Genomic DNA, 47,645 nt, shown 5'->3' on the forward strand with positions numbered 1-47,645 from the left:
CTCACCCGGGAGCTCATCCCGAACAACGGGTACGTGACGCCCGACGGCGCGTGGAAGGAGACGTTCCTGAACCTGCCCGCCGCCTACGCGTGGGCGATCCGGGTCGTGCTGATCTACGCCTACGCGTTCGTGTGGATGGTGTGGCTCTGGCGCGGCTACGAGATCTTCCGGGAGCACTACCGCTACGCCGACTGGACGCCCCGCGACGACATGGTCGACCGGGTCAGAGGTCACCGGTGGGGCCAGTTCGGCGCTGTCATCGTGTTCGCGTTCGTCGTGATGGCGATGTTCGCGCCCGCGCTCGGGCCGACGACCGTCGAGCGGACCATCTCGAACCCCTACTCCCACTACATCGAGTACTACAACGACCAGGGCCAGCTCGAGAACATCACGGTCGGGGCGGCCAACCTCGGGGCGCGCTCGCAGGGGACCCCCGACCAGAACGTCGGCCCGATGCAGTACGACCAGTACGGCCGGTGGCACCCGTTCGGGACGCTGCCCAGCGGGAAGGACATGTTCACCTTCATGGCGGCCGGGGCGAGGATATCGCTGTTCATCGGCCTGACCTCCATCGTGGTCAGCGGGTTCATCGCGGTCGCGTTCGCGCTGCTGACCGCCTACTACAAGGGGCTGGTCGACCTCCTGGTGGTCATCCTCGGCGACTCCATCATGTCGCTGCCGAGCCTGCTGTTCGTGATGCTGCTGTCGGTGGTGCTCGGCGGGACGTGGTTGGCCGAGATATACAGCGGCGGCTTCCTGCTCGCGGTCATCTTCGCCGTGACCGGGTGGCCGTTCCTCTGGCGGTCGATCCGCGGTCCGGCGATGCAGATCGCCGAGCAGGAGTGGATCGACGCCGCCAAGAGCTTCGGCCAGCGCCCCCGGGTGACGATGCAGAAGCACATGGCGCCGTACATCCTGGGCTACCTGCTGGTGTACGCCTCGATGCGGCTGGGCGGCATCATCATCGCGGTCGCGGGCCTGTCGTTCCTCGGGCTGGGCATCAACCCGCCCACGCCCGAGTGGGGCCGGGCCGTCAACATCGGCCAGGGGTACGTCACCACCGCGTCGTGGCACATCTCGTTCATCCCCGGCGTGCTCATCGTGCTGGTCGTGACCGCGTTCAACGCGCTGGGCGACGGCATCCGCGACGCCATCGACCCGCAGAGCGAGGGCAGCGAAGGCGAGGGCGCTGAAGCCGCCGCGGCCGGCGGAGGTGGTGCCTGATGGCCCAGCGCGAGACCGCGGCGACCCGCGGCGAGGAGCGACCGCTGCTGTCGGTCGAGAACCTCCAGACCGCGTTCTTCACCGACAAGGAGGTCATCCGGGCGGTCGACGGCGTGAGCTTCGACATCCGGCGGGGCGAGACCGTCGGCATCGTCGGCGAGTCCGGGTCGGGCAAGAGCGTCACCGCCCGCTCGATCATGGGACTGGTCGACTCGCCCGGCCGGGTGCTCGACGGCAGTAGCATCGAGTTCGACGGCGAGGAGCTGACCGAGAAGTCCGAGCGGCAGTACCGGGACATCCGCGGCGGCGACATCGCGATGGTGTTCCAGGACCCGCTGACCTCGCTCAATCCCGTCTACACGGTGGGCAACCAGATCAAGGAGGCGCTCCGGCTCCACCAGGACCTGCGGGGCGCGGCCGCCACCGAGGAGGCCATCGACCTGCTGGAGGCGGTCGGCATCCCCGACGCCGCCCGGCGGGTCAGGGAGTACCCCCACGAGTTCTCGGGCGGGATGCGCCAGCGCGCGGTCATCGCGATGGCGCTGGCCTGCGATCCCGAGCTGCTCATCTGCGACGAGCCGACCACGGCGCTCGACGTCACCATCCAGGCCCAGATCCTGGAGCTGCTCGACGAGCTCCAGGAGGAGCGGGACCTCGCCATCATGTTCATCACCCACGACATGGGCGTCATCGCGGAGGTCTCGGACCGCGTGAACGTGATGTACGCCGGCGAGATCGTCGAGAGCGCCCCGGTCGAGGAGCTGTTCGAGAACCCCCGGCACCCCTACACCCGGGGGCTGCTCCAGTCGATCCCGGGCAACCAGCCCGGCGCCGAGCGGCTCCAGACCATCGAGGGCGACGTGCCCACGCCGAACGAGCCCGCGAGCTACTGCCGGTTCGAGCCGCGGTGCCCCGAGGCGTTCGAGGACTGCACCAGGGTCCACCCGGCGTCGGTCGAGGTGAACGACGACGCCGAGGACCACACCGCGGCCTGCCTGCTGTACCCCGAGGACGTCACCCGGCGGGAGGCGGTGGAGCTGCACGAACAGCGCGAGAGCCAGCGCGAGGTGAGCGAACGATGAGCGAGCAAGTCCAACAGGAGTCGGTCAGCGTCGCCACGGGCGAGACGCTCGTGGAGGTCAACGACCTCAGGACCTACTACGACGAGGGCGGTATCGTCGACTCGAACCCCGTGAAGGCGGTCGACGGGGTCGACTTCGAGATCAAGCGCGGCGAGACCCTCGGGCTGGTCGGCGAGTCCGGCTGCGGCAAGACCACGCTGGGCCGGACGCTCATCCAGTTGGAGAACGCGACGTCGGGCGAGGTGCTGTTCGACGGCACCGACATCACCGAGCTCTCGGGCAGGGAGCTCAAGGAGTGGCGCCGGAACAGCCAGATGGTGTTCCAGGACCCCGAGTCGAGCCTCAACGACCGGATGACCATCGGCGAGATCGTCCGCGAGCCGCTGGACGTCCACGACTGGAACGAGCCGGCCGACCGCCGCGAGCGCGTCCGGGAGCTGCTCGACGTGGTCGGGCTCCAGCCCGAGCACTACTACCGGTACCCCCACCAGTTCTCGGGCGGCCAGCGCCAGCGCATCGGCATCGCCCGGGCGCTGGCGCTCGAACCCGAGTTCGTCGTGCTCGACGAGCCGGTGTCGGCGCTGGACGTCTCGGTCCAGGCCCAGATTCTCAACCTGCTGGAGGACCTCCAGGACGAGTTCGGGCTGACCTACCTGTTCATCGCCCACGACCTCAGCGTCGTCCGGCACATCTGCGACCGGGTCGCCGTGATGTACCTGGGCAACATCATGGAGCTGGGCGAGACCGAGGAGCTGTTCGAGAACCCGAAGAACCCCTACACCCACTCGCTGCTGTCGGCGATCCCCGAGCCCGACCCCACCGTCGAGCGCGAGCGCATCACGCTGCGGGGGACGCCGCCGAGCCCGCGGGACCCGCCGAAGGGGTGTCCGTTCACCACCCGGTGTCCGATGAAGATCCGGCCCGACGAGTACCAGGACATGGACGCCGACACGTGGGTCGCCATCGAGGTGTTCCGCGAGGTGCTCCGCGAGCGGGCCCGGGCCGAGAAGTCGCTGACCGAGCGGGCCAAGGAGCTGCTCGGGATGGAGACGCGGTTCTCCGACATCGACGAGATCCGGAGGGAGCTGTTCGGCGACCTCGACCTCTCGCCCGAGGTCGAGCGCCACGTCGACGAGGCGGCCGGGTACGTGGCCGACAACGAGGAGGCGAAGGCCCGTCAGGTGCTCCGCGAGGAGTTCGGCAGCGTCTGCGACGCCGAGGACCCCGAGAACTACGTCGTCAGCGACACCGGTCGGGTCAGCCACTGCCACCGCCACGAGGCGGAGTACACCGAGCCCGACGAGTTCGTCCCGTACACCGAACGATAGATGTGGCAGGCGCTCCACCGACCGATAGATGTCGTCAACTGAGCGGCCCCCGACGTCGGCGGCCTCCCGGCGCGCCCGACAGGCGGTCGACGCCGCGGTCTACTCGCTCGCGGTCGCCGCGACGGTGTTCGTCGTCGGCGCCCTGGCGGGGCTGGTGCTCGGCGGCGGCCTGGTGACCGCCAAGTACGTGATGTTCGTCGTCGGCCTGCTCGCGTTCGGCTACGGCACGCTCCAGCTCCGGCCGGACCCGCCGTGGAAGACCGAGGAGGGCGAGGAGGGCGAGATCAAGATCGTCAGGGAGGAGCGGCCGTCCGGCACCGTCGTCAACAGCCGGGAGGAGACCGCGTTCCAGGCGGCGGTCCAGCGGATCCCGCCGCTGCCGTGGTTCTCGCTCCCGCCGGACGAGCGCGTCTCGGTGGCGCTCAAGATCTTCCTGGCCGGGCTGGCGACGCTCGCCTGGTCGTTCGCGATGGAGGCCGTGTTCGGCGTCGCCGCGGCGGGCGCCGCGTGACGGTCGGCCCGACGTGAGCGTGCCGCCCGGTTCTGCTGTTCTGGCCGGCGCTTCCGTTCCGCCAGGTTCCCGTGCTGCCAACGTCCTCGCTCGCCCGACGCTTTCGTTCCGGCGAACTCAGCGCCCGCCGTCCGCCCAAACAACAGGCTTTACCATCAGAAGACCGTCAGACCGACACATGCCAGAGACTGGGGCCGGGGACGACGAACCCGACTACGCCGAGCAGATCGCAGGCAGCGCCGACGTCCACAAGGGCGCCTGGCAGCGCACCCTCGACGACATGCAGGCGATGGAGGCCGACATGGAGGAGGAAGGGTGGGACGTCGTGGCCATCGGCGCGGGCCACACCGCGCCGACGAACCCCGACGCGGGCGAGACCGACCGGTGGGGGTTCGTCCACGTCGTGCCCGACAACAAGGCCGAGCCGTTCGAGGCGGCGGTCGAGACCGGCGCGTTCCCGCAGTACCGGGTGTTCCGCAACGAGATGCAGGGCCGGGTCTTCGTGCTGACACAGCTGCTCGACCCCGACTCGGAGACAGCCATCCTCATCGCGGGCAACTTCGAGATGCGCCACGCGCCCGGCCTGGTCAAGACCGCGCTGAAGGAGGACCAGATGTACACCCACGTCCAGACGCTCGACGGCACCCACCTCGGGTCGTTCCGCCACGACGACGTCGAGAAGTTCTTCCCCGACCCGCACAAGTACACGGGCTACGAGGTCGAGTTCGACGGCGTGCTCGACGACGAGGAGTAGGTCGGCGACCGCCCGGGCGTCGGACCGCGACCGCCCGGACGTCGGACCGCGCTGATTCTCTCTTCGACGACGCGGCGCGAACGCTCGGAGCCCCGACCGGCCGAATCGGGCGCCGCGGGAACGTTCGGTTCGTAGACTACAAGGCGCCCCGCCCCGTATCGCGCGAACATGAAAGTCGGCGAAGCCATGACGCCCCGCTCGGAGGTCGTCACCGTGGAGCTTCCGGGCACCCGCGACGACGTGCTAGAGTACCTGCAGGAGCGGTCGTTCTCGTCCGTTCCCGTGGTCAAGAACAGCGGCGGGTCCGAGGAGTTCCGCGGGCTCATCTCCCGGGACGACCTCATCGAGAACCCCGACGAGGACCAGCTCGCGATGCTGATGCGGGACGTCCCGACCACCACGCAGGACACCACCGTCGAGGAGGTCGCCGAGCTGATGGTCGCGGAGGGCGCCCGCCGGGTGCCGGTCGTCGACGGCCAGCTCGAGGGCATCGTCACCGTCACCGACGTGGTGCGGGCCATCGCCGACGGCGACGCCGACGGGAGCGAGTCGGTCGCCGACATCGCCTCGCGGGACGTCAACACCACCTACGTCGAGACGCCGCTGACGGTCGCCGAGCGCGAGCTCTACTACGCCAACCTGCCGTACGCCGTGGTGCTCGACGAGGAGGGCGAGATGGGCGGCGTGCTGACCGAGGTCGACATCATCGAGGTCGCCCGCGTGGTCGAGGGCGAGGACGACACCGGCGACTCCATCGCCGACGAGGACGACGACTGGAAGTGGGAGTCGATCAAGGCGGTCGGCAAGCGCTACCTGCCGACCCGGAACGTCGAGATCCCGGCCGCGCCGGTCCGGGACTTCATGACCGCCGACGTGGTGACCGTCTCGGGCGAGAAGACCGCCAAGGAGGCCGCACAGACCATGCTCAGCAACGACATCGAGCAGATCCCGCTGGTGCAGGGCGACGAGCTGGTGGGCATCGTCCGGGACATCAACCTGCTGGAGGCGATACAGTGACCCGGAACGATCTTGTGGAGCTGGCCAAGCGGCGGGGCTACTTCTTCCAGTCGGCCGGCGCCTACGGCGGCGTCTCGGGCTTCTACACCTACGGCCCGCAGGGCGCGACGCTCAAGCAGAACGTCGAGAACACCTGGCGCGAGCGGTTCCAGGTCCGGGAGGGCCACCGCGAGATCGACGCCCCGACCGTGATGCCCGAGCCGGTCTTCGAGGCGTCGGGCCACCTCGACACCTTCGACGACATGCTGGTCGAGTGCCCCGAGTGCGGCGCCAGCCACCGGGCCGACCACCTCATCGAGGACAACACCGACATCGAGGAGGCCGAGAGCATCCCGATCCCGGAGGTCGAGGAGCTCATCCGCGAGCACGACCTGGAGTGCCCGAGCTGCGGCGCCGCGCTGGCCGGCGAGCCGGTCGAGGAGTTCAACCTGATGTTCGAGACCAACATCGGCCCGGGCAGCTCCTCGCCGGGCTACCTCCGGCCCGAGACCGCCCAGGGCATCTTCGTGGAGTTCCCCCAGCTCGCCGAGTACGCCCGCAACCAGCTCCCGTTCGGCATCACCCAGATCGGCAAGGCCTACCGGAACGAGATCAGCCCCCGGAAGTCGATCGTCCGGGTCCGGGAGTTCACCCAGGCCGAGCTCGAGCACTTCATCGACCCCGAGGAGGACGAGCCCGAGCTCGACCGCGTCGCGGACGTCGAGCTCAAGCTCTACCCCGCCGAGGAGCAGGAGAAGGACGACGGCGAGTACGTCCGCAAGACCGTCGCGGAGGCGGTCGAGGAGGGCATCGTCCACGAGTGGGTCGCCTACTACCTCGGCGTCGGCAAGCAGTGGTACGAGTCCATCGGCGTCGACATGGACCGGTTCCGGTTCCGCCAGCACCTCGGCGGCGAGCTCGCCCACTACGCCGCGGACTGCTGGGACGCAGAGGCCGAGGTGGACGGCGACTGGATCGAGATCACCGGCTACGCCTACCGGAGCGACTACGACCTCAGCAAGCACGACGAGTACTCCGACGACGACTTCACCGTCTTCAAGCAGTACGACGAGCCGAAGGTCGTCGAGCGTGCGACGGTCGATCCCGACATGAGCTACCTCGGGCCGGAGTTCGGCGGCGACGCGGCCGACGTGGCCGCCGAGCTCGAACTGCTGGCCGAGCGCGACCGGGCGGCGTTCGAGGGCGAGGAGGTCACCGTCGAGGTCGACGGCGAGGAGTACGCCGTCCCGACCGAGAAGACCGGCTTCGCCGTCGAGGAGGTCAAGGAGAACGGCGAGCACGTCATGCCCCACGTGGTCGAACCCTCCATCGGCATCGACCGGGTCATCTACACCGTGCTCGACCACGCCTACCGGGAGGACGAGATCGAGGGCGAGACCCGGAGCTACCTCGCGCTCGAACCCGAGGTCGCGCCCACGTTCGTCGGCGTCTTCCCGCTGGTGAGCAAGGAGGGCATGGACGACCGCGCCCGCGAGATCGCCGACGACCTCCGGGCGGCGGGCTTCGACGTGACCTACGACGACTCGGGCTCGATCGGCCGGCGCTACCGCCGCCAGGACGAGGTCGGCACGCCGTTCTGCGTCACGGTCGACGACGAGACCGACGACACCGTGACCCTGCGAGAACGGGACTCGACCGACCAGGTCCGGGTGCCCATCGACGACCTGCCGGAGCTGCTGGCGGAACTCCGCGAGGGCGAGACCACCTTCGCGGACCTCGACGCGCCCGCGCCCGAACAGTAACCGTGCCGCTCCACAGCGAGGTCAAGCGCCGGCTGGTCCACGTCTCCGGGACGGGGTATCCGGCGCTGTACCTGCTCGACCTCGCGTCCTACGAACAGTTGCGGCTGCTGCTGGTGGCGAGTTCGGCGGGCGCCATCGTGCTCGAGGCGGTCCGGCTGTTCGTCGGGCTCGACTGGCGGATCTTCGACGAGCTCACCCGGGAGTACGAGCAGGACAACCTCGCGGGCTACGCCCTCTACATGTTCGGGATGACCGCGGCGGTGCTGGCGTTCGAGCCCCGGATCGCGATCCCCGCCATGCTGATGCTCACCATCGCCGACCCCGTCAGCGGGCTGGCGGGGTCGGGCGAGCTCGGCGTGAAGGCGACCCACACCCTGCTGCTGACGTTCGGGGTCTGCCTGCTCATCACCAGCCTGTCGGGGCTGCCGCTGGTGACCGCGGCGCTGGGCGCGCTGGCGGCGACGCTGGCCGACGGGATGAAGCCCATCGTCGCGGGCTACGTCATCGACGACAACCTCACCATCCCGGTCGGGTCGGCGGTCGTGATGTACCTCGCGCTCCGGTACCTGCCGACCGCGGCGGCGTGAGCTGTTTCTCCGGGAAAAGCGGAGGGAGCGGACGGACCCGACCGACGGCGGTCAGGCCATCGGGAACAGCGTCGAGAGGACGGGCACCGTCAGCAGGCCCGCAGTCGGAAGGGCCCCGCCCTCGTGCGATTGGCCGAATTTTCTTTGGCGACGGAGCCCCTTACGCGCAGACATGAATCGGGACCGGGACGAGGTGACCGAACGGAGGGCGGACGGCTCCCCCGACGGGTCCCGGCGAACGCTGGGGCGGGTCCACGAGTGGGTGTTCCTGACCGGCAACCGGTGGGTGCTCGCCGGGGGCCTGCTCGTCGGCTTCCTCGTCGTCCTCGGCGCCATCGAACTCCGGATGGGGCTGGCGACCCAGCAGCTCGTGCCGCTGTTCTACGCGACCAGCGCGGTCATCGGCGGCAACTTCACGCTGCTGACAATCGTCATCTCCATCAGCCAGCTCGTCATCTCCCAGCAGCTGAGCGCGCCCGGCGAGCTCCGGGCCCAGATCGAGGACACGACGGCGTACCGGGAGACCTCGACCGAGTCGGTCGGCAGGGAGGTCGCGCCCGCGACGCCGGCCGCGTTCCTCGAAGTGCTGCTCGAGGGAGTCCTCGACGCCGTCCGCAGCCTCGAGTCCCACCGGGACGAGCTGACCCAGAACGGCGCCGCGGACGCCGTCGACGAGGTGCTCGACCCACTCGAGGCGCAGCTCGAGCGTTCGGTCCGCGAGCTCCGGCGGGGCGGGACGACCATCTTCGAGGCGCTGGTGGTCACGCTCGACACCAACTACTCCCGGGAGATCTACCAGATCTGGCGGCTGCAGACGGTGTACGAGGAGGACATCTCGCCGGACGCCAAGGAGTGTCTGGGAGACGTCGTCGAGCGACTCAAGCAGATCGACGTCGCCCGCCAGTACATCAAGACGGTGTACATCCAAGAGGAGCTCGCGCGGCTGTCCCGCGACCTGCTGTACGTGGGGGTTCCCATCATCTTCGCCGGGCTCGCGCTGATGGTGACGTTCGTCAGCACCGACCGGCCGATGCTCTCGCCCCGGCAGCTCTCGATCATCACGCCGGTGTTCGCGGCGGTCGGCGCGGCGCCGCTGGCGCTGCTGTTCGCGTACGTCCTGCGGCTCTCGGTGGTCTCGGAACGCACCGTGGCCATCACGCCGTTCACCACGCCGACCCAGGAGTCGACGCCGCTGGAGACGGTCGCCGACGACGCCGACGACTGAGCGACGACGGCCCGACAACGGGCGGCCGAACTCCATTTCCGACCGGACGACCGATGGTCGGACATGGGCGAGCGCCGGGCGCCGGAACCGGAGGAGCTCGAAGCGGACGACAGCACCACCGGGGCGGGCCGGACGCTGGCCGGGCTCCACGAGTGGGTGTTCCTGACCGGCAACCGGTGGGTGATCGCCGGAGGTCTGCTCGTCGGCTTGCTCGCCGTCCTCGCCGCCATCGAGTACCGGGTCGGGTCGTCTACCCAGCAGCTGGTCCCGCTGTTCTACATGTCGAGCGCGATCATCGGCGGCAACTTCACGCTGATCACCATCGTCATCTCCATCAGCCAGCTCGTCATCTCGCGCCAGCTGAGCGCGCCCGGCGAGCTCCGGGCCCAGATCGAGAACACGACGTCCTACCGCGAGGCGTCGCTCGAACTGGTCGAGCGGGACGTGCCGCCGGCCACCCCGGCCGCGTTCCTCGAAGTGCTGCTCCGCGGCGTCGAGGACGCGGTCGAGGCGCTCAACGGGCACACGTCGGAGATCGCGAGCGACGACGCCGTCGACGCCATCGACGACGTCCTCTCGCCGCTGGAGGACCAGATCGAGCGCTCGATCCGACAGATCGAGCGCCAGGACACGAGCATCCTGGAGGCGCTGGTGGTCACGCTCAACACCAACTACTCCGAGGACATCCACCAGATCTGGCGGCTGGAGACGACGTACCACGACCACATCACGCCCGACGCCAAGGACAGCCTCGAGACGCTTGTGACGCGGCTCAAGCAGATCGACGTCGCCCGCCAGTACCTCAAGACGGTGTACATCCAGGAGGAGCTCTCGCGGCTGTCCCGCGACCTGCTGTACGTGGGGGTTCCGGTCATCTTCGCCGGGCTCGCGCTGATGGTGACGTTCGTCAGCACCTCGGCGCCGGCGCTCACGTCGCGGCAGCTCTCGGTCATCACGCCGGTGTTCGCGGCGGTCGGTGCGGCGCCGCTGGCGCTGCTGTTCGCGTACGTCCTGCGGCTCTCGGTGGTCTCGGAGCGCACCGCCGCCATCACGCCGTTCACCACGCCGACACAGGAGTCGACGCCGCTGGCGGCGGTGACCGACGACGCCGACGACTGAGCTTCACTTTCACCCCGATTGCCGAACCCTTTAATCGGAGGACGACCAACCGGGACCCGAATGGCGACGACCGGGGACCAGCAGTACGTGGACCACGAACTCCTCGTCCCGGAGTTCATCGAGCGGCGGATGTACCAGCTCCAGCTCGCGGGGTCGGCCAAGGACCGCAACACCCTGGTCTGCCTGCCGACCGGGCTGGGGAAGACGACCGTGAGCCTGCTGGTCACCGCCGAGCGGCTGGCGGACGTCGGCGGCAAGAGCCTGCTGCTCGCGCCGACCAAGCCGCTGGTCAACCAGCACGCCGACTTCTACCGGGAGGCCCTCCGGATCGACGACGAGGACATCGTGGTGTTCACCGGGGAGGTCCGGCCCGACGAGCGCACCGAGCTCTGGCGGAGCGCGCGGGTCGTCATCGCCACCCCGCAGGTCGTCGAGAACGACCTGGTCGGCAGCCGCATCGACCTGGCGCCGGTCACCCACGTCACCTTCGACGAGTGCCACCGCGCGACCGGCGACTACGCCTACAACTACATCGCCGAGCGCTACCACCAGGACGCCGACAACCCCCTCGTCACCGGGATGAGCGCCTCGCCCGGCGGCGACGAGGAGGAGATCCTGGAGGTCTGCGAGAACCTCGGCATCGAGAACGTCGAGGTGATGACCGAGGAGGACTCGGACGTCGACGAGTTCACCCACGACACCGACGTCGAGTGGGAGCGGGTCGAGCTCCCCGACGAGGTCCTCGAGATCCGGGACGCGCTCAACGACGTCGTGGAGGACCGCCTCGAGAAGCTCAAGGAGCTGGGCATCACCCGCAAGACCAGCGCCGACCTCTCGGAGACCGACATCAAGAAGATGCGGGCCGAGCTCCAGCAGCTCATCGACAACGACCAGTCGGAGGGGTACAAGGGGATGTCGGCGCTGGCCGAGATCCGGAAGCTCCGGACCGCGGTCACCTACGTCGAGACCCAGAGCGTCGAGGCGCTCCGGCGGTACTTCGAGCGCCAGCGCAACGCCGCCCGGAGCTCGGGCGCCTCGAAGGCCAGCCAGCGGTTCGTCAGCGAGCCCAAGGTCCAGGAGGCGATGCGCCGGGCCGAGGAGTACGACGGGCTCCACCCGAAGTACTCCCGTGCCCGGATGCGGATCGCCGAGACGCTGGGCATCGAGGGCGGCCAGCGGGTCATCGTGTTCACCGAGTCGCGCGACACCGCCGAGGCGCTCACTGAGTTCCTGGGCCAGCACTTCGACGCCCAGCGGTTCGTCGGTCAGGGCGACAAGGACGGCAGCGACGGGATGACCCAGAAGGAGCAACAGGAGGTGTTAGACCGGTTCCGGGCCGGCGAGTTCGAGGTGCTGGTCTCGACCTCGGTCGCCGAGGAGGGGCTGGACGTCCCCGAGGTCGACCTCGTGCTGTTCTACGAGCCGGTGCCGACCGCCATCCGGTCGATCCAGCGCAAGGGCCGGACCGGCCGGCAGGCGAAGGGCCGGGTCGCGGTCCTGCTCGCCGAGGACACCCGCGACGAGGCGTACTTCTGGATCTCGAAGCGCCGCGAGAACGAGATGGAGGACGAGCTCCGGAAGCTCAAGGGCGTCGCCGACGAGGTCGAGGAGGAGCTCGACGACTCCCAGCGGCAGCTCGGGGACTTCGGGACGCCGGGGAGCTCGGACGGCGACGATTCGAGGACCGACGTCGAACCCGGACTGCAGTCGTTCGACGCCGTCGAGGGAGACGGGGACGAGCAAGCGGACGGGGAGTCGGTCGCCGGCGAAGACGGCGGGGACGCCGGTAACGACGGGTCCGGAGCGGAGTCCACCGACGGAAACGGGAGCGACGAGCAACTCGACGGGACCGCGGACGCCCAGACCGCCGGGGAAACCGCGGACGCCGAGACCACCGCCGACGCTGCCGAGGCCGACGGGCCCGAGGAGGGCGTGGTCGCGACCGCCGACCCGAGCGGCGAGGCGGTCGAGATCGTGGCCGACCAGCGCGAGCTCGACTCGACCATCGCGCGGGACCTCTCGACCCGCGAGGGCGTCGAGACCCGGCTGGAGACCCTCTCGGTCGGCGACTACGTGCTGAGCGACCGCGTGGTGGTCGAGCGCAAGTCGGTCAGCGACTTCCTCGACACCCTGACCGGGGGCGACCGCTCGCTGTTCGAGCAGCTGGGCGACGCGACCCGCCACTACGCCCGGCCGGTGCTGGTGCTGGAGGGCGAGGGGCTCTACGAGGAGCGCAACGTCCACCCCAACGCGGTCCGGGGCGCCCTGGCGTCGCTGGCGGTCGACTTCGGCGCCAGCGTGCTCCGGACGACCGACGAGGCCGACACCGCCGACCTGCTGGAGGTGATCGCGACCCGCGAGCAGGAGAAGGACGACCGCGAGGTGTCGGTCCACGGCGAGAAGCAGAGCAAGACGCTGGCCGAGCAGCAGGAGTACGTCGTCTCCTCGATCGCCGACATCGGGCCGGTGACCGCCCGGTCGCTGCTGGAGGAGTTCAGGACCGTCGAGGCCGTGATGACGGCTCGCGAGGACGATCTGCTCGAGGTTCAAGGCGTGGGTGAAGTGACCGCAGAGCGCATCCGCGAGGTCGTCGGCAGCGAGTACGACCGGTAGCGCGACGTTCCCTCGCTGAACGGTCGTGAACTCCCGACGGAATCTCCGGTTTCCGCCGGGCGTTTTCTCGGTTACGGCGTGCGAAACAGTGGCTTACCCTCGGGTATGCTGCATTTAACGCCGCGTTTTCGGGCGAAACTGTCCAGAACAGCCGCGGCGACTTAAGCCTGCTGGGCGACTCGGTTAGGTACAGAGTAAATGAGATACGAACGCCCTTCCACCGAGCGTCGTGCGGTACGCGCGGAGTCGACGCGGACCGACTCCGAGACCGACGGGGTACGCGACGAGCGAGAGCTGTACGGCGAGCCCCGTCACGAGGTCGAGCGCGACCGCGACGAGCAGACGCTGTACGGTGAGCCCCAGCACGAGACCCGGGACGGCGACCGGGACCTCGACCTCGACCTCCTGTTCGTCCGGTTTCGGACCGAGGCGGCCAGGCCGAGGGCGCTCCCCGGGCGCTCGGAGCGCTCGGAGCCGCCGGCGGCGAGCGCTACGGAACGATAGTCACCGGTACCGCCTCTTCTTCGACGACCGTGTGCGCGGCGCTCCCGAGGATCGCCCGGTCGATGGTCCCGCTGCCGTGGTGGCCCATGACGACGTGGTCGTAGCCCCGCTCCTCGACGAGTTCGAGGATGTCCTCGCCGATGCGGTCGCCGGGCCGGAACGACAGTTCCACGTCGGTCGACACCTCGGGCTCGCAGTCGACATCGGACTCCCGGAGTCGTTCGCGGGCGCGGTCGAGGATGTCGTCGGTGGCGTCGGTCTCGCTGTCGGTGAAGTGGACGACGCTGAGCGTCGCCTCGAACCGGCGGGCGAACTCGATGGCGAAGTCGAGCGCCCGGAAGCTGCACTCCGAGCCGTCGATGGGAACCAGTACCTCCATGGTCGGTGATAGGGGGGCGGCGGGTTAACAGTTCTCCCGGTCAGCGGTTCGCCCGGTCGAGCGCGGCGAGCGCCTCGGCGGCCTCGCGGGTGGCCGCGAGCAGGTCGCGGGCGCGGGCGACGTCGTCGGTCTGCTCGGCCTGGCGCGCGAGCGCCGAGAGCTTCCTGACCAGCGACTCCCGGGCGGCCGCGAGGTCGTCGGCGCCGGCCGGGGTCGCACCCGTCGGGGCAGTCGTGTGGCCGTCCGAGGCGGACGCGTGGTCGTGGCCGTGTCCGCGGTCGCGGCCGGCGCCGGTCCAGGTCGCGCGGTCGCGGCCGGAGCGCTCGGACCCGCGACCGGCCCGGTCGTCGGTCGCTCGCCCCCGGACGGACTCGCGGCGGCCGCGCGCCGGGTCGCGGTCGGCGTCGGTCTGGGACGGCGGCCGGCGCACGTTCGACCGGTCGACGTGCCGGTCGGCGACCCGGACCCCGTCGATCTCGACGCGGGGTTCGTCGCCGGCGTCGTCCGGCCGCGAATCGTCTGCGGCGTCCGCGGCCGACTCGTCGGCCGCGTCGCCCGGTTCGCCGTCGTCGGTGGGGGCGGTGTCGACCTCGGTCCCGGTCGGCGCCGCGCCTTCGGCGGGCGCGTCGGGCCGGTCCCCGGGCTGGCCGTCCGGCCCGGCCTCGGCGTCGGACTGGACCTGCTCGCCGGTCTGGCCGTTCTGCTGCTGAGCTTGCGCCTCGGCCTCGTGCTGGCAGGTCGGGCAGAACTCCCGGCCGTCGTAGCGGAAGATGGGGTCGCCGCACTGATCGCAGTGCTTGCCCGTCATGGTCGCGCCCTGGAGCAGGAGCTCGCTCATCCGGCGCGTGTTCTCGCGGTCCTTCCGGTCCCGCTCGTACTTCTCCCGGAGTTTCTCGCGCTCGGCCTCCTTGTCGAAGCCGGAGTCGTCGCTGCTCATGTGCGTTGGAAGGCGTTCCGGCCCGAAAAGTCTCCGGTCTCGCGACCCGGGTCGCCCGGGCGACCGCGAACGCGGCGGATTCCGCCCCGTTTTCGACTGTCGTCGAACTACCGAAACGTCGAGCGACGTCTTACGGGGTCGGTATTCGGCGGTTCCGAAGCGCTTAACCGAATAGCGGGAGGGGTTTTACGTGGTATGACGAAAATCAGCGTGGTCGGCGCGGCCGGTACGGTCGGGGCCGCGGCGGCGTACAACATCGCGCTTCGGGACATCGCCGACGAACTGGTGCTCGTCGACATCCCGGACAAGGAGGAGGACACCGTCGGCCAGGCCGCCGACGTGAACCACGGCGCGGCGTACGACGCCAACACGGTGGTCCGACAGGGCGGCTACGAGGCCACCGAGGGGTCGGACGTGGTCGTCATCACCGCCGGCATCCCGCGCCAGCCCGGCCAGACCCGCATCGACCTGGCGGGCGACAACGCGCCCATCATGGAGGACATCGGCTCCTCGATCGCGGAGTACAACGACGACTTCGTCACCGTCACGACCTCCAACCCGGTCGACCTGCTCAACCGCCACCTCTACGAGACCGGCGACCGCGCCCGCGAGAAGGTCATCGGCTTCGGCGGCCGGCTCGACTCCGCCCGGTTCCGCTACGTCCTCAGCCAGCGCTTCGACGAGCCCGTCCGGAACGTCGAGGCGACCATCCTGGGCGAGCACGGCGACGCCCAGGTGCCGGTGTTCTCGAAGGTCCGCGCCAACGGCAAGGACCCCGAGTTCAGCGACGACGAGAAGGAGGAGATCTTAGAGGAGCTCCAGCAGAGCGCGATGAACGTCATCGAGAAGAAGGGCGCGACCGAGTGGGGTCCCGCCACCGGCGTCGGCCACATGGTCGAGGCCGTGGTCCGGGACACCGGCGAGGTCGTCCCGGGCTCCATCAAGCTCGAGGGCGAGTACGGCCACGACGACGTCGCGCTGGGCGTCCCGCTGAAGCTCGGCGAGGGCGGCGTCCAGGAGGTCGTCGAGTGGGACCTGACCGAGTTCGAGCGCGAACAGCTCGGCGAGGCCGCCGACAAGCTCTCCGAGCAGTACGACGAGATCGCGTAACGACGACACGGCTCAAGCGTCGGCCCGCGTCGCGGACTCCGAATCGGGCTTTTTCTGTGCGACCACGGCCGGGGGCTCGACTGTTGACTACTCAACCGACACGACCTGGGCTGCGCTTAGGGGCCAATCCACCGGCGGCGGGACTGAAAGGGGCCGCCCGGTCGCGGTCACGCTCGCTTCGCTCGCGTGACCGCGGAAGTCGCAGCCCGCGCAACGAAGTGAGCAGGAACGTCTTCCGGCGAGCGAAGCGAGCCGAAGACATGTCGGTCAGCGACCGCGACCGGGCGGGGGCTTTCGAGGCAATCTCGATAGCATTTCTGACGGGAGGTAGAGCGATTACAAAATCACGAGTCGACGCCCCGACCCGACAGTTTAAACCAGAAGACGCGCCAAGGGCGGAGTAATGACTACTTTCGTCTCCGGCCGGAGGTGGTCGGCGTGACCGTCGCCGTCGACGACGTCCCCGACCTGCCAGACGGCGTGGTCGAGCACTTCCGCGAGCAGGGCATCGAGGAGCTGTACCCGCCTCAGGGCGAGGCCGTCGAGGCCGGCGTCGCCGAGGGCGAGAGCGTGGTCGCAAGCGTCCCGACCGCCAGCGGCAAGACCCTCATCGCCGAGCTGGCGATGCTGTCCAGCGTCGCCCGCGGCGGGAAGGCCCTCTACATCGTCCCGCTCCGGGCGCTGGCCAGCGAGAAGAAGGCCGAGTTCGAGGAGTTCGAGCAGTACGGGATCGAGGTGGGGGTCTCGACCGGAAACTACGACAGCGACGGCGACTGGCTGGCCCAGAAGGACATCATCGTCGCGACCAGCGAGAAGGTCGACTCGCTGGTCCGGAACGGCGCCCAGTGGGTCGACGACCTGACCTGCGTGGTCGCCGACGAGGTCCACCTGGTCGACTCGAAGAACCGGGGGCCGACCCTGGAGGTCACCCTCGCGAAGCTCCGGAAGCTCAACGAGAACCTCCAGACGGTCGCGCTCTCGGCGACGGTCGGCAACGCCGGGGAGATCGCCGAGTGGCTCGACGCCACCCTGATCGATTCGACCTGGCGGCCCATCGACCTCCAGAAGGGCGTCCTCTACGGCCAGGCGCTCCACCTCGACGACGGCTCGAAGAAGCAGATCTCGCGGGGCAACGAGAAGGCGACCGCGGCGCTGGTCGAGGACACCCTCTCGGACGAGGGCTCCTCGCTGGTGTTCGTCAACTCCCGGCGCAACGCCGAGGCCGCGGCGCGGCGGCTGGGCGACGTGACCCGCGACTACCTCACCGACGAGGAGCGCGAGCGACTCCGGGACATCGCCGCCGAGATCCGCGACGCAAGCGACACCCAGACCAGCGACGACCTGGCCGACGCCGTCGAGAAGGGCGCGGCGTTCCACCACGCCGGGCTCTCCTCGCGTAGCCGCGAACTCGTCGAGGACGCCTTCCGCGACCGGCTCGTGAAGGTCATCTCGGCGACGCCGACCCTGGCGGCGGGGGTCAACACGCCCTCCCGTCGGGTCATCGTCCGGGACTGGCGGCGCTACGACGGCGACGTCGGCGGGATGCAGCCCCTCGACGTGCTGGAGGTCCACCAGATGTTCGGCCGGGCGGGCCGGCCGGGGCTCGACCCCTACGGCGAGGCGGTGCTCATCGCCAACAGCCACGACGAGCTCGACGAGCTGTTCGACCGGTACGTCTGGGCCGACCCCGAGCCGGTCCGGTCGAAGCTCGCGGCCGAGCCCGCGCTCCGGACCCACATCCTGGCGACGGTCGCCTCCGGGTTCGCCGACTCCGAGGACGAACTGGTGTCGTTCCTCGAACGCACCCTCTACGCGACCCAGACCGACGAGACCGGCCGACTCGAGACCGTGACCCAGAACGTGCTGGAGTACCTCGAGCGCAACGAGTTCCTCGAGCGCGAAAACGGGGGACTGCGCGCCACCGGCCTCGGTCACCGGGTCTCCCAGCTGTACGTCGACCCGATGAGCGCCGCCGAGATCATCGACGGGCTGCGGGCGGCCGACGACCGACCCACCGCGTTCGGCCTGTTCCACCTGGTCGCGCGCACCCCCGACATGTACGAGCTGTACCTCCGGTCGGGCGACCGCGAGGAGTACACCGAGCTGGCCTACGAGCGCGAGTCGGAGTTCCTCGGCTCGATGCCCTCGGAGTTCGAGGACCACGCCTTCGAGGACTGGCTGTCGGCGCTCAAGACCGCCCGGCTGCTCGAGGACTGGGCCTCCGAGCTCGACGAGGACGAGATCACCGAGCGGTACGGCGTCGGGCCGGGCGACATCCGCGGCAAGGTCGAGACCGCCGAGTGGCTGCTCAACGCGGCCGAGCGGCTCGCGGGCGAGCTCGGGCTGGACTCCGGGCCGGCGATCCGGGAGGCCAAGAAGCGCGTCGAGTACGGCGTCGAGGAGGAGCTGCTCGACCTCGCCGGGGTCCGGAACGTCGGCCGCAAGCGCGCCCGCCGGCTCTACGAGGCCGGCATCGAGTCCCGGGCCGACCTCCGCGAGGCCGACAAGTCGGTCGTGCTCGGGGCGCTCCGGGGCCGCCGGAAGACCGCCGAGTCCATCCTCGAGAACGTCGGCCGGAAGGACCCCGACCTGACAGGCGTGGAGGTCGACGGCGAGGCCGACGCGGAGGCCGCGAGCGACGACGGCGGTAGCGGCCAGCAGAGCCTCGGTGACTTCGAATGAGGCGCAGCTCCGGCGCCCGAGGGAGGAACCGATGAGGCTCGTCCACGGACGCACCGACGTCGAGGACCTCGACGCCTTCCTCGACGAGCTCGGCGCGATCGGCGAGGAGTTCGGCTGCGCGGTGCAGGCGTTCGACGCCGACTACGTGGTCGGTCGCGAGCACCTCCGGGCGGCGGTCGAGCGCGCCGACCGCGCCTTCGACCGGGGCGAGAACGTCGCCCGCGACCGCGCGGTCGAGATCCTGCTGTACGCCGCCGGCCGGCGCCAGATCAACCGGGCGCTCCGGATGGGCGTCTCGGAGGGCGAGGCGGACGTGGTCGTCGTCGTCCACTCGCCCGCGGGAGACCCAGAGGCCGAGCGAGACGCCGCGGAGCAGGTCCGGGGCCTGCTCGGGTCGGGGGCCGCCCCGGAGGGGTCGGCGTCACCGCCGTCGGATGCGGGCGTCGACCCGGACCCGCTGGCGGCCGACCGCATCGACCGCGAGGCGGTCCTGGCGTTCTTCAACGTGAGCGAGGCCGAGCTGGCGGCGACGGACGCGACGCTGGCCGATTTGGTGCGCGAGCGGGTGGCCCTGCTCGACGTGGAGAAGTAGAAGTAGCCCGAGGGCGGTAAGCGGAGACGGGCGGCGAGCGAAGCGCCCGAGGGCGCGACAGCCAGCAGGGTTACGGGCGTCAGGACCGAACCCGCGGACATGAGCGACGACCCAGACCCCGAGACCGAGCAGCGACACGCCCGCGAGCGCCAGCGCGAGCGCACCGAGCGCGTCGAGGACATGCTCGGCGAGGCCGGCGAGATGCTGGGCGAGCACAAGTACCCCGCGACCAGCGAGGAGCTGGCGACCGAGTACGGCGACCAGCCCCTCGACCTCCAGAACGAGACCGAGAGCCTCGGCAGCGTCTTCGACCGGCTCGTCGACGAGCGGTTCGAGTCGGCCGACGAGGCCCGCGAGGCGGTGTACGACGAGATAACCGGGGAGGCCGCCGGCATGGAGGAGTACAACGACGAGCGCGACTTGGCGGAGCTCGACGCGGACGCAGTCGACGAGGAGTCGGACGTGAACTCGAACTGAGCGCGGCCGCGCCCGCGACGGCCTCCACCCGAAACGAAGGGGTTAAATGGCGAGACGGCGGCGTGGCTCTCGGAGGAATTTAAGTTACCCGGTTCGGGCCGAGCGACTCGCCTCGTCGTTTCGCAGGTCGGACCTTTGTTCTTCCGGTCCTGAATCGGTCGCTCGGTCGGGTAGTCGGTGGCTACCGACCGACGGCGCGGGAGCGAGGAGACACGCTCGGCGGGCGGCCTGCCTTGGCAACCCGTCCGTTCATCCTCATCTGGGCCCTACGGTGCGATGCTTCGTGAGTGCGGAAAGACGACACGCTCACACTGATCGAACCATGGCAAGTGAATCCGATATCCAGCAGTTGACCGAGTTCGAGGAGAACGACGACATCGAGGACCTGGCCGACCGGTCGCCCGACGACGCGGTGGAGTTCGACCTCTACTACGACGGCCGAGTCGTCAACCCGTGGTCGAAGGGACCGAACGAGCTGGTGCGGCTGTACTTCAACGACGACGCGGACGACGACGTCTACGTCCCCATCGACTTCGCCGAGCGGATCGAGGAGGACGTCCGCTCGACGCCCATCGGCCGACCGATGGCGGACGACGATGACGACCAGAGCCGGGACGACCCCGCGTCGTGGGACGACCTGAGCGCCGACTACCGGGTGGAGCAGGACGCCGTGATCGGCGACCACCGGTTCGACCTGCTCTGGCGCGGCGAGGGCGACGACGAGAGCGTGGTGGTCGCGGCGGAGTTCGACGGGGAGACCGCGTGAACCGGTCGTAGAACCCGTTCCCGTGACTCTCATGCGGTGAAACGTTCGGATTCGGCGTGAAACGGTCGCAACGGTACGGGGGAGTTTAGCCGGCGGGGTGTATCCGGAGAGGCGTGGTGGTCTATCAGTTGGAATGTGTAGACTGCGGAGAGTTGCGCCTCGGCAGGGAGACCGACGACGGCATCCGGCCGGTGCGGGCGGCCTGCCCGAACTGCGGTTCCTCCGAATTCGAGGTCGTCGCCTACGATTCCGAGGACTGACCTGCCGCAAGCAGACACGACTCACCACGCATTTCTTTTATTCGGACCGGCACCGCCGGCCGGTGACGCCGTTTCGGTGCCCCTCGTTACCACGGCCCGAAGAGCTATGCGTCGGGCTGTCGGCAGTCGAACGGGGGTCTCTACGCTCCCGGACCGGTGCACCTATGGTAGAAACTGTTAGTCTCGACACCGCGAAAGAGGTCATCGACGCGTGCGAACAGCGAGCCGAGGAGATCGACAATCCGATGGTGATCACGGTCGCGAACGCGGAGGGCAACCTGATCGCCCAGCATCGGATGGACGGCGCCTGGCTCGCGTCGGTCGACATCTCCCGGAACAAGGCGTTCACCGCCGCGGCGCTGGACATGCCGACCCACGAACTGGCCGAACCGTCCGAACCCGGCAACTCCCTGTACGGGCTCCAGAACACCAACCAGGGCCGGATGGTGATCTTCGGCGGCGGCTACCCGCTCGAACGCGACGGTGACGTCGTCGCCGCGCTCGGCGTCAGCGGCGGCCAGGTCGAACAGGACATGGACGTCGCCGAGAGCGGCGTCGACGCGTTCGAGAACCTGTCCGGATAACCGCGTCGGACGACGCGCTCCGCCCGTACCCGTTCTTTGAGTCGGAGTTCGAGTCTCAGAGCTCGCTGGCGACTCGACACGGCGGAGAAAGGTCCGGTATCTGATACTGTTCGCCCTACTCCATGTCGATATTTTTATCGGTTAGGTTTATGAAAGCGGCGCTGGATTGGGTAGAGGGGGACTGTTACCTAATGTCTATCAGAGGCGTCGTGTACCAGGGGGAACACGAGGTCGCAGTCGAGGAGATCGACGAACCGGAGATCGAACACCCGAACGACATCATCGTCGACATCACGACCACCGCCATCTGCGGGTCCGACCTCCACATGTACGAGGGCCGGACCGACGCGGAGCCGGGGCTCGTGTTCGGCCACGAGAACCTGGGGATCGTCGAGGAGGTCGGCGAGGGCGTGAGCACGCTCAGCGAGGGCGACCGCGTCGTCATGCCGTTCAACGTCGCCTGCGGGTTCTGCGAGAACTGCGAGGAGGGGTACACCGGGTTCTGCACCAACGTGAATCCGGGCTTCGCCGGCGGCGCGTACGGCTACGTCGCCATGGGGCCGTACCAGGGCGGACAGGCCGAGAAGCTCCGGGTCCCGTACGCCGACTTCAACGCGCTCAAGCTCCCGCCGGGCGACGAGCACGAGGACGCGTTCGCGATGCTCGCGGACATCTTCCCGACGGGCTGGCACGGGACCGAGCTCGCGAACCTCCAGCCCGGCGACTCGGTCGCCATCTTCGGCGCCGGCCCGGTCGGGCTGATGGCGGCGTACAGCGCCGACATCAAGGGCGCCTCGGAGATCTACGTGGTCGACCGCGTCCCGAGCCGACTGGAGCTCGCGGAGGAGCACTGCGACGCGAAGCCCATCAACTTCGAGGAGGCCGACCCGGTCGAGCAGATCAAGGACGCCCACGGCGGCGGCGTCGACAAGGGAGTCGACGCGGTGGGGTACCAGGCGGTCGACGACGACAAGCAGGCCGACGACGCCTACGACCCCGCCCGGGAGAACCCGGCGCTGGTGCTCAACCAGCTCATCCAGACCGTCCGGCCGACCGGCCAGATCGGCGTGGTCGGGCTGTACGTGCCCTCGGACCCCGGCGCGCCCGACGAGATGGCGGCCCAGGGCCGGCTCGGTATCGACTTCGGGAAGCTGTTCGAGAAGGGCCACCGGTTCGGCACCGGCCAGTGCAACGTGAAGGACTACAACCGGGAGCTGCGCGACCTCATCATCGAGGGCAGGGCCGACCCGTCGTGGGTCGTCTCCCACCGGGTCGGGCTCGACGAGGCGCCGGAGATGTACGAGCGGTTCGACGAGCGCGAGGAGGGCGTGACGAAGGTCCTGCTGGAGCCGTAGCGGACTCGAGTCGCGGACTCTTTTCGGGCGGGGCTAGATGCGGTGCCACTCGCCGGGATGCTCCTCGCGGACGTGGTCGTGGTACGCCTCCACCACCTCGGGGTGTGAGGAGCCGATCATCTGCCACCCGCAGTGCCGACAGCGCGCGCGTACCATACGGGGACCGGGAATCCCCGTGTAATAATCCTTCCCCCGGGCGGAAAAGAAACCGAATCGGTCGGAGTCGGTCCGGCGAGCGTCGCGCCGCGAACGACCTGGCCGGGCGATGCGCAGACGTCGCCGCCCGTTACGTGTACTCCTCCGGGTTCTCCTCGAAGAACTCCTTGCACTTCGCGGACTCGAAGTGGTACTGCTCCCCCTCGTACTCGGTGCCGGCCGTCGGAACGGTGTCGTTTATCCGCGAGTCGCACACGGGACAGTGCTCTACCATGTCCAGTGTGTGAGTCAGTCGCAACGTGGTTAACTGCTACGGCGCCCGCGTCGACTACCGACGGTACGGGCGCGAACTCCGTGAGAAGTCGAATAGTCCCACCAGGATTCGAACCTGGGTCGAAGCCCCCAGAAGGCTTCAGGATTGGCCACTACCCCATGGGACTCTGCACTCACCGGTACACGCCGGGGGAATGTAAGCGTTGCGCGTTCGCCCTCCTGCGATACTCGTTCGCACACACCCGCGGGCCGGCCGAACGGCGTCCGGCACCGCCGCCGGGGATTCGCCGGTGGTGCATAAACCAACACCTACTTGGCCGAGAACTGCGCACGTTCGTGTATGTACGTCGGACGATTCCTGGTCGTCGGCCCGCGGGTCGCCGCCTACCGCGTCTCGTCGCGGTCGTTCCCGAACCGGCTGGTGGTCGAGCGCGACGACGCGCTGACCGTCGCGCCGACCGACGCCGCGCCCGAGACCGACAACCCCTACATCTCGTACAACTGCGTCAGGACCGCCGGCGACGCCGCCGTCGTCGGCAACGGCTCGCACGTCGATCCGATCACCGAGAAGCTCGGACTCGGCTACCCCGCGCGCGACGCCCTCGCCGAGAGCCTGCTCGCGCTTGACTACGAGAAGGACGACTACGACACGCCGCGGATCGCCGGCGTCCTCGCCGCCGACTCGGCGTTCGTCGGCACCGTCCGCCGCGACGCGCTGCTGGTCCAGGAGGTCGCGGAGCCGACGCTCGTCGCCACCTACGAGCGCGACGCCCCCGAGCCGTTCGACTTCGCGGCCGAGACCGCCGCCGAGGCCGCGAGCGAGGCCTACGCCCTCGACTTCGAGCACCCGGTCTGCGCCGCGGGAGTCGCGCGCACCGACGACGGGTTCGAGTTCGCGGTCGAGAACGGCGACTGAGCGCAGAGAGCGAGCGGCGCGTCCCCGGGAACCGGAGTTAAGTCCCGGGCGCGCCAACTGGTTCGCATGCGAATCGGCGTGCTCTCCGACGTCCACTCGAACAGCGTCGCGTTCGAGGCCGTCCTCGCGGACATGCCCGACGTGGACGCCCTCGTCTGCGCCGGCGACGTGGTGGGATACAACCCCTGGCCCGCCGAGTGCCTGGAGACGGTCCGCGAGCGCGGGATCCCGACCGTGATGGGCAACCACGACCGGGCGGTCGCCTCGGGCACCGCGTTCCGGTTCAACCGGATGGCGAAGGCAGGCGTGGAACTCGCCCGTGAACGGCTCTCCGAGGACCAGCTCGACTGGCTGGCCGACCTGCCCGACGAGCGCCGCGAGTTCGACGGGCGGGTGAAGGTCGTCCACGGCCACCCCGACGACCCGGACCACTACACGATGCCCGAGGAGTTCTCGGCCGACCTGCTGGGCGAGGAGGACGTGCTGGTGATGGGACACACCCACGTCCAGCACGCCGAGGAGTACGCCGAGGGCGTCGTGCTCAACCCCGGCAGCGTGGGCCAGCCCCGGGACGGCGACCCGCGGGCGGCCTACGCGGTCCTCGACCTGGAGGACCGCTCGGTCGACCTGCGCCGGGTGGAGTACGACGTCGACGCCGTCCGCGAGGAGGTCGAGGCGGTCGGCCTGCCGAGCAGGATCGGGACGCGGCTCGAACGCGGGAACTGACCCCGGAGCGCCACGTAGCGACGGGCGCGGAGCGGACCCCGACCCGGCAGGGATTAGGGGCTGCCCGTCCAAGCCCGAGCCATGCGAATCGAGTTCGACCGCGACACCTGCACCGGGATGTTCCAGTGCACCGCCGAGTGGGACGCCTTCGAGGAGAACCGCGACGACGGCAAGGCCGACCTCCGGGACGCCGAGGAGGAGTCCGAGGACGTGTTCGTGCGCGAGGTGCCCGACGACGCCGAGTTCGACGCCAAGATGGCCGCCCGGGTCTGCCCGGTCGACGCCATCGCGGTGTACGACGACGACGGCGAGCAGTTGATCCCGTGACGCCGTCTCGACGGAGGGAATCCCGTGACGCTGTCTCGACGGGGAGAAATTGATTCCGGGACGCCGCCTCGACGGGGAGGAGTTGATCCCGGGACCCCGTCTCGACGGTGAGGGGTCCGTCACGGCGGGGAAGCGGTCGACCGCGGCTTCGGTTCCAGGCGAAACCAAGGGGTCGCGCGGCGGCGGACGACCGCGTCGGCGCTCGTCGACGGTCGGACCGGGAGAGAACGCGACTGACGTCGGTATCACCGGGACAGACGATGAGAGTGCGGGAACGCGGTGGGGCGCGGGAGTGGCGGTCGTCGTCGGAGGTTCGGGAACTGTAGCGGACGCCGCTATCCGCGGGGCGACGGCGGCGCAGTGCGGCCGATCGACCCCGGGGTTTCGACTGGACGCGGTCGTCCCCGTCGAACCGTGCGGCGATCGCACCGAAAAGTGAGTCGGACTCGGACCGCGAGTTCACTCGGTCGTCTCGTCCTCGACGCCGTCCTCGTCCTCGTCGGCGGCGTCGGGGTAGAGCTGTTCCTCCCAGCCGTGTGCGCCCCCGCGCACTCCCCAGTGGTCGCTCATGGTCGGGCGGTTGAATCCTAGCGGTCGACTACTAAAATCGTTGCGGAGGTGGTGAAATTGCATGTGACAGCGCCTCGCACGCCGTTCTCTCGTCCTCACTCGAACGTCTTCTCGGCCCACTTCACCGCGTAGGCCGGCCCGTGGTCGCGGTACGCCTCCGTGTCGAGCGCCGCGAACGGGGCCGGGAGTTCGAGCCCGTGCTTCACCGCGGCGCAGGCGAACTCCGCGGCGTCCGCGAAGTCGGTCTCGTCGCGGGCCATCGAGCCGGGCAGGCCCTCCAGTCGGGGCTCGATGCGCTCGCCGGCGTCCCGCCACGCCTCGAACAGCCGGGGGTGCTCGTCGTTCCAGTCGGCGAACACCTCGCGGGTGTGGAGGCCGCGGTAGGCGTCGTACAGCGCGGCCGCGATCTGGTAGACGCTGCCGCCGTCGAACGGGAGCGCGGCGTCGAGGTCGACGTACCGGTCCTCGAAGAACCCGAGGAAGTGCTCGGGGAGACCGGTGCCGATCTCGACCAGCGCCTCCGCGACCAGGAAGTCGACGAACGCCTCGGGCGACCCCTGGACGCGGGCCTTCACGAACGCGACCGGCGGCTCGGTCTGGCGGGTCCAGGCCACGCTGCCGTCGCCGGGCATCCCGACCGTGAAGTCGGTCGAGGCGTACCGCCGGAGGAGCTCTGGCGCGTCCTCGGGGAGCCACTCCGTAGGGTAGGTCGCCGGATCGAGCGCGTCGACTAACAGGCCGAGGTCCTCGGCGCGCTCGGGGGCCAGCGTCTCGAAGTCCGATTCGGTATCGAGGACCAGCGCGTCGGGGGCGTGGGCCTCGCGGACCGCGGCCACCTCCCCGGAGAGCGACCGTTCCTCGAACATCACGCCGCCAGCCAGAGGTTGGCCAGCAGCGCGACCGACAGCACCGCGGTGATACCGACCGTTGCGACGACGATCTTGGTTGCCTTGCTCATGTCGGGTCGTTCGGGGGCGAGCGCTTAAAACTGTCAGGTTTGGGGCGCGCCGGTCGCGGAAACGGAGTCAGTCCGCGCCGGTCTCGGGTCCGACCGGCGACTCCCGGGCGGTCCGCTTCCACTCGCCGGACCGGAACCGGAAGACGTTGACCGCCGCCCGGAGGTACATGTCGCCGACGATGCCGACGTACACCGCGATCAGCCCCAGGCCCAGGCCCGGGACGAACTGCCACCCGCCGAACGCGAAGAGGCGGTGGCCGGCGAGCGAGAGCGTCCAGCCGCCGAGCTCGAAGAGGACGACCCCGGGCCCGACCGCGAGGAACGCCACCGGGAGCTTGAAGAGGTAGGTCCCGGCGAGCGCGCCGTAGAACGGCCAGCGCGTGTCGCCGGCGCCCCGGAGCCCGCCCCGCATCGTCCGGGAGACGCTGAACGCCGCGACGCCCGCGCCGAACACCCGGACGAACGTGACCGTCAGGTCGACGTGGTCGGTGCCGAACGCCACCGCGACCGGCCGGGCGGCCGCGAACAGCGCCGCGCCGATGGCCAGCTGGGTCGCCAGGGCGATGCGGAGGGTCTGCCAGCCGTACTCGGTGGCCTCGCCGTCGTTGCCGGCGCCGATGGCCTGGCCGACCAGCGTCGAGGAGGCGGTCGAGTACCCCCACGCGGGCATCAGTGCGAGCAGCATCACCCGCCGGCCGATGGCGTAGGCCGCGACCACGGGCGTGCCGAGCGCGGTGAGCACCAGCAGGAAGGGGAACCGCCCGAGCGTCCGGGAGAGCCGGGTGCCCGCCAGCGGCAGACCGACCCGGACGATCTCGCCCGCGATTGACCAGTCCCACTGCTTGCCGCCGAGCGGGAGCCGGACCGCGTACCGGCCCGAGAGCAGCGCGGCCGAGAAGATGACCGCCGCGAGCGCGTTGGCGAGCGCGGTGCCCCACGCCGCGCCCGCGACGCCGAGCTCGGGGAACGGGCCGACCCCGAAGATGAGCACCGCGTTCAGGACGATGTTGGTCGGGAGCGTGAGCAGCCGCACGTACATCGGGGTCCGGGTGTCGCCGACGCCGGCGAGCGCGCGGGCCGCGATCATGCTCCAGAACCGGAACGCGACCGAGAGCATGATGATGCGGAGGTAGACCGCCCCGAGCTCGATCGTCCGGGCGTCGTCGGTGAGCACGTCGAGCATGGGTTCGGCGTAGACCCACGTCGCCGCGGTGATGGGCACCGCCAGCAGCAGCGCCAGCCACAGCGACTGCTTGATGGCGAAGTTGGCCTTCGCGTGCTCGCCGGCGCCCTCGAACCGCGAGACCACGCTGATGGTGCCGCTGGTCAGCGCCAGCGAGAGGCCGAACGGGATGAAGAAGTACTGGAAGCCGAGTTCGAGCGCGGCCACCGCCTCGTCGCCGAGCGCCCGGCCGACCATGAAGAAGTCGGCCACCCGCAGCATGGTCCGCATCCCGCCGGTGACCATCACCGGGACCGCCAGGTCGAACGCCTCCTCGCCCTTCTCCCGGTCGAGCAGCCCGAGGCGGGCCAGCCCGGCCGGGAAGAGGAACGCGAGGCGTCGCGCCCGGCGCCTGGCGTCGTCGAGCATCCGTTACGGGAGTTTGCCAAGCGCCGTGGTAAACAGTTTTGCAAGCGTGCCGGGGCTTGCCGGTGGTCGTCCCGGCCGGTAGCCGGTTGGCCCTGCCGGAGCGTGGTCGGACGCACCGGTGGCTACGGAGCGTGGTCGGACGCACCGGTGGCTACGGAGCGGTCTCGTCACTCCGGGTAGTCTCGACCGGCGGTGGGAGAATCAGCGATCGGCCGCGTCCCAGGCGTCCGGCACCTCGATGACGTACTTGCCGTCCTCCTTCAGCGAGATGATGTACTCCTCGCGCTCGTACAGCTCCATCAGGTTGAGCTCGTACTGGCCGGGTTCGACGATGCGGATGCTCTCGAACTGGCTGTTGAGCTCCTCGCGGAGCTCCTTGAGGCCGGGGCTGGTGTCGTCGGGCGTGTCGACCACGTTGGCGTCGCCCCGGTCGGACTCCGGCGCCGCGGTCGGGCCGGTCGACGCCGGTTCGTCCGGGAGTTCGGACCGGCTCACCACGTCGCGTCGCGCGCTCGCCTGGGCGGTGTCCTCGGTGGACGGGGCCGTGTCCTCGGTGGACGGGGCAGCGTTCCCGTTGGACGGGGCGGCATTGCCGGCGGTCGAGGCGGTGTCTCCGGCGGAAGGGGCGGCGTTTCCGGTCGAGTCGCGGGTCACGCTGTCGGCCGATGGGCCGCCAGTTCGAGTGGAACCGGTGGCGGTCGCGTCGTCCGCGTCCGAGTCGTCGTGCTCGCCGGGCCAGGGGGTCCGACCCGACGAGCCGGTGTTCCGCGCGTCCGACGCCTCCGCGTCGTCTCCGGCGTCGGCGTCGTTCCGCGTGCGCACCCAGTCGCGGACCGTCGCGGCCGCCCGGTTGACCGCGCCGCCCCGGTCGTCGCCCCCCGTTTCGGGTGCGTCGTCGACCGCCGGTTCGGTCGTCTCGGGTCGCTTCTTCGGTGCGGTCGCGGCCGACGTCGCCGCGCCGGCCCCACCAGCGTCGCCACCTGCGGCGCCGGCGGGCTTGAACTGGAACTTGTTGCCGCCGCAGTCCGGACAGCCCGAGAGCATCTCCTTCGAACCGTCCTGGAACGACCGGCCGCAGTTGGTGCACTGGTGAGGCATTATTTGCGTGACACGAGGGCGCTGATGAGGTTCTCGTCCTTGTGGAGCGTCTCGATCTGGTTGGCGGGACCGATGACGGTGAGCTTCTGGGTCGACTCCTTGCCCATCAGCCGGTCGAGGAAGCTCTGGTCGGCGGTCTCCGACCGCGGGTAGGTCTCGATCTCGATGCCGTTGAACTCGTCGGGGCTGATCTCGGTCATCGTCACCTCGATGAGCTTGCTCTCCTCGTCTGGCGAGAGCCCGGTCTCGAGGATGACGATGTTGCCGTCGCGGACGCCGTCGAGTATCATCCGGATCTTCTCCATCGAGGCCATCTCGGCCATCCGGTCGGCCCCGATGAGGTCGATCTGGACGCCGTCGTTCGGGCCGTCCTCTGTCACTTCAGGCATGGTATCACCCGAAGTACTCCGCGATCTTGTCGTACACTTCGTCCATGTTGTCACCTTCGAGCGCCGAGAGCGGGATGGTCTCGTGCTGGGGGAAGGCGTTGCGGATGCGCTGGACGCTCGAGTCCTCGAGGTCGGTCTTGTTGGCGAGGATGAGGACCGGGAGGTCCTGGCTCTCGATGATGCCGATGAGCATCGTGTTGACCTGGGTGAACGGGTCGGTGGTGCTGTCGAGCACGTAGATGACGCCGTCGACGTCCTCCCGGAGCCAGTGCATCGCCTCCGCGACGCCCTCGGTGGCCTCGCGCGAGCGACGCACGGCGTCGTCCTTGTCCATGTCGTGGTCGAGGAACTCCTCGTAGTCGACCTTGGTCGTCACGCCCGGCGTGTCGACGACGTCGATGGACACCGTCTTGCCGTCCCGCTCGATCTCGACGTTCTCCTTGCGGCGGGCACGGCGGGTCTCGTGCGGGATGTGGCTCTCGGGGCCGACCGCGTCGCCGGTCCAGTCCCGAGTGATGCGATTCGCGAGCGTCGTCTTTCCGGCGTTCGGCGGGCCGTAGATACCGATGCGCTTCGGCTCCTGAGCCGAGAAGAGCTTGTCCGTAACGCGGGAGATGCTGTCTTTCAGGTCCGTAAACAATCCCATCCTTTCCTCCCAGACCCCACTATCGGCGTTTGAAACCGTCACGGGGGCTGTTGCGCGAACAACTATATCCCACCTACTTAAACCTATGTCAGACGCGTCCGGTGAAAACGTTGCACACGGGGAGCAAGCAGTGCGACGGTTGAAGGGAGGAGCAGGAACAGAACAGGGAGAGGGAGCAGGAATGGAACGAGGAGAAGGAGTAGGAACAGAACGAGGAGAGGGAGCAGGAACGGAACGAGGAGTAGGGGCGGAACAGGGAGAAGGAGTAGGAACGGGGAGTACGAAGTGCGAGCGAAGCGAGCGTGTCGGAGAGAGGACCGGGCAATCTCCAGTTGAAACAGAGGGGTTCGGAGGTTCGAACCAGATTGCGCGGAGGGGGAACGACGTGGAAACGCTCGGGATAAAACGCCTGGCCGGTGTCGGGGCGTCGACAGAGACAGGCATCGGGGAAATCTCGGACGCTACTCGGCGTGCAGGGACGAGCGGCGGTCAGAATCGAGGGAGTGAGACTCCTCGGATCGTGAACATAGACGGTGGAGGCCTGTCGTGAACACGGCCGGAACTCGAAGCCGACACGTCAGTGCGGGATCAGTCGGATCCAGTCTGTACACGTCTGTCCACATCTGACTTCTGTCTACATCTGACTTCTATCTCCATCTGATTACTGTCTACCTCTGACTATTGTCTGCGTCTGACCACGGACTACGCCGTAGCCCATCGACCCGCCGTAGTCCATCGACTGGACCGAGAAATAGCGATCACTGCGACGCGGTATCGGCATCTGCGGTCGAGATCGGATTCCGGCTCGGTTTCGTCGAGCGGTTGGTAGCGGAGACGGAGCGTCGTCCGCCCACCCCCACCCCTCCGTTTCAAGTGGAGCGGTCGGAGGTGGGGCCGTGGGGTGGGAGTCGGGCCGCGGTGTTCTCGTAGAGAGGTAAAATCAACCCTCCGACCTCAAACAATAAGGATGGTCGTTTGGTTTACGGGTATGGTTTTTCGCCCTTTCTATTAAAGGTTCGCGTTGCTAGAGTCCGCCCACCCCTCCCCGCCGGTTCTGGCGTTCCACTCGAAACGAAGGGGTGGGGGAGGTGCCCCCCGAACCGACGTTACCAGACCACCCGTCAGAATGAGCGTCGCTACCAATGCACACAGACGCGGACGCCGGCTCCCTCGGTCGTCTTCGGACTCGTCCATTCGACTCGAAATCGGGGCGTACCGCAGTCGTGGTTCTTCGGTCGGCTTTCGCTCTCGGGATCGACTCTACCGCAGGTCGACTGGACCTCAGTAAGAGGCATCAACTCGTGAACTTCGGACAGTACTGAGTGCGGGTTGTTGTCGAGAGACACGAAATTGCAGGTACTGTTGAGACTCCACGGACGCTGTCTATTTATCGAGGAGTTGACGCGTAGGGTAGAATTGACACGTAGGGTAGGAATCCAGTCGAGAGTAGGGGCACAGTACAGAGTTGTTGTCCAGCACGGCACAGTGCTGTAGTCCGTGTGAACATGTCAGTTCGTCCGACGGTATCTGACTGCGTTCTCGCCCGGCGATATCTGACTGCGTTTCGTTCTACGCGAAACGAAGGGGTGCGGGGTTCCGACGGAAGAATCGTCTGCGGGACTTCATCGGAGACCCTTCGAGGAGATTCTTCATCGGACTTCGAGGAGATTCTCCTCGAGGCGCCAGTGCCAGTCAGCCAGACCTCGACTCTTCCGGTGATGTGCAGCGCTCGACCGGATCACTGCTGTGGTCGATCGAGTCACCGGTCGAAACTGCCCGTCGCTTCACCCGAAACGGGGGCGTTTCGCCCGTCCGAATCGGCCGTGACGCCCGTCGGAATCGACTGTGACCCTCGCTTTTCGCGGGACTAAACGGCCGCATCACGCTCTCTAGATGCTGTTCGCGGGATTCTGTCGGACTCTAATCGAAAGAAGAAAGAGTTTAATATCCTGCTGGACCTTTGGTTCTCCTGCATCAACTGGACGCGCTCGCCACTTCTCGGCTTCGGCATTCCGGTTCATTCGGGCGGTCGTGCCGAAATCCGCCCGCGGGCCGCGCGTCTTCCACCTGAAACGGAGGGGTCGACCCGAACGCATGACCGACGAAAACACCAACCCGGCGGACGACGCGGTCGACGTCAGCCCCGATCGTAGCTTCGACAACGTCGACCTCGACGACGTCGTCTTCGACGAGGAGGACGACGACCAGGGGCTGTTCGACGACCTGCTGTCCGGCGAACCGATCTTCGAGAACAAGGAGGTGCTCCGGCCGTCGTACACGCCACACGAGCTTCCGCACCGCAAGGACCAGATCAACAACATGGCGACCATCCTGGTCGCCGCGCTCCGGGGTGAGACGCCCTCGAACATCCTCATCTACGGCAAGACCGGGACGGGCAAGACCGCGAGCGCGAAGTTCGTCAGCAAGGAGCTCGAGAGCACTTCCCAGAAGTACGACGTCCCCTGCAACGTCGAGTACATCAACTGCGAGGTGACCGACACCCAGTACCGCGTGCTCGCGCAGCTCGCCAACAAGTTCATCGAGAACAACCAGGAGTTCGTCGACGACCGCATCGACGAGCTCGCGACGCTCCGCGAGGCGGCCTCCGGGGACCCCGCCCGGCTCGCGGACGCCGGGTTCGACTCGGCCGAGGCCGTCGACGACCGCATCGACGAGCTGGAGGCCGACCGCGAGGAGATGGAGTCGGTCCCCATGACCGGCTGGCCGACCGACCGCGTCTACAACACGTTCTTCGAGGCGGTCGACTACGAGGAGCGCGTCGTGGTCATCATGCTCGACGAGATCGACAAGCTGGTCGAGAAGTCGGGCGACGACACTCTCTACAACCTCTCGCGGATGAACTCCGAGCTCGAGAACTCCCGGGTCTCGATCATCGGCATCTCCAACGACCTCAAGTTCACCGACTTCCTCGACCCCCGCGTCAAGTCGAGCCTCGGCGAGGAGGAGATCGTCTTCCCGCCGTACGACGCCAACCAGCTCCGGGACATCCTCCAGCACCGCGCCGAGGTCGCGTTCAAGGCCGACGCGCTCTCCGACGACGTGATTCCGCTCTGCGCCGCGTTCGCCGCCCAGGAGCACGGCGACGCCCGGCGCGCGCTCGACCTGCTCCGGACCGCGGGCGAGCTCGCCGAGCGCGACCAGGCCGAGGGCGTCAACGAGACCCACGTCCGGAAGGCCCAGGAGAAGATCGAGCTCGACCGCGTGGTCGAGGTGGTCCGCACCCTCCCGACCCAGTCGAAGCTCGTGCTGTTCTCGATCATCTCGCTGGAGAAGAACGGCGTCCACAACGTCAACACCGGCGAGGTGTACAACATCTACAAGCGCCTCTGCGAGGAGATCGACGCCGACGTGCTGACCCAGCGCCGCGTCACCGACCTCATCAGCGAACTCGACATGCTCGGCATCGTGAACGCGGTGGTCGTCAGCAAGGGCCGGTACGGCCGGACCAAGGAGATCAGCCTCTCGGTGCCCATCGACGAGACCGAGGCGGTCCTGATGTCCGACTCCAGGCTCGGCGACATCGAGAGCGTCCAGCCGTTCGTCCAGGCCCGGTTCGACAACTGACCCGAGTCCGCGCGACCGACGCCGACGACCGCTCCTTTGCCCGTCGAAATTCACTCTCCCTCGTTTAATCCCCCTTCCCTCGTCGAAATCCCCCTTCGCTTGTCGAGGTCCTCCTTCGCCCGGCGAAAGCGGTTCCTATGATTCCCGGATTTCTTCGTTCCGGGACCTCGGCGTTCCTTCCGACTGTTCTCCTGAAGCCACTACTGACAGACTCCGCGAAACCGACCTGCTTCGGGAATGATCGAGACCCGCTCTACGTCTCGGTCGCTCCACACGAAACGAAGGGGCTGTCGGGTGCGGAGTGTCGCACCGCTCGCGGCCAGTCCGGAGAACGCGGTGAATCCGAGAGCCGTCCGGAGAGGAAACGGAGGTGTTCCAGGAAGCGGGACCAGAAACGCGGACCAGAGACGGAATCGGAACCGGAATCGAGGCCATTCCGGACCCGAAACGGACTCCCGGGAAGTCAGATCGGCAGAGGAACAGCGCTCTCCGGCGAACGCCGCGTCAGGCCGCGCCCGAGAACTGGAGGCGGACCCAGCCGAGCCACGGGATGCGGATCTCTGCGGTACCGCGGATCCAGCTCGGCCGGACCGGATCGCTGAGCGCGCCGCTGCCCCACGACACCTGGTCGTAGAAGCTGTTGGCGTCGCCCTTGGTGATGAACCCGGCGTTCGGCGCCGGGCAGTTGACCAGCTCCTCGCAGCTGTCGGCGCTGATGTACTGCTTGTTGGCCTCGTCGTACCAGTTCTCGCCCTCGTTCACCCAGAACCTGGCGCGGTGGATTATCGGCGTTCTGGACTCGCGCCCGTCGGGCTGGTAGACGATGACGTCGCCGTAGCTCCCGAACTTCCGATAGCCCGCCTCCTTGCCGGCCTGATACGTCACTACGCCCGTGTCCGCGTGGGCGGCCGCGGGCGCGAGGCGGCCCTCCTCCATGATGAACACGAGGTCGCCCTTCTGCATGTGGGGCTCCATGCTCCCGCTCTCGATGGCGACCATCGGGGGCCAGACCCCGCTGATCGCGAACAGGAGCGCCCCGATGACGACGACGATGGCGGCGCTGCTCAGCATCTCGCGGACGAACACGACCACCCCGTTCTCGCTGGTGCGGAACCGCCGGACGAGCGCGAGCGGGCCGGTCCGCTCCTCGCGTCCCCCGCCGTCGGACCGCGTGCGGGCCTCGGGCGCGGGCGGAGAGCGGCCGGACCCGCCGGCGGCCGCCTCGTCAGACCGCCCGTCCGACGAGGTCGGCGGACTGCCCGTCCGCTCGTCGTCGTCCGACGGGGGTTCGTCTCGGGAAGGACTCATCTACCCCACGTTCCCGTTCCGCGGACGTCAATTTTCCGGGTGCGGTTCACGCCCGGACTGGGTCCGTCGCCGAACTCCGCGACCGTTCATGCGAACCCGAGACCTCTCGCCCGACGGAAGCTGTCGGGGAGAGGATGTCGGGGGCAGATGCTGTCCGGAGCAGAAGCTGTCGGGGCCAGAGGCTGTCGAGCTTCGTGACCGTGACACTGTCCGCGTTCGCGACGGCGGTACAGTGACATCTCTACCGGCGCGACCCTGACACTCCCGCGCGCCCCGCCGGCGCTCCGCTACCCTTTTGACGGACCCCCGAATTTGAACGAACGTGTCGCTGGAGACCCCCGCTCGCATCGTCAGCGAACTCGCCAGTCGCGGGTACAACGCCGACCGCGAGGCGGTGACCCTGCTCGCGGGCGCCGACGACCCCGACGGCGCGCTCGACGTCGTCGTCGAGCGCGCGCCCGAGGACGCGCTGAAACTCTCGGCCGACCACGTGAAGGCGGCCCTCTCGGAGGTGGACGCCGGCGACCCCTCCGTTTCGACTGGACGTGATTCGGTCGAAACCTCCGGTACGAAATCGGGGTCTCCAGGGGAAACGAAGGGGGTGGACGACGGTGAAATCGGTCGCGACCCGTTCGGTCCGGACGCCTCGCGCCCCGACACGACTCGCCCGGACGAGTCGGTCCGAGACCCGGACTTCGACGCGCGGTCGCTGGAGGTCGCGGGCGACGTCACGGGCGAGAGCACCGGGACCGGCGAGTACGACGACTTCGTCTCGGTGTTCCAGGACCGGTTCAAGCGCCTCTCGAAGCAGCTGCGCTCGCGGGTCAACGCCCGCCCGACCTCGGCGGTCCGGAAGATGCCCGGCGGCGGCGAGACCGCCATCGTCGGGATGATAAGCGACATCCGCTCGACCGCCAGCGGTCACTGGCTAATCGAGCTCGAGGACACCAGCGGGACCTACCCCTGCCTCGTCATGAAGGACCGGGAGTTCGCCGACACGGTCGACGAGCTCCTGCTCGACGAGGTGATCGCGGTCGAAGGGACGCTGTCGGACGACAACGACGACGGCGACGGCATCCTGTTCGTCGACTCGCTGTACTTCCCCGACGTCCCCCGGACCTACCAGCCCTCGACCGCCGACCGCCACGTCCAGGCCGCGCTCATCAGCGACGTCCACGTCGGCAGCCAGGAGTTCATGGCCGACGCGTGGTCGCGGTTCGCCGACTGGCTCCACACCGAGGAGGCCAGCGCGGTCGAGTACCTGCTCATCGCCGGCGACATGGTCGAGGGCGTCGGCGTCTACCCGAACCAGGACGAGGAGCTCGACATCGTCGACATCTACGAGCAGTACGAGCAGTTCGCGGAGTACCTCAAGGAGGTGCCCGGCGACATGGAGATCCTCATGATCCCGGGCAACCACGACGCGGTCCGGCTCGCCGAACCCCAGCCCGGCTTCGACGAGGAGCTCCGGGACATCATGTCGGCACACGACGCCCGCATCTCGGGCAACCCCTCGACCGTGACCGTCGAGGGCGTCGACGTGCTGATGTACCACGGGTTCTCGCTCGACGAGGTCATCGCCGAGCTCCCCGAGGAGAAGGCCAGCTACGACGAGCCACACAAGGCGATGTACCAGCTCCTCAAGAAGCGCCACGTCGCGCCCCAGTTCGGCGGCAAGACGCGGGTCGCGCCCGAGGAGAAAGACTACCTGGTGATGGACGAGGTGCCGGACGTGTTCCACACCGGCCACGTCCACAAGCTCGGGTGGGGCAAGTACCACAACGTGCTGGCGGTCAACTCGGGCTGCTGGCAGGCCCAGACCGCGTTCCAGAAGTCCGTGAACATCGACCCGGACGCCGGGTTCGCGCCGATTCTGGACCTCGACACGCTGGACATGACGGTCCGGCAGTTCAGCTAGGCGGTCTGATTCTTCCGAGTGCGAACCACCGGCCCGTCGGGCGGTAGGCGCGCCGTTCGGGCGGACCATTACCTGTCAGGCTCCACCTGAAACGAGGGGGTTCGCGGGTAGAACCGACCTACCGGCGCGCGGCGTCGGTCCGCGCCGCGGGGTCGAACTGGTACTCCAGGGTCCGGCCGCCCTCGAACCGCGGGCCGGTGCCCGTCCGCCGGAACCCGGCCGACTCGACGACGTCCCTGGTCAGCTCCTCGTCCTCGGGCACCAGCGCCTCGACGGTCATCCCCTCCTTGCGGGCGAACCGGACCGGCTCCTCCAGCAGGCGCTCGCGGGCCTCCCGGGTCCCCCGGAGGTACGTCACGCGGACCGTCCCCGGCATCGCGTCGAACCCGACGAACCCGACGACGGTCGACTCCTCGTCCTCGGCGGCGTCATCGTCGGGCGCGGAGTCGCTTCCGCCCGCGTCGGCTGCGCCCGACGCGCCGGCGTCGACCTCGGCCACCCGGACCGTCCGGTCGTGGACGACGTTACGCATCACCTCGGCGGGGGCGTCGGCGAGTTCACCCAGCACCGCCCCGTCCTCCTCTACTGCATCTCGCACGCGCATTGTTCACGTATCAATTGCCGACGAAGTTAAAGCCCGCGGGGGAATCGCGGTCGGGGTCCCGGTTTCGACGCTGGGGTCGGCGGCTCGCCCGGCGACTCGACCGCGGCGGCAGGGCTTTTTCGCTTGCGCCCCTACGTCGTGGGTATGGATGGCACGGACGACTCCCGCCGCGAACCGCCCGACCGGCTCCGTCCCCCGGCGTGCCACGGAGCCCGCGTCCCGATGACCGACGGGTCCGGCCCGGACGTCGCAGAGCCGGACGACGCCGACCGCTGCGACTACTGTCGGCTCCCGATTCCGACCGACCCGGTGACCCTGGAGCGGGAAGAGACCACCTACGAGTTCTGCACCGAGGCGTGCCGGGCGGCGATGACCGAGCGCGAGCGGGTCTGCACCGAGTACCACGGCTTCCGCCGGGTCCGGACCGGCGTCGAGGGGCTCGACCGGTTCCTCCCGCAGGGGCTGCCCCGCAACTCGTTCGTCCTGCTGTCGAACGACGAGGGCGCCCGCGACGACGCGCTCCGTGCCGAACTCGTCTGGCGGGCGCTGGAGCGGGACGAACCCGCGACCGTCGTCACCTTCACCGAGCCGCCGGTCTCGGTGGTCGAGAGCTTCCTCTCGCTCGACTGGAACGTGCTGCCGTACCTGGAGTCCGACCAGTTACACGTGGTCGACTGCTTCACCTACCGGATGGACGACCCCGACCGCGAGCGGTTCTTCGAGCGCATGGACGAGTGGAACCGTCACGTCTACGGCATCACCGAGTCGGTGACCCAGACCGTCCGGGACCCCAGCGACGTCTCGGAGCTCCACAACAAGCTCGACAACTGCCTCGAGGCGCTGGGGATGAGCGACCGGGGCGTCGTCGTGGTCGACTCGCTGACCGAGTTCGGCAGCCTGGTCCAGCCGGTGCGGGCGTACAACTTCGTCAAGGACGTCCGGGCCGACGTCTGTAAGGGCCGGTTCGTCCCCGTCTTCGCGGGCGCGACGTTCACCGGCGAGGAGGTCCGATTCCCCCACGACCTCGGCTACGCGGTCGACGGCATCGTGGACATGCAGGTCAACGACGGTATCGTGGAGGACACGCTCATCAAGCGGATCCGCATCCGGAAGATGAACGGCGTCCTCGCGATCCCCGAGTGGGTCGCCTACGAGTTCACCGCCGGACAGGGGCTGGTCACGTTCGACCCCATCGCCGAGATGGACGACGCCGAGGGGCGCGGCGAGTCGGAGGGAACGGACGGCAGGACGGAGGGGGACGGCGAGACCGGCGGGAGGAGCGGAACCGGCGAGCGCGGCGAGTCCGCGGTCGAGACCGAGCGATAGCGGTCGGAACCGCGGTGCGGCAAGCTTCTCAGAGATGAACACAGTTATCTGGGTGCCAGAGTTAGCCACTCTCATGCAGCGTCACAGGCGGGGGTCCTGCGGTTCGCAGGTGATAGTATGCGAGTAGTGGCGAAGTTCGGCGGTACCAGCCTGGGCAGCGGCGACCGGATCAACCGGGCGGCCGACTCGGTGGCCGACGCCGTCGCCCAGGGCCACGAGATCGCGGTGGTCGCCAGCGCGATGGGCAACACCACCGACGAACTCCTCGACGAGATCGAATTCGAGACCGAGGACGCCGACCGGGCCGAGATCGTCAGCATGGGCGAGCGCACCAGCGTCCGGATGCTGAAGGCCGCCCTGGCGGCCCGCGGCGTCGACGCGGTGTTCGTCGAACCCGGCAGCGAGCGCTGGCCGGTGTTCACCGACGAGCACGGCGAACTCGACGCCGAGAAGACCAGGGCGGCCGCCGAGCGGCTCGCCGCCGAACTCGACGACGTGGTGCCGGTCGTCACCGGCTTCCTCGCCGAAGGCCCCGAGGGCAACGTGACCACGCTCGGGCGCGGCGGCTCGGACACCACCGCGGTGATGCTGGGCAACTACATGGGCGCCGACGAGGTGGTCATCGTGACCGACGTCGAGGGCGTCATGACAGGCGACCCCCACGTGGTGGAGGGCGCGCGCAACGTCGCCGAGATCTCGGTCGACGAGCTCCGGAACCTCTCGTTCCGCGGCGCCGAGGTGGTCGCGCCCAGCGCGCTCTCGTACAAGGACGGGAGCCTCGACGTCCGGGTGGTCCACTACCAGCACGGCGACCTGCTGGCCGGCGGCACCGACGTTATCGGCGAGTTCGAGAACCTCATCGACATGCGCGAGAACCCGCTGGCCTGCCTGACGGTCGCGGGCCGGGCCATCCGGAACCGGCCCGGCATCCTCCAGGAGCTCTCGACCGCGCTCGGCGACAGCGACATCAACGTCGACGCGGTCGCCAGCGGGATGGACTCGGTCACGTTCTACGTCGACGAGGAGGTCGCCGAGCGCGCCGAGAACATCCTCCACCGCGAGGTCATCGAGGAGGACTCGCTGTCGAGCGTCACGGTCGACGACGAGGTGGCGGTCATCCGCGTGATGGGCGGCGAGTTGCCCAACCGGCCCGGCGTCATCCGGAACCTTGTCAACCCCATCGCGGACGCCCACATCAACATCCACGACCTCATCACGAGCGCGACCAGCGTCGCCGTCTTCGTCGACTGGTCGGACCGCGAGGAGACCCTGGAGATCATCCAGGAGGAGTTCTGAAGACCACCTTTTACCGACCACCTTTTTTCTTCGTCGGGTGTCCTCGCTCGCTCCCTTCGGTCGCTCGCTGCGGGCACCCTCCTCGAAAAAATCTGGACCAAAAAAGGCCGCTCGCTCACTCGCTTCGCTCGTTCGCTCGCGGTACAGCGAACTGATGCTCGACGGCAACTTCGACTGTAACTGGTGCGCGCCTTCGGCGCGCTGCTCCGTCTCTCGTTCGTTGATGATGCGCGGTCTCCCCGGAACGCTTTTCACGGATTGCGGACAACTGCCGGGTATGCCATCCAAACCCCAGACCGGTGGTAACGTCCGTCAGCCGCGTCGCCGGCCAGCGGGGTTCGGCTTCTTCTTCGCGTCCTGACCGGGCGGCGGACTCTCGGCCGAGCGAGGACCTCGGCGGGGACGAAACCGCTCGCGCGCGGTCGCCGACCAGCGGCGCGCTTCAGAAACGATAAACGGACGCACGGGGACGTAACGACCAACGAGAACCCGACACGATGAAACTACCCGAATCACAGGTCGCGGTGCTGCAAGCCGCGAGCGCGAACGAGGCACAGACGATAGACCAGTTGGCGGCGGAGACCGACCTGAAACCCGAGACGATCACGGGCGCGGCCTTCGAGCTGGAGTCGGCGGGGCTCGTCGAGGTCGCCGAGTCGGCCGACGAGACGGTGACGCTGACCGACGAGGCCCGCGAGTACCTCGCCGACGGCCTGCCGGAGGTCCGGCTCTACGAGGCCGCGCTCGACGCGGGCGCCGACGACGAGCCCGCCGAGATGGGCCGTGTCATCGGCCAGTCCGGCCTGGAGGGCCCGCAGGTCGACATCGCGCTGTCGAACTACGCCCGGAAGGGGTACGGCGCCATCGAGGGCGGCGAGATCACCGCCGACCCGGACGCCGATCCCGCGAGCGACGCCGAGGCCGACGCGCTCGCGGCGCTCGACGCCGGCGAGTCGACCGACGCGCTGGACGAAGCGGTGCTGGAGCAACTGGAGCGCAGGGGGCTCGTCGAAGTCGCCGAGTCGACGGTCCGCTCGGTGACGCTGACCGACGAGGGCGTGACCGCGCTGATGGAGGGCGTCGAGGCCGCCGAGACGGTCGGCCAGCTCACGCCCGAGCTGCTGACCTCCGGCGAGTGGCGGGACGTGGAGTTCGCCGAGTACAACGTCGAGGCCGACGCCGAGCGCATCGACGGCGGCAAGACCCACATCCTGCGCCAGACCGCCAACAGGGTGAAGGACGTGTTGGTCGGGATGGGCTTCGAGGAGATGGAGGGGCCCCACGCCGACGCGGAGTTCTGGATCAACGACGCGCTGTTCATGCCCCAGGACCACCCCGCGCGGACCCACTGGGACCAGTTCGCGCTGGAGAACCCCCGCAAGATCGACGAGCTACCGGACGACCTCGTCGAGCGCGTGAAGGGCGCCCACCGCGAGGGCGTGGGCGAGGACGGCGAGGGCTACCACTCGCCGTGGACCGAGGAGGTCGCCGCGGGCATCGACCTCCGGGGCCACACCACCTCGCTGTCGATGCGGTACCTCTCGGGCCGCGAGGTCGGCGAGCTCGAACCGCCCCAGCGGTTCTTCAGCGTCGAGAAGGTGTACCGCAACGACACCCTCGACCCGACCCACCTGCTGGAGTTCTTCCAGATCGAGGGGTGGGTGATGGCCGAGGACCTCTCGGTCCGGGACCTGATGGGCACCTTCGAGGAGTTCTACGCCCAGTTCGGCATCACCGACATTGAGTTCAAGCCCCACTACAACCCCTACACCGAGCCCAGCTTCGAGCTGTTCGGCACCCACCCGACCACCGGCGAGATGGTCGAGATCGGCAACTCCGGGATGTTCCGCGAGGAGGTGCTCGACCCGCTGGGCGTCGACTGCGACGTGATGGCGTGGGGGCTCGCGCTGGAGCGGCTGCTCATGCTGATGTACGGCTTCGAGGACATCCGCGACGTCCACGGGACGTTGGCTGACCTCGACCTGCTGCGGGAGACGGAGGTGCTACACTGATGCCAGTCGTCGACGTGAACCCCGACGAACTCAGGGAGCTGACCGGCCACGACGAGAAATCGGACGACGAACTCATCGACGACCTGTTCGGCCTCGGGCTGGAGTTCGAGGGCCGGACCGAGGAGGGCGACCTCCAGCTCGAGTTCGCGCCCGACCGACTCGACCGCCTCTCCGTGGAAGGGGTCGCCCGTTCGCTGCGCTACCAGTACGGCGACGACCGCGGGGTGTACGTCCCCAACACGAACGACGCCGACTGGACCATCGAGGTCGACGAGTCGGTCCCCGACGAGCGCCCCTACGTGACCGGCGCCGTGATTCGAGGCGTCGACCTGGACGAGGACGCGCTCGACTCGCTCATCCAGCTCCAGGAGAAGCTCCACGCCACGATGGGCCGCAAGCGCGCGAAGGGCGCCATCGGCATCCACGACCTCACGATGCTGAAGGGCCGGGCCGCCACCGAGGAGGGCCAGACCGAGCTCGGCAACTCGATCACCTACCGCGGCGTCGACCCCGACGGCGACCGGTTCGTCCCGCTGGACGCCGACAGCGAGATGACGCCCGCCGAGGTGCTGCGCTCGCACCCGACCGGCGAGACCTACGCGCCGCTGGTCGAGGAGTACGACCGCTACCCCGCCATCTACGACGACATCGGGCTGTTCTCGTTCCCGCCGGTCATCAACGGCCGCCGGACCGAGGTCTCGACCGACTCCCGGGACCTGTTCGTGGAGCTGACGGGCACCGACCAGTGGACCATCGACCGGATGTGCAACATCATCTGCTACGCGCTCGACGCCCGGGGCGCGAAGGTCGAGGAGGTCGAGGTGGAGTACCCCGACCGGACCCTGGTGCGGCCGGACCTGGAGGTCATCGAGAAGACCGTCACGCACGACCGCATCGAGAGCATGCTCGGCGTCGACCTGAGCGCCGAGCGCGTGATCGACCTGCTGGAGCGCTCGGGCCTCGACGCCGAGCCGACCGAGGTCGGCGACGACGAGGTCGCCTACGACGTCGAGGTGCCGCCCTATCGGGTCGACGTGCTCCACCCCCTCGACATCGTCGACGACGTGGGCCGGGCCTACGGCTTCAACGACCTCGAACCGCGCTACCCCGACGTGGGGACGGTCGGCGGTCGCCACGACCGGTCGAAGTTAGAGGACGCCGCCCGCGAGGTGCTGGTCGGGCTGGGCTTCGAGGACCTGCTGAACTTCCACATGATCAGCGAGGGGGAGAACTTCGACCGGATGGGGCTCGACCGGCCCGGCGACGACGGAAGCGGGAACCGCGGCGACGTCCTCGGCGCGGCCGAGCCCGCGACCATCCTCGAACCGTACAGCGAGGACTACACCATGCTCCGGACGTGGGCGCTGCCCTCGCTGCTGATGGTGCTGGAGAACAACACCCACCGGGCCTACCCGCAGGACCTCGCGGAGATCGGACTGGTGGCCCGGGTCGACGAGGAGGAGAACACCGGCGTCGCCGAGCACCGGTCGGTCGCCGGCGTGCTCGCGCGCCACGACGCCTCCTACGAGGACGCGAAGGCCCGCCTCCAGGCGGTCGCGCGCAACTTCGACGTCGACCTGGAGACCCCCGCGACCGACCACCCGACGTTCATCGACGGCCGCGCCGCCGAGGTCGTCATCGAGGGCGAACCGGTCGGGGTCATCGGCGAGGTCCACCCCGAGGTGCTGGTCGAACACGACCTCGAACTCCCGGTCGCGGCGTTCGAGTTCCGGCTGAACGCGCTCGAATAGCCGCCTCTCCCGATGCGGTGTCGGTGGTAGCGTCGACCGGTCCCCTTTTCTGCAGTTCCCGCCCGCGGATAGTTCGAGCGAGTCGAAGGCGGGACTCTTCAGGAAGACGTATGGTAGCATATCGCGTACTATCGGGGATGGAGCGCGGAACCGAGCGCGAGCGGACGGCGGTCCGTGAGCGCTGGACCGCCATGGAACGCCGGCGGGCGAGAGCCAGCCGTCTCCTCGCCGGACTCGTCCTTCTCGGGACCGGTGTGATACTGGTGTTGTTGGCGGTCGCTCGGGAGACGTGCTTCACGACCGCCAGGGGCGGTATCGTCGACTGCACCCCGCTCGCGGGACCGCCGTTCGGTCTCGGGTTACTCCTTCTCGGCGTCGTCGCGCTCGGGTTCGGGCTCGCGAAATGCCGGGCCGTGTTTCGGGACGGCCACTGACCCGTGGGACGACGAACCCGAGGACGCCGATCGGTCAGTCCAGGTCCGCGCCGACGGCGTCCTCGACCGAGTCGAAGCCGTCGCGCTCCAGCAGGTCGAGCAGGCCCTCGTTGATGTCGCGGGCGATGGACGGCCCGCGGTAGACGAGGCCGGTGTACAACTGGACCACGCGTGCGCCCGCGCGTATCTTCCGGTAGGCGTCTTCGGCGGTGAACACCCCGCCGACGCCGACGACCGGCACGTCCACGCGCTCGGCGGCGAACCGGACCATCCCGGTCGCGCGCGGTTCGAGGGGCTTGCCCGAGAGGCCGCCCTCCTCGGCGCGGTTGTGGCTCCGCAGGCCCTCGGGGCGGTCGGTCGTGGTGTTGGCGGCGATGACGCCGTCGAGGCCGAGTTCGGTCACCAGGTCGAGCGCGTCCTCGACCGCGGGGTCCGGGAGGTCTGGCGAGAGTTTGACCAGGAGGGGGCTCGCGCCCGCGTCCCGCAGCGTCGAGAGGATGGCCGCCATCGAGTCGCGGTTCTGGAGCTCACGGAACCCCTCCGAGTTGGGACAGGAGACGTTGACGACGAAGAAGTCGCCCCCCTCGGCGACTCGCTCGTAGGTGTAGCGGTAGTCCGCCGGGGCGTCGTCGGCGCTGACGTGCTCGGACTTGGCGAGGTTGACCCCGACCGGGACCGGCGCGTCGGGCGCCGCGGCCGCGAGGCGCTCGCCGACGACGTCCGCGCCGTTGTTGTTCAGCCCCATGCGGTTGACGATGGCCTCGTCCTCGCGCAGGCGGAACATCCTCGGACGGGGGTTGCCCGACTGGGGTTCGGCCGTGACGCCGCCGACCTCGACGTGGCCGAATCCGAGGCTCGCCAGTAGCGAGGGCACCCGGGCGTTCTTGTCGAACCCGGCGGCCACGCCGACCGGGTTGGGGAACCGCTGCCCGAACGCGTCGACCCGGAGCCGGTCGTCGTCGACGACGTACCGGTCGCGGAGCGCGCGGGCGGCCGGCGTCCGCTGGGCGACTCGCATCCCCGCGTGGACCGCGTCGTGGGCCGTCTCGGCGGGGAGGCCGAAGAGCAGCGGCTTCACCAACTGGTACGCGTTCATCGTACGTGTACCCCGACTCCGTCGGCAAAAAGCCCTCGTTCCGGTTCAGAACTCGTGCTCGACCTCGTCTTTGTCAGCCTTCTGGATGATGATCTTGTCCTCCCTGACGCGCACGAACACCTCGTCGCCGATGTCCATGCCGGCGACGGCGAGTTCGTCCTCGTGCAGGTTGATGTGGACGTTGTGGTACTCGCCGTCCTCGCCTTTCGCGCCACTGGGGCTGAGCTTCTTTTTCCGTACCATCGCGGTATTGTAGACGTACGTTCGCCCCAGATTATACTTAAGTGTTTTCTACCACCCCATCCCGTTCTCGGCAGATCGACGTCCGCGTCTCGCCCCACTGTCGAGGGGAGTGCTCTGCGGCTCGGAATCAACCCGTCCCCGGTTCTCGGGAGTCGGGTGGTCGCGGACCGCCTCGGTTACCTACAGCCGACAGTATACATTTCGGGTGGCGGTCGTCGCGCGGACGCGCGAATCGCCCCGAAATCGCCTGACACCCCGAATCCAGTATATAAGAGTTTCGACGGGAATGGCTCATATCGGCGATATATTTATAATGGGTCCTGTGCTGGGTTGGCATGGAGGGAAAAATCATGGTACGTGAAGACGGTAAACGGAACTTCGCTCTCCGCGAATCGAACGGCGACGAGAGTAGTGTCTTCTCGGGGAACACTCCCCGGCAGGCAGCGCTGAAGGCGGCCCGTCGGCTCGAACCGGCGTCGTCCGAGGACGCCGCCGAGCGAACGGAGCTCCGACTCCGGGAGAAGGGCACCGACAAGGTCCACATCTACGACGGCTGGGCGTGGAACGAGTCGGCGCCGGACGACAAACCCGACTGGATGCCGGACGAGATAACCGAAGCCAACGTCTCGAAGCAGGGTATCGAACACCTCGATGAATAGCCGGGGCGGGTACGACTTTTCATCCGTATTTGCCGTCGCCCAGTAGCGGCGCTACCCGTCTTCACGTGCGCGGGCGAGATGGAGGGATTCTTTGCGGGCCACCGCGTACCGTCGTCCGCGCGGGCACCACCCACCGCGACGTCGTGCGCGACGCACAGGATGACCGGCTCGTTCTCCTCCCGCGCGACATCTCCGGTCGACGCCAGCTGCGCTCGTCGGTCGCCGGGGACTGCCACGTCATCCCACCCCGCTGCCGCCCCAGTTCGACGACCTTAAGTGTAACCCGGCCATTCGTTGGAATGCGAACGAGGTCCGGTGGTTTGGGCCTCCGAGAGGCGGCGAGAATCGACGTCTTTATACGACGTCTCGGCCGCCTCTCGCGACACGCCCCCGATCCGATGTCCTTAAGTGTATAGGGTGACTCGGATTGGATGTCGACGTCGTCCCGTGGTTTCGGACGACGAACACACGTCCGATCCGGTGCCCTTAAGTGTACGAGGCCATTCGGATTGGGTGTGGACGAACCTTCGGGGGTCTTCCCACCGAAGGTCGCACCGGTTCGACGCCCTCAAGTGGTTGGGGTGCCTCGAACCGAACGCAGCAAACGACTCGACGCGATTCGCGGGACGTTCGATCCGTCCCGCGATCTCGGACCGCGCGAGGACTTCGATGGGTTTATGCCCGGTCGAAGCTTACGTGCAGGTCCGAAGGAAATGAGGATTCCACCCCTGCGGTCCGCCGTACACGATGGAATCTGATGTTAGCCCTGGCAGTTCGGTGACACCCGGCCAACGACGCGGCTCGGGGTCGTCGAACTGACGGACCATATAGCATTCAGTTGCTTCCGCCAGAGACCCACCGAGCTCTTCGGAGCTCGGCAACCATTCCGGTTGATCCTGCCGGAGGCCATTGCTA

At 68.6% G+C, this 47,645-nt stretch carries 45 protein-coding genes and 1 tRNA gene (1 of these 46 only partly in view); 31 read left to right on the forward strand and 15 right to left on the reverse strand.

Translation table 11 applies throughout. From position 1 onward, the window contains the following. From ACQUQF_RS07960 to ACQUQF_RS08015, 12 genes are all read left to right on the forward strand, one after another. Positions 1 to 1,224 carry the 3' portion of an ABC transporter permease gene (locus ACQUQF_RS07960; RefSeq protein ID WP_435177485.1) on the forward strand. It extends 174 nt beyond the left edge of the window, so only the last 1,224 of its 1,398 coding nucleotides appear in the window; its start codon lies beyond the left edge, outside the window; the stop codon is at positions 1,222 to 1,224. Next, complete coding sequence (locus ACQUQF_RS07965) at positions 1,224 to 2,306, forward strand: ABC transporter ATP-binding protein (RefSeq protein WP_435177487.1); 1,083 nt, start codon at positions 1,224 to 1,226, stop codon at positions 2,304 to 2,306. Before ACQUQF_RS07960 ends, ACQUQF_RS07965 begins: the two co-directional genes overlap by 1 nt. Continuing rightward, positions 2,303 to 3,634, forward strand: a complete 1,332-nt coding sequence (locus ACQUQF_RS07970) for an ABC transporter ATP-binding protein (protein WP_435177489.1) — start codon at positions 2,303 to 2,305, stop codon at positions 3,632 to 3,634. Before ACQUQF_RS07965 ends, ACQUQF_RS07970 begins: the two co-directional genes overlap by 4 nt. Positions 3,635 to 3,662: 28 nt before the next feature. Beyond that, a complete protein-coding gene (locus ACQUQF_RS07975; protein WP_435177491.1) occupies positions 3,663 to 4,145 on the forward strand; it encodes a DUF7555 family protein in 483 nt (160 codons plus the stop codon). A 178-nt stretch (positions 4,146 to 4,323) separates the two neighbouring features. Next, positions 4,324 to 4,899 carry a DUF7529 family protein gene (locus ACQUQF_RS07980; protein WP_435177493.1) on the forward strand — a complete coding sequence of 192 codons (576 nt, stop codon included), beginning with the start codon at positions 4,324 to 4,326 and terminating at the stop codon, positions 4,897 to 4,899. 168 nt (positions 4,900 to 5,067) lie between these two features. Then, positions 5,068 to 5,916, forward strand: coding sequence for a CBS domain-containing protein (locus ACQUQF_RS07985; RefSeq protein ID WP_435177495.1), 849 nt, complete (start codon positions 5,068 to 5,070; stop codon positions 5,914 to 5,916). Continuing rightward, the gene (gene glyS, locus ACQUQF_RS07990) at positions 5,913 to 7,658 is read left to right on the forward strand and encodes a glycine--tRNA ligase (protein WP_435177497.1); all 1,746 of its coding nucleotides are present in this window, start codon (positions 5,913 to 5,915) and stop codon (positions 7,656 to 7,658) included. The genes ACQUQF_RS07985 and glyS overlap by 4 nt, the downstream gene beginning before the upstream one ends. A gap of 2 nt (positions 7,659 to 7,660) precedes the next feature. After that, positions 7,661 to 8,245, forward strand: coding sequence for a dolichol kinase (locus tag ACQUQF_RS07995; RefSeq protein ID WP_435177499.1), 585 nt, complete (start codon positions 7,661 to 7,663; stop codon positions 8,243 to 8,245). 172 nt (positions 8,246 to 8,417) lie between these two features. Next, positions 8,418 to 9,470, forward strand: coding sequence for a hypothetical protein (locus ACQUQF_RS08000; protein WP_435177501.1), 1,053 nt, complete (start codon positions 8,418 to 8,420; stop codon positions 9,468 to 9,470). Positions 9,471 to 9,533: 63 nt separating this feature from the next. Next, positions 9,534 to 10,589 carry a hypothetical protein gene (locus ACQUQF_RS08005; protein ID WP_435177503.1) on the forward strand — a complete coding sequence of 352 codons (1,056 nt, stop codon included), beginning with the start codon at positions 9,534 to 9,536 and terminating at the stop codon, positions 10,587 to 10,589. Between the two features lie 60 nt (positions 10,590 to 10,649). Continuing rightward, positions 10,650 to 13,202, forward strand: coding sequence for a DEAD/DEAH box helicase (locus ACQUQF_RS08010; RefSeq protein ID WP_435177505.1), 2,553 nt, complete (start codon positions 10,650 to 10,652; stop codon positions 13,200 to 13,202). 198 nt (positions 13,203 to 13,400) lie between these two features. Continuing rightward, entirely contained in the window at positions 13,401 to 13,706 is a 306-nt protein-coding gene (locus ACQUQF_RS08015) for a hypothetical protein (protein ID WP_435177507.1), read from the forward strand. On the opposite strand, the gene ACQUQF_RS08020 is transcribed toward ACQUQF_RS08015, so the two are convergent. Beyond that, positions 13,693 to 14,085, reverse strand: a complete 393-nt coding sequence (locus tag ACQUQF_RS08020; RefSeq protein WP_435177509.1) for a universal stress protein — start codon at positions 14,083 to 14,085, stop codon at positions 13,693 to 13,695. The genes ACQUQF_RS08015 and ACQUQF_RS08020 overlap by 14 nt on opposite strands. 40 nt (positions 14,086 to 14,125) lie before the next feature. Beyond that, the gene (locus ACQUQF_RS08025; RefSeq protein ID WP_435177511.1) at positions 14,126 to 15,022 is read right to left on the reverse strand and encodes an Sjogren's syndrome/scleroderma autoantigen 1 family protein; all 897 of its coding nucleotides are present in this window, start codon (positions 15,020 to 15,022) and stop codon (positions 14,126 to 14,128) included. A 195-nt stretch (positions 15,023 to 15,217) separates the two neighbouring features. Between ACQUQF_RS08025 and mdh the strand changes: the two genes are divergently transcribed. The 8 genes from mdh (at position 15,218) to ACQUQF_RS08065 (ending at position 22,848) form a co-directional block, all read left to right on the forward strand. Then, positions 15,218 to 16,132 carry a malate dehydrogenase gene (mdh, locus tag ACQUQF_RS08030; protein ID WP_435177513.1) on the forward strand — a complete coding sequence of 305 codons (915 nt, stop codon included), beginning with the start codon at positions 15,218 to 15,220 and terminating at the stop codon, positions 16,130 to 16,132. A gap of 438 nt (positions 16,133 to 16,570) precedes the next feature. Beyond that, positions 16,571 to 18,814: an ATP-dependent DNA helicase gene (locus ACQUQF_RS08035; protein ID WP_435177515.1), complete on the forward strand. Its 2,244-nt coding sequence runs from the start codon at positions 16,571 to 16,573 to the stop codon at positions 18,812 to 18,814. Between the two features lie 31 nt (positions 18,815 to 18,845). Beyond that, the gene (cgi121, locus tag ACQUQF_RS08040) at positions 18,846 to 19,406 is read left to right on the forward strand and encodes a KEOPS complex subunit Cgi121 (RefSeq protein WP_435177517.1); all 561 of its coding nucleotides are present in this window, start codon (positions 18,846 to 18,848) and stop codon (positions 19,404 to 19,406) included. A gap of 99 nt (positions 19,407 to 19,505) precedes the next feature. After that, positions 19,506 to 19,883, forward strand: a complete 378-nt coding sequence (locus tag ACQUQF_RS08045; protein WP_435177519.1) for a DUF5789 family protein — start codon at positions 19,506 to 19,508, stop codon at positions 19,881 to 19,883. Positions 19,884 to 20,205: 322 nt separating this feature from the next. Next, positions 20,206 to 20,649, forward strand: coding sequence for a hypothetical protein (locus ACQUQF_RS08050; protein ID WP_435177521.1), 444 nt, complete (start codon positions 20,206 to 20,208; stop codon positions 20,647 to 20,649). Positions 20,650 to 20,762: 113 nt separating this feature from the next. Then, positions 20,763 to 20,909 (forward strand): hypothetical protein, encoded by a 147-nt coding sequence (locus ACQUQF_RS08055; protein WP_435177523.1) that lies wholly within the window; start codon positions 20,763 to 20,765, stop codon positions 20,907 to 20,909. Positions 20,910 to 21,073: 164 nt separating this feature from the next. Further along, positions 21,074 to 21,493, forward strand: coding sequence for a GlcG/HbpS family heme-binding protein (locus ACQUQF_RS08060; RefSeq protein ID WP_435177525.1), 420 nt, complete (start codon positions 21,074 to 21,076; stop codon positions 21,491 to 21,493). A 197-nt stretch (positions 21,494 to 21,690) separates the two neighbouring features. Beyond that, positions 21,691 to 22,848 carry a glutathione-independent formaldehyde dehydrogenase gene (locus ACQUQF_RS08065; protein ID WP_435177630.1) on the forward strand — a complete coding sequence of 386 codons (1,158 nt, stop codon included), beginning with the start codon at positions 21,691 to 21,693 and terminating at the stop codon, positions 22,846 to 22,848. 33 nt (positions 22,849 to 22,881) lie between these two features. On the opposite strand, the gene ACQUQF_RS08070 is transcribed toward ACQUQF_RS08065, so the two are convergent. From ACQUQF_RS08070 to ACQUQF_RS08080, 3 genes are all read right to left on the reverse strand, one after another. Further along, on the reverse strand, positions 22,882 to 23,004 hold the full coding sequence (locus tag ACQUQF_RS08070; protein ID WP_435177527.1) for a hypothetical protein: 123 nt from the start codon (positions 23,002 to 23,004) through the stop codon (positions 22,882 to 22,884). A gap of 130 nt (positions 23,005 to 23,134) precedes the next feature. After that, on the reverse strand, positions 23,135 to 23,278 hold the full coding sequence (locus ACQUQF_RS08075; protein WP_435177529.1) for a YHS domain-containing protein: 144 nt from the start codon (positions 23,276 to 23,278) through the stop codon (positions 23,135 to 23,137). Positions 23,279 to 23,371: 93 nt separating this feature from the next. After that, positions 23,372 to 23,444, reverse strand: a tRNA-Gln gene (locus ACQUQF_RS08080). A gap of 173 nt (positions 23,445 to 23,617) precedes the next feature. Here ACQUQF_RS08080 and ACQUQF_RS08085 point away from each other — a divergent pair. The 3 genes from ACQUQF_RS08085 to ACQUQF_RS08095 all read left to right on the forward strand — a co-directional run bounded on the left by ACQUQF_RS08085 (position 23,618) and on the right by ACQUQF_RS08095 (position 25,246). Then, complete coding sequence (locus ACQUQF_RS08085; RefSeq protein WP_435177531.1) at positions 23,618 to 24,193, forward strand: IMP cyclohydrolase; 576 nt, start codon at positions 23,618 to 23,620, stop codon at positions 24,191 to 24,193. A gap of 66 nt (positions 24,194 to 24,259) precedes the next feature. Continuing rightward, positions 24,260 to 24,919, forward strand: a complete 660-nt coding sequence (locus ACQUQF_RS08090) for a metallophosphoesterase family protein (protein ID WP_435177533.1) — start codon at positions 24,260 to 24,262, stop codon at positions 24,917 to 24,919. Positions 24,920 to 25,000: 81 nt separating this feature from the next. Next, positions 25,001 to 25,246, forward strand: a complete 246-nt coding sequence (locus ACQUQF_RS08095) for a ferredoxin (protein WP_435177535.1) — start codon at positions 25,001 to 25,003, stop codon at positions 25,244 to 25,246. Between the two features lie 665 nt (positions 25,247 to 25,911). On the opposite strand, the gene ACQUQF_RS08100 is transcribed toward ACQUQF_RS08095, so the two are convergent. From ACQUQF_RS08100 to ACQUQF_RS08125, 6 genes are all read right to left on the reverse strand, one after another. Then, positions 25,912 to 26,682 (reverse strand): DUF7089 family protein, encoded by a 771-nt coding sequence (locus tag ACQUQF_RS08100; RefSeq protein WP_435177537.1) that lies wholly within the window; start codon positions 26,680 to 26,682, stop codon positions 25,912 to 25,914. Beyond that, positions 26,682 to 26,774, reverse strand: coding sequence for a hypothetical protein (locus ACQUQF_RS08105; protein ID WP_435177539.1), 93 nt, complete (start codon positions 26,772 to 26,774; stop codon positions 26,682 to 26,684). The genes ACQUQF_RS08100 and ACQUQF_RS08105 overlap by 1 nt, the downstream gene beginning before the upstream one ends. Before the next feature lie 67 nt (positions 26,775 to 26,841). Further along, entirely contained in the window at positions 26,842 to 28,365 is a 1,524-nt protein-coding gene (locus tag ACQUQF_RS08110; protein ID WP_435177541.1) for an MATE family efflux transporter, read from the reverse strand. A 201-nt stretch (positions 28,366 to 28,566) separates the two neighbouring features. Beyond that, positions 28,567 to 29,463: an OapC/ArvC family zinc-ribbon domain-containing protein gene (locus ACQUQF_RS08115; RefSeq protein ID WP_435177543.1), complete on the reverse strand. Its 897-nt coding sequence runs from the start codon at positions 29,461 to 29,463 to the stop codon at positions 28,567 to 28,569. Beyond that, positions 29,463 to 29,852, reverse strand: coding sequence for a DUF2073 domain-containing protein (locus ACQUQF_RS08120; protein ID WP_435177545.1), 390 nt, complete (start codon positions 29,850 to 29,852; stop codon positions 29,463 to 29,465). The genes ACQUQF_RS08115 and ACQUQF_RS08120 overlap by 1 nt, the downstream gene beginning before the upstream one ends. 4 nt (positions 29,853 to 29,856) lie before the next feature. Beyond that, the gene (locus ACQUQF_RS08125; RefSeq protein WP_435177547.1) at positions 29,857 to 30,498 is read right to left on the reverse strand and encodes a GTP-binding protein; all 642 of its coding nucleotides are present in this window, start codon (positions 30,496 to 30,498) and stop codon (positions 29,857 to 29,859) included. 2,094 nt (positions 30,499 to 32,592) lie between these two features. Between ACQUQF_RS08125 and ACQUQF_RS08130 the strand changes: the two genes are divergently transcribed. Continuing rightward, positions 32,593 to 34,083 carry an AAA family ATPase gene (locus ACQUQF_RS08130; RefSeq protein WP_435177549.1) on the forward strand — a complete coding sequence of 497 codons (1,491 nt, stop codon included), beginning with the start codon at positions 32,593 to 32,595 and terminating at the stop codon, positions 34,081 to 34,083. 504 nt (positions 34,084 to 34,587) lie between these two features. On the opposite strand, the gene ACQUQF_RS08135 is transcribed toward ACQUQF_RS08130, so the two are convergent. Beyond that, the gene (locus ACQUQF_RS08135) at positions 34,588 to 35,391 is read right to left on the reverse strand and encodes a S26 family signal peptidase (protein ID WP_435177551.1); all 804 of its coding nucleotides are present in this window, start codon (positions 35,389 to 35,391) and stop codon (positions 34,588 to 34,590) included. 322 nt (positions 35,392 to 35,713) lie between these two features. On the opposite strand from ACQUQF_RS08135, the gene ACQUQF_RS08140 reads away from it, so the two are divergent. After that, complete coding sequence (locus ACQUQF_RS08140; RefSeq protein ID WP_435177553.1) at positions 35,714 to 37,309, forward strand: DNA-directed DNA polymerase II small subunit; 1,596 nt, start codon at positions 35,714 to 35,716, stop codon at positions 37,307 to 37,309. A gap of 118 nt (positions 37,310 to 37,427) precedes the next feature. Here ACQUQF_RS08140 and ACQUQF_RS08145 read toward each other — a convergent pair whose 3' ends face one another. Further along, entirely contained in the window at positions 37,428 to 37,913 is a 486-nt protein-coding gene (locus ACQUQF_RS08145; RefSeq protein WP_435177555.1) for a hypothetical protein, read from the reverse strand. Between the two features lie 144 nt (positions 37,914 to 38,057). Here ACQUQF_RS08145 and ACQUQF_RS08150 point away from each other — a divergent pair, with 144 nt between their 5' ends. The 5 genes from ACQUQF_RS08150 to ACQUQF_RS08170 all read left to right on the forward strand — a co-directional run bounded on the left by ACQUQF_RS08150 (position 38,058) and on the right by ACQUQF_RS08170 (position 44,732). Beyond that, the gene (locus tag ACQUQF_RS08150; RefSeq protein ID WP_435177556.1) at positions 38,058 to 39,239 is read left to right on the forward strand and encodes an ATPase domain-containing protein; all 1,182 of its coding nucleotides are present in this window, start codon (positions 38,058 to 38,060) and stop codon (positions 39,237 to 39,239) included. A gap of 117 nt (positions 39,240 to 39,356) precedes the next feature. Next, on the forward strand, positions 39,357 to 40,535 hold the full coding sequence (locus tag ACQUQF_RS08155; RefSeq protein WP_435177558.1) for an aspartate kinase: 1,179 nt from the start codon (positions 39,357 to 39,359) through the stop codon (positions 40,533 to 40,535). 497 nt (positions 40,536 to 41,032) lie between these two features. Continuing rightward, positions 41,033 to 42,547 carry a phenylalanine--tRNA ligase subunit alpha gene (locus ACQUQF_RS08160; RefSeq protein WP_435177560.1) on the forward strand — a complete coding sequence of 505 codons (1,515 nt, stop codon included), beginning with the start codon at positions 41,033 to 41,035 and terminating at the stop codon, positions 42,545 to 42,547. Continuing rightward, positions 42,547 to 44,298 carry a phenylalanine--tRNA ligase subunit beta gene (pheT, locus tag ACQUQF_RS08165; protein ID WP_435177562.1) on the forward strand — a complete coding sequence of 584 codons (1,752 nt, stop codon included), beginning with the start codon at positions 42,547 to 42,549 and terminating at the stop codon, positions 44,296 to 44,298. Before ACQUQF_RS08160 ends, pheT begins: the two co-directional genes overlap by 1 nt. 137 nt (positions 44,299 to 44,435) lie before the next feature. Further along, positions 44,436 to 44,732: a hypothetical protein gene (locus tag ACQUQF_RS08170; RefSeq protein WP_435177564.1), complete on the forward strand. Its 297-nt coding sequence runs from the start codon at positions 44,436 to 44,438 to the stop codon at positions 44,730 to 44,732. Positions 44,733 to 44,766: 34 nt separating this feature from the next. On the opposite strand, the gene ACQUQF_RS08175 is transcribed toward ACQUQF_RS08170, so the two are convergent. Next, on the reverse strand, positions 44,767 to 45,828 hold the full coding sequence (locus tag ACQUQF_RS08175) for a quinone-dependent dihydroorotate dehydrogenase (protein WP_435177566.1): 1,062 nt from the start codon (positions 45,826 to 45,828) through the stop codon (positions 44,767 to 44,769). Positions 45,829 to 45,873: 45 nt separating this feature from the next. Next, positions 45,874 to 46,071: a hypothetical protein gene (locus tag ACQUQF_RS08180; RefSeq protein WP_115798291.1), complete on the reverse strand. Its 198-nt coding sequence runs from the start codon at positions 46,069 to 46,071 to the stop codon at positions 45,874 to 45,876. 350 nt (positions 46,072 to 46,421) lie between these two features. Here ACQUQF_RS08180 and ACQUQF_RS08185 point away from each other — a divergent pair, with 350 nt between their 5' ends. Next, the gene (locus tag ACQUQF_RS08185) at positions 46,422 to 46,730 is read left to right on the forward strand and encodes a non-histone chromosomal MC1 family protein (RefSeq protein ID WP_435177568.1); all 309 of its coding nucleotides are present in this window, start codon (positions 46,422 to 46,424) and stop codon (positions 46,728 to 46,730) included. Positions 46,731 to 47,645 lie beyond the last annotated feature (915 nt).

It is taken from the genome of Halorussus sp. AFM4, assembly GCF_051194995.1.
In the GTDB taxonomy this organism is placed as follows: Archaea; Halobacteriota; Halobacteria; order Halobacteriales; family Haladaptataceae; genus Halorussus.

Bases quoted from the DNA above. Each gene is read 5' to 3' on its own strand.
- ACQUQF_RS08145 (WP_435177555.1), bottom strand. From the start codon at position 37,913: ATGCGCGTGCGAGATGCAGTAGAGGAGGACGGGGCGGTGCTGGGTGAA.
- ACQUQF_RS08015 (WP_435177507.1), top strand. From the start codon at position 13,401: ATGAGATACGAACGCCCTTCCACCGAGCGTCGTGCGGTACGCGCGGAG.
- ACQUQF_RS08085 (WP_435177531.1), top strand. From the start codon at position 23,618: ATGTACGTCGGACGATTCCTGGTCGTCGGCCCGCGGGTCGCCGCCTAC.
- cgi121 (WP_435177517.1), top strand. From the start codon at position 18,846: ATGAGGCTCGTCCACGGACGCACCGACGTCGAGGACCTCGACGCCTTC.
- ACQUQF_RS08095 (WP_435177535.1), top strand. From the start codon at position 25,001: ATGCGAATCGAGTTCGACCGCGACACCTGCACCGGGATGTTCCAGTGC.
- ACQUQF_RS08045 (WP_435177519.1), top strand. From the start codon at position 19,506: ATGAGCGACGACCCAGACCCCGAGACCGAGCAGCGACACGCCCGCGAG.
- ACQUQF_RS08150 (WP_435177556.1), top strand. From the start codon at position 38,058: ATGGATGGCACGGACGACTCCCGCCGCGAACCGCCCGACCGGCTCCGT.
- ACQUQF_RS08160 (WP_435177560.1), top strand. From the start codon at position 41,033: ATGAAACTACCCGAATCACAGGTCGCGGTGCTGCAAGCCGCGAGCGCG.
- ACQUQF_RS08010 (WP_435177505.1), top strand. From the start codon at position 10,650: ATGGCGACGACCGGGGACCAGCAGTACGTGGACCACGAACTCCTCGTC.
- ACQUQF_RS08000 (WP_435177501.1), top strand. From the start codon at position 8,418: ATGAATCGGGACCGGGACGAGGTGACCGAACGGAGGGCGGACGGCTCC.
- ACQUQF_RS07970 (WP_435177489.1), top strand. From the start codon at position 2,303: ATGAGCGAGCAAGTCCAACAGGAGTCGGTCAGCGTCGCCACGGGCGAG.
- ACQUQF_RS08100 (WP_435177537.1), bottom strand. From the start codon at position 26,682: ATGTTCGAGGAACGGTCGCTCTCCGGGGAGGTGGCCGCGGTCCGCGAG.
- ACQUQF_RS08125 (WP_435177547.1), bottom strand. From the start codon at position 30,498: ATGGGATTGTTTACGGACCTGAAAGACAGCATCTCCCGCGTTACGGAC.
- ACQUQF_RS08070 (WP_435177527.1), bottom strand. From the start codon at position 23,004: ATGGTACGCGCGCGCTGTCGGCACTGCGGGTGGCAGATGATCGGCTCC.
- ACQUQF_RS08185 (WP_435177568.1), top strand. From the start codon at position 46,422: ATGGTACGTGAAGACGGTAAACGGAACTTCGCTCTCCGCGAATCGAAC.
- ACQUQF_RS08060 (WP_435177525.1), top strand. From the start codon at position 21,074: ATGGTAGAAACTGTTAGTCTCGACACCGCGAAAGAGGTCATCGACGCG.
- ACQUQF_RS08130 (WP_435177549.1), top strand. From the start codon at position 32,593: ATGACCGACGAAAACACCAACCCGGCGGACGACGCGGTCGACGTCAGC.
- ACQUQF_RS07985 (WP_435177495.1), top strand. From the start codon at position 5,068: ATGAAAGTCGGCGAAGCCATGACGCCCCGCTCGGAGGTCGTCACCGTG.
- ACQUQF_RS08115 (WP_435177543.1), bottom strand. From the start codon at position 29,463: ATGCCTCACCAGTGCACCAACTGCGGCCGGTCGTTCCAGGACGGTTCG.
- mdh (WP_435177513.1), top strand. From the start codon at position 15,218: ATGACGAAAATCAGCGTGGTCGGCGCGGCCGGTACGGTCGGGGCCGCG.
- ACQUQF_RS08090 (WP_435177533.1), top strand. From the start codon at position 24,260: ATGCGAATCGGCGTGCTCTCCGACGTCCACTCGAACAGCGTCGCGTTC.
- ACQUQF_RS08175 (WP_435177566.1), bottom strand. From the start codon at position 45,828: ATGAACGCGTACCAGTTGGTGAAGCCGCTGCTCTTCGGCCTCCCCGCC.
- pheT (WP_435177562.1), top strand. From the start codon at position 42,547: ATGCCAGTCGTCGACGTGAACCCCGACGAACTCAGGGAGCTGACCGGC.
- ACQUQF_RS08105 (WP_435177539.1), bottom strand. From the start codon at position 26,774: ATGAGCAAGGCAACCAAGATCGTCGTCGCAACGGTCGGTATCACCGCG.
- ACQUQF_RS08020 (WP_435177509.1), bottom strand. From the start codon at position 14,085: ATGGAGGTACTGGTTCCCATCGACGGCTCGGAGTGCAGCTTCCGGGCG.
- ACQUQF_RS08170 (WP_435177564.1), top strand. From the start codon at position 44,436: ATGGAGCGCGGAACCGAGCGCGAGCGGACGGCGGTCCGTGAGCGCTGG.
- ACQUQF_RS07980 (WP_435177493.1), top strand. From the start codon at position 4,324: ATGCCAGAGACTGGGGCCGGGGACGACGAACCCGACTACGCCGAGCAG.
- ACQUQF_RS08135 (WP_435177551.1), bottom strand. From the start codon at position 35,391: ATGAGTCCTTCCCGAGACGAACCCCCGTCGGACGACGACGAGCGGACG.
- ACQUQF_RS08005 (WP_435177503.1), top strand. From the start codon at position 9,534: ATGGGCGAGCGCCGGGCGCCGGAACCGGAGGAGCTCGAAGCGGACGAC.
- ACQUQF_RS08110 (WP_435177541.1), bottom strand. From the start codon at position 28,365: ATGCTCGACGACGCCAGGCGCCGGGCGCGACGCCTCGCGTTCCTCTTC.
- ACQUQF_RS08075 (WP_435177529.1), bottom strand. From the start codon at position 23,278: ATGGTAGAGCACTGTCCCGTGTGCGACTCGCGGATAAACGACACCGTT.
- ACQUQF_RS08025 (WP_435177511.1), bottom strand. From the start codon at position 15,022: ATGAGCAGCGACGACTCCGGCTTCGACAAGGAGGCCGAGCGCGAGAAA.
- ACQUQF_RS08155 (WP_435177558.1), top strand. From the start codon at position 39,357: ATGCGAGTAGTGGCGAAGTTCGGCGGTACCAGCCTGGGCAGCGGCGAC.
- ACQUQF_RS07975 (WP_435177491.1), top strand. From the start codon at position 3,663: ATGTCGTCAACTGAGCGGCCCCCGACGTCGGCGGCCTCCCGGCGCGCC.
- ACQUQF_RS07965 (WP_435177487.1), top strand. From the start codon at position 1,224: ATGGCCCAGCGCGAGACCGCGGCGACCCGCGGCGAGGAGCGACCGCTG.
- ACQUQF_RS08120 (WP_435177545.1), bottom strand. From the start codon at position 29,852: ATGCCTGAAGTGACAGAGGACGGCCCGAACGACGGCGTCCAGATCGAC.
- ACQUQF_RS08180 (WP_115798291.1), bottom strand. From the start codon at position 46,071: ATGGTACGGAAAAAGAAGCTCAGCCCCAGTGGCGCGAAAGGCGAGGAC.
- ACQUQF_RS08050 (WP_435177521.1), top strand. From the start codon at position 20,206: ATGGCAAGTGAATCCGATATCCAGCAGTTGACCGAGTTCGAGGAGAAC.